Raw genomic sequence first — 55,221 nt, 5'->3', positions numbered from 1 at the left:
GAAGAAGAAGGCGAAGACGCCGACAAGCCTGCCAAGAAGAAGGCCTCGCCGAAGAAGGCAAAGGCTGAAGCTTCCGAGGCTGCAGAAGGCGAAGAAGCCGCTGCTCCGAAGAAGAAGGCAGCACCGAAGAAGAAGGCCGCTGAAGACAGCGCCGAGTAATCTTCTAAAATACGAATTGACGAAGGGCCGGGCAGGAAACTGCTCGGCCTTTTGCGTTGTGTTGCATCACGGCTGCTTGCGAAATCAACATGAATGCATCCGGCTGGCGGCATCCTGAAACCCCAAGACATCCGACCCATCCCGTGACATAAGGCTCGCCGAACGCGTCCTCACTTTCCGGCAGCCATGATCCGCATCGAGAATATCAGCAAGTCCAACAGTTCCCGCATTCTCTACATTGAGACCTCTGCGGCCCTGAACCGCGGCGAAAAGATCGGTCTCGTTGGCCCGAACGGGGCGGGCAAGACGACTCTGTTCCGGATGATCACCGGCCAGGAACTGCCCGATGAGGGACAGGTCACGGTCGAGAAGCATGTGACGATCGGCTATTTCAATCAGGACGTCGGAGAAATGTCGGGCGTCAGCGCCGTCACCGAGGTGATGGACGGGGCAGGGCCAGTCAGCAGCGTTGCCGCCGAACTGCGCTCGCTCGAAGCCGCGATGGTCGATCCCGACCGGATGGACGAGATGGATGCCATCATCGATCGCTATGGCGAGGTACAGGCGCGTTACGAGGAGCTGGACGGCTATGGGCTGGAAAGCCGCGCTCGCGAGGTTCTGGCAGGCCTCTCCTTCAGCGAAGAGATGATGGACGGCGACGTCGGCAAACTGTCCGGCGGATGGAAGATGCGCGTGGCGCTTGCCCGCATCCTCTTGATGCGCCCGGACGTCATGCTGCTGGACGAACCGTCCAACCACCTGGATCTCGAAAGCCTGATCTGGCTTGAGGAGTTCCTCAAGAACTACGACGGCGCCTTGCTGATGACCTCGCATGACCGTGAGTTCATGAACCGGATCGTCAACAAGATCATCGAGATCGATGCCGGATCGCTCAACACCTATGCCGGCGATTACGGCTTTTACGAACAGCAGCGGGCGCAGAACGAGAAGCAGCAGCTGGCCCAGTTCGAGCGGCAGCAGGCGATGCTGGCCAAAGAGATCAAGTTCATCGAGCGCTTCAAGGCGCGCGCGTCGCACGCAGCCCAGGTGCAGAGCCGTGTGAAGAAGCTCGACAAGATCGAGCGGGTGGAACCGCCGCGCCGCCGCCAGACGGTCGCCTTCGAATTCCAGCAGGCACCGCGTTCCGGTGAGGATGTTGCAAACCTCAAGGGTGTCCACAAGGCCTATGGCAGCCGCGTGATCTATGACGGACTGGATTTCATGATCCGCCGCAAGGAACGCTGGTGCATCATGGGCATCAACGGCGCTGGCAAATCGACCCTTCTCAAGCTGATCGCAGGTTCGGCGGCACCCGACGTCGGATCCGTCGCGATCGGCGCCAGTGTCAAGATGGGCTATTTCGCCCAGCATGCCATGGATGTGCTGGATGGCGAGCAGACCGTGTTCGAATGGCTGGAGTCCGAGTTCCCGCGGGCCGGGCAGGGCGCGCTTCGCACCCTTGCCGGATGCTTCGGCTTTTCAGGCGATGACGTGGAGAAGAGATGCCGGGTTCTGTCCGGCGGAGAAAAGGCCCGTCTCGTCATGGCGGCCATGCTGTTTGATCCGCCGAATTTCCTGGTGCTGGACGAGCCCACCAACCACCTGGATCTCGATACCAAGGAAATGCTGATCAAGGCGCTCGCCGACTATGACGGCACGATGCTGTTCGTCAGCCATGACCGGCATTTTCTGGCCGAGCTGTCCAACCGGGTGTTGGAAGTGACCGCGGACGGCGTTCATCGTTTCGATGGCGGCTACACGGAATATGTCGAACGCACGGGTTACGAGGCGCCGGGTCTCGCAAGCTGATCCTGGACCAACCGACGCATCGTGAGGAGTCACAGTGAGCAGCCTACATCACCGGGTGGTGATGTAGGCACGGTGTCACTCGTGGATCGTGTAGGATCCCATCTTGCAGAGGTCCTGCGAGTCCTCGAGGTCCTCGAGGCCTGAATCCTCGGTGAACTCGAAGCGCAGATCGTATTTGCAGACCCTGCGACCGTCAGCGATGGTGATCTCGATACTCTCGCCGGGCTCGAGAACATCCTTGCCGAACACATCTTCTTCCCAGTCGTCAACACCGACGGGCGACGTATAGAAACGCTCAAGCGTGCCGCTGGTCTTGTTCTTCAAGGTAAAGACGAGATCCGAGGCGTTGGATGTAGTGGTGCATGCAAAAAGAGCCGCCAGTGCAGCGGCCGCAATAAGTACAGTCTTTCTCACGGTAGTGTCCCTCAACCCAGAATTGGGGTAGGGAACATCTATCATTTCCATAACCGCAGACAACTAGCATGTTGGTTCATCATTAATTGTAGAGTATTGATAAACCGCAACTAATTAAGCCGTGCAGCATTGTCGGTGTCATCGGCGGAACGCGAGGTATCGCTGTGAAACCCGGCAGGAATACTGCTCAAAGTCCGGTTTAAGCCGCCTTGCTGGAAGCGTCTCTCAAAGCGGCTTGCGATACTGGATAAACCCTGGCGCCACAGCGACACGGTCATAGAGACGCCTCGCGGCTGTGTTGTCTTCCTGCGTCAGCCAGTAGAGCCGACCGGCATTCTGGTCGCGCGCGAGCAGTGCCACCTTCTCGATCAGGGCTTCCCCCACGCCGCGTCCACGCTGGCTGCTGTCGACGTAGAGGTCCTGCAGATAGCAGGTCATGTCAGGTAACCAGGTCGAGCGGTGGAAGACGACATGCACGATGCCGACCATCTGCCCGTTCTCGTCGAAAGCGCCAAGTGCCTGCAGGGGCTCGTCATCATGGTGAAAGCGGGACCACGTGATGTCGTACTGTTCTTTCGGCAGTTCCGACTCGTAGAACTCGAGATAGGCTCTGAACAGGGGTTCCCATGCGGCACGGTCGGCAGGCTCAAGCGGGCGGATTGTCGTCACGGGCATCTCCTCGAGCAAAAAACAGAAACGGCGGGGAGTATACCCCGCCGTTTGCCGAATTCTACTGAAGAGATGAGGCTTAGGCAGCCATGGCCGTCTTCAGGTTTTCATCGATCTTGTCGAGGAAGGCAGTCGTGGACAGCCAAGGCTGTTCCGGGCCGATCAGAAGCGCCAGATCCTTGGTCATGTAGCCCTGTTCGACCGTGTCGACGCAGACGGTTTCGAGCGTGGTGGCAAAGGTTGCCAGTTCGGCGTTGTCATCCAGCTTCGCACGGTGCGCGAGGCCACGGGTCCAGGCGAAGATCGAGGCGATCGAGTTCGTCGAGGTTTCCTGGCCCTTCTGGTGCTGGCGGTAGTGGCGCGTTACCGTGCCATGCGCAGCTTCGGCTTCGACCGTGCGGCCATCCGGCGACAAGAGAACCGAGGTCATCAGGCCGAGCGAGCCGAAGCCCTGCGCAACTGTGTCGGACTGGACGTCGCCGTCGTAGTTCTTGCACGCCCAGACGTAACCGCCGGACCACTTCAGAGCCGATGCGACCATGTCGTCGATCAGGCGGTGTTCGTAGGTGATGCCGATTTCGGCGAACTTCGCCTTGAATTCAGCCTGGTAAACTTCTTCAAAGATATCCTTGAAGCGGCCGTCATAGGCCTTGAGGATGGTGTTCTTGGTCGACAGGTAGACCGGCCACTTCCGCATCAGGCCGTACATCATCGAAGCGCGCGCGAATTCGCGGATCGATTCGTCGAGGTTGTACATCGCCATGGCAACGCCGGCGCCTGGGGCGTCGAACACGTCCTTTTCGATAACCTGGCCGTCTTCACCGACGAACTTGATCGTCAGCTTGCCCTTGCCGGGGAACTTGAAATCGGTCGCCTTGTACTGGTCGCCGAAAGCATGGCGTCCGACAACGATCGGCTTGGTCCAGCCGGGAACGAGGCGCGGCACGTTCTGGCAGATGATCGGCTCGCGGAAGATAACGCCGCCGAGGATGTTGCGGATCGTGCCGTTCGGGCTCTTCCACATCTGCTTGAGATTGAATTCCTTCACGCGGTCTTCGTCCGGCGTGATCGTCGCGCACTTGATGCCGACGCCGTGCTTCTTGATTGCGTGAGCCGCATCGACGGTGACCTGGTCGTTCGTCGCATCACGGTTCTCGACGGAAAGGTCGTAATATTCGATGTCGAGATCGAGATAGGGAAGGATCAGCTTGTCCTTGATGAGCTGCCATATGATGCGGGTCATCTCGTCGCCGTCGAGATCGACGACCGGGTTCGCTACCTTGATCTTCTGCATGGACTTCCTCTTGCCGTAATGGGCCGTTTAGGCCTCAAAAATGATCAACGGGGGCGCTATAGCATCGCGGGGAAGAGAACGCAAAGATGGTGCGGTCTGATATGGCGCGATTCGGTTAGAAAATTGGAACATGCGCTCGCCATCATCATACTGCCTGAAATTGGCCCTCAAGATTGAGCATTGCCAAACATCGGGCGCGGCGTAATGTCCGCCAAAACTCATCGCAGCACTGGATCTATGATATGCGGATACTCCCGCTTCTTTCTCTCTTCACCCTGATTTCCACCGGCGTTCTGGCGGCGGATGTGACCGATCCGGTAAAGGCGGTGATGAAGATCACCGAAGACAACTGGAATACGGTAGATAGTGACTGGAAGTCGCTGTTCGATCCCGAGCCGATCCAGCAGAATTTTAGCAAGTCGTTCCAGACTGCCTACTCGGAAGCGTCCAAGCACCCCGCTTACGAAACCGAAAACAATGCCCCCGGCGATCCGTTCGGCTACGACGTCGTCACGAGTTCGCAGGACGGCTGCCCGCTGAAGGACGTCACCATCGTGCCGGCACCGGCGGCAAATGGCGTGTCGGATGTGAAGGTCACGTTCAAGCAGTGGGCCTGCATCGATGATGCGGAAATGAAGGACAGCGTTTCGGAAGTGCATTTCGACGTGATCGAGGAAGACGGCAAGCCGGTCATCAAGGACATCCACCGCGTTGTCGAGAATGAAAGCGATTCGCTCGTCGAAGAGATGCAATCAATCGCCAAGGGCGAGTAGAGGGAAGCAAACCTTCTGAAAGCCTTGCTCTTCATCCATCCGGCGGCTATCTGCCCAGCCTGAAATTGTTGGGATTAAGCGATGTCAGGTACGAATAGCGAGCGCGAGCTCATTGCCGAGGGCCCGGCCATCATTCTGGTGGAACCGCAACTGGGCGAAAACATCGGCATGGTGGCGCGCGCCATGGCCAATTTCGGCTTGGCGGAACTGCGCCTCGTCAGTCCTCGTGATGGTTGGCCAAACGAGAAGGCGAGGTCTGCCGCGTCGAAGGCTGACCACGTCATCGATGGAGCCGTCGTCTTCGAGACGCTGGAAGACGCGACCCGCGACCTGAACTTCGTCTATGCCACGACGGCGCGCGAACGCTACGGCTTCAAGCCCGTTCGGTCACCGGTCTATGCGGCGTCCACATTGCGTGAGAAATTCAAGGCAGGTGAAAAGACCGGCATTCTGTTTGGCCGCGAACGCTGGGGTTTGAGCAACGAAGAGGTGGCGCTCGCCGACGAGATCGTCACCTTCCCGGTCAATCCGGCCTTCGCCTCGCTCAATATCGCCCAGGCGGTTTTGCTGATGTCCTATGACTGGATGAAATCCGGCATGGACGATATCGAGGAAACCCGCTTCCAGCCGATCGAGCAGCGGCCCTCGACGAAGGACCAAGTGTTCGGCATGTTCGAGCAGATCGAGGAAGCGCTCGATGCCCGAGGCTACTTCCATCCGCCTGAGAAGAAGCCGAAGATGATCGACAATCTGCGCGCGGTCCTTTCGCGGCGGAGCTTTTCGGAGCAGGAAGTCAGCGTGTTTCGCGGCGTGATCAAATCGCTGGATGCCTTTCCTCGTCAATGGCCACGAAAAACGACGCCGAGGCAGAAGAAGGCCGACGTGACCGGGGAGACCGAAGGCAATGGCGGCGACGAATGACCTGAAGCCGGTGCTGATGTTCGATTCGGGCATCGGCGGACTGACTGTGCTGCGTGAGGCGCGCGTGCTGATGCCAGAGCGCGGTTTCATCTATGTCGCCGACGACGCGGGCTTCCCATACGGCGGATGGGAGGAGGAGGCGCTGACGGCGCGGATCCTGTCGCAGTTCGAGCGCCTGCTGAACGACTACCAGCCGGAAATCTCCATCATCGCCTGCAATACAGCGTTCACGCTGGCAGGGGCGGCGCTTCGGGAACGGTTTCCCGAAATGACATTCGTCGGCACCGTGCCGGCGATCAAGCCTGCAGCCGAGCGAACCCGCTCCGGCCTCGTGTCCGTCCTCGCAACGCCCGGCACCGTCAAGCGCGCCTATACGCGTGATCTGATCCAGTCCTTCGCCACCCAGTGCCACGTCCGGCTTGTCGGATCGGAAAACCTCGCCCGCATGGCGGAAGCCTATATCCGCGGCGAGACCCTGTCGGACGACGCTGTCCTAGCCGAAATCATGCCCTGCTTCGTCGAGAAGGACGGCCGCAAGACCGATATCGTCGTTCTCGCCTGTACGCATTATCCCTTCATGGCGAACCTGTTCCGCCGCCTGGCACCCTGGCCGGTCGACTGGCTCGATCCGGCGGAAGCGATCGCCCGACAGGCCCGGCGCAAGGTGCCGCTTCTGGAGGGTGCACAACACCCCGGCGAATTCGACTTCGCGGTGTTCACCTCAGGCAATCCGGATTTCGCCACGCAGCGGCTGATGCAAGGGTTTGGTTTGCGGGTCTAGCCCTCTTGTCATCGGCTGAATTCGGTGGCTTGCTCGGCCTATCGGATCAGGAGCAGACACGATGTCGATTGAAAACTGGCTGGCCTTCGTCGCCGCATCCGCCATTCTTCTGGCCATTCCCGGACCGACGATTTTGCTCGTGATCTCCTATGCGATGACGCACGGGCGAAAGGTGGCGACTGCGACAGTCGCTGGCGTGGCACTCGGGGACTTCACGGCAATGACCGCCTCGATGCTGGGGTTGGGCGCCTTGCTCGCCACATCGGCGATGCTGTTCACGATCCTCAAATGGGTGGGCGCCGCCTATCTCATCTATCTTGGCATCAAACTGTGGCGCGCACCCGTGATGGATCCAGAGGTCGCAGCCGGCGAGGCGGAGTTGCCGCAAGCCAGACCGTTGCGCATCCTGCTGCACACTTACGTGGTCACCGCGCTTAATCCGAAAGGCATCGTGTTCTTCGTCGCCTTCCTGCCGCAGTTTCTCGATCTGTCAAAACCGCTGTTCTTTCAGATGGCTGTTTTCGAGGTGACGTTTCTGGTTCTGGCGACGATCAACGCCACGCTCTACGGGCTTCTCGCCTCCCTGGCCCGCAACCAGATCCGCCGGCCACAGGTACAGAAAATAGTCAACCGGACCGGTGGATCGCTGATGATCGGGGCAGGGCTTCTGTCGCTCGGCTTCAAGCGGGCGGCGGCCTGACCGCAAAGCCTGTGCATTTCCTCTCTTGCACGGCGAAACGAATCCCTTTCTCTGTTAGTGAGAATGTTTGGGCGGTCTTTGACCGCGTGTAGACGGCATACGAGGTAAGGCATTGCAGGTCGGCATCGATATGGGAACTCTGACCGGGGGTGATCCGGCCAAGCTCGATATCGAGGAGCTTCTGGCAACGCGTCTCCTCGTCCAGGGCAACTCGGGCTCGGGCAAGTCGCATCTTCTGCGGCGGCTGCTGGAACAGTCCGCACCGTGGGTCCAGCAGGTCGTGATCGATCCGGAAGGTGATTTCGTCACGCTGGCCGACAAGTACGGTCATGTCGTGGTCGATGGCGAGCGCACCGAAGCCGAACTCGCGGGCATTGCCAACCGTATCCGCAAGAACCGCGTGTCCTGCGTCCTGACCCTCGAAGGCCTTGATCTCGAAGAGCAGATGCGCGCCGCCGCCGCCTTTTTGAACGGCTTGTTCGATGCCGATCGCGACTACTGGTATCCGGTTCTGGTCGTGGTCGACGAAGCCCAGATGTTTGCGCCATCCGTCGGGGGCGACGTCTCCGAAGATGCCCGCAAGATGTCGCTCGGGGCCATGACCAACCTGATGTGCCGCGGCCGTAAGCGCGGTCTTGCTGGTGTCATCGCCACGCAGCGCCTGGCAAAGCTTGCCAAGAACGTCGCGGCCGAGGCCTCCAACTTCCTCATGGGCCGCACCTTTCTCGATATTGACATGGCCCGCGCCGCGGACCTGCTCGGCATGGATCGGCGTCAGGCGGAAATGTTCCGCGATCTGAAGCGCGGCAACTTCGTCGCGCTCGGTCCGGCTCTGTCGCGTCGGCCTCTGCCGATCATCATCGGCAATGTCGAGACATCGGCCCGTTCGTCCAGCCCGAAGCTGATGCCGCTGCCGGATGCGCATCTGGATGTCGAAGGTCTCATCTTCACGCCGGATCCAGAAGAATTCACCCGGCCTTTGACGGCGAACCGCCGCCAGGCGCCGGCGCCACGGCCGACTACGGACATTCTGGCGGAACTCTCGCGCTCGACGCCTGCTTCCCTTCAGCCGGCTGCCGCCGAGCCGCGGACGCCGCTGCCCGTGCTTACGGTCGAGGAGCGTGAGGATCGGCTGATGGCGGTCATGGCGGAGATCCTCGATGATCCGCAATCTGCCTATCGAACGGATGCGGTTCTCTATCAGGACTTCCTCGTTCGCGCCCGCATGCGTCGTCTGCCGGGCCCGCCGCTGTCACTCAGCGATTTCCGTCGCCGCACGGCGATTGCCCGTTCCGGCGTCGATGCTGCGATGGCATCGAGCGAAGCCTGGACGACGGTGCTGTCCATGTCGAACAGTGTTTCGGATGATCTTCAGGGCGTGTTTCTGATGATGGCAAAGGCGGCACTCGGCGGCGAACCATGCCCGTCCGATGCACGCATTGCCCGCGCCTACGGCACGCACTCCGCGCGCCGCGCACGCCGTCTGCTGGGCTACTTTGAAGAGCAGGGGCTGGTCGTGGTCCATTCCGACTTCACCGGCAAGCGCATCGTCGCGTTTCCGGAGCTGCAGGCGGAAACGGCGCCCGGCAGTGCCGAAGCGCCTGATGAGGGCGATCTCAAGATTGCTGCGGAATAAGCCCGCAGCGAAGCGGCTGCTGTTGACATTTTGATGACAGCCGCCTAAAGACCCGCCAACGCCCGGTGGCAACACCGGGTGTTTCAACGACATGTCCCGTGGCACTCTCCGAACGCTTTTCGTGAGAAGCCTGTCAGAACCTCTAAATCGAGGTTCAGAGGAGGGCGTGTTTCCTTCATCCGGTTCGGCAACGAACCGGTGTAACTTTCTGAAAGGAAATACGATGAGCAAGCGCGAATCGTCTAAGTACAAAATCGATCGCCGTATGGGCGAAAACATCTGGGGCCGCCCGAAGTCGCCGGTTAACCGCCGCGAATACGGTCCTGGCCAGCACGGTCAGCGCCGCAAGGGCAAGCTTTCCGACTTCGGTGTGCAGCTGCGCGCCAAGCAGAAGCTGAAGGGCTACTACGGCGACATCCGCGAGAAGCAGTTCCGCGCGATCTATGAAGAAGCCAACCGCCGCAAGGGCGACACCGGTGAAAACTTGATCGGCCTGCTGGAATCGCGTCTGGACGCCATCGTCTACCGCGCAAAGTTCGTTCCGACCGTGTTCGCTGCTCGTCAGTTCGTCAACCACGGCCACGTCACGGTCAATGGCGTCAAGGTCAACATCGGTTCGTACCGCTGCAAGGCTGGCGACGTTGTCGAAGTTCGCCAGAAGTCGAAGCAGATGGTCACCGTTCTGGAAGCCGTTTCGCTCGCAGAACGCGACGTTCCTGACTACATCGAAGTCGATCACAACAAGATGGTTGCCACCTTCGCTCGCATCCCGAGCCTGGCCGATGTACCCTACGCGGTGATCATGGAACCGTCGCTGGTCGTCGAATTCTACTCGCGTTAACAGCGACACCATTTCAGACAAATGGCCCCGAGAGGGGCCATTTTTGTATCTGGTGTCATGTCGAACCCACAAAAAAAGCCGCTCCTTTCGGGGCGGCTTTTTGCTTGTCTCTTACGGTCATTCTTACCTGGAAGAGGTTTTCTTCTTTTCCGCCGTAACAGACGTCTCGACAGTAGTCGACGTGTTGGTGTCCGTCAGCTGGACCGTCTCGTGGTGTGCATCTCCCTTTGGCAGCTCGCCCATCCGGTTCCACGCATCAAGCCCGGCGATCTTGTAGGCTTCTGCAAGCGTCGGGTAGTTGAAGGTGTTCTCGACGAAGTACTCGACGGTGCCCTTCAGGTTGAGAACCGCCTGGCCGATATGCACGAGTTCGGTAGCGTTCTCGCCGATGATGTGCACGCCGAGGAGACGTCGCGTCTTCAATGAGAAGATCAGCTTCAACATGCCGTGGTCGAGGCCCATGATGTGGCCGCGGGAGGTCTCGCGGAAGCGCGCGATGCCGCATTCGTAGGGAATGCCGCGCTCCTTCATTTCCTCTTCCGTCAGGCCGCAGGTCGAAATCTCCGGCACGGCGTAGATCCCGTAGGGAAAATACTTCGGTGGCTCCTTGGCAATTGCGCCGACGGCGACGCGAGCGGCAATTCGGCCCTGTTCCATCGATGTCGAGGCAAGGCTCGGAAAGCCGATGACATCGCCCGCGGCATAGATGCCGGGGACGGAGGTCTCGAAGGTTTCCGGATTGACCTTCAGACGGCCGCGGTTATCGGCGTCGAGGCCGGCTGCTGCCAGGTTGAGGCTGTCGGTCGCGCCCATGCGGCCGGCGGCAAACAGCACCATGTCGGTGATGATCTTACGGCCGGTATCGATCGTGACCGAGACCTTGCCGTCGGGAAGGTGCTCCACCTTCTCGACCTTCTGGCCCAGCAACAGCTTCATGTTGCGGTCGCGCAGCTGGTAGGTGAAATCCTCGATGATCTCCTTGTCGATGAAGTCGAGCATCGTCGCCTTCGGATCGATGACGGTGACGGCGGTGTCGAGCGCGGAAAAGATCGTCGCATATTCGATACCGATAACGCCGGCGCCGATGACCACCATCGAGCGCGGCAGTTTTTCGATTTCGAGCAGTTCGTCGCTGTCGATCACCGTCTTGCCGTCGAAGGGCATGTAGTCTGGGCGAAACGGGCGCGTGCCGACGGCAAGCAGGATGCTTTTGGCTTTGACCTGAACCGCTTCTCCGTCGTCCTTCAGCACCTCCATCGTATCGGTCGACAGAAAGCTCGCCTTGCCACGAAGGTGCTGGACGCGGTTGCGGGCGAACTGGTGTTCGAGCACCTCGACTTCATGGTCGAGCGTGATCAGCAACCGGCGCCGAAGGTCCTCGGCACTGATCTCTTCCTTGACCCTGTAGGATCGGCCGTAGAAACCGCGCTCGCGCCAGCCGGAGAGGTTCAACGCGGTTTCGCGCAGCGTCTTCGACGGGATGGTGCCGGTATGCACGGAAACGCCGCCTACCCGTCGGCCCTGCTCGATGACGAGCACTTTCCGGTCGAGCTTGGCGGCTTGAATGGCTGCGCGGCGACCGGCAGGGCCGCTGCCGACAACAATGAGGTCGTACTGGTTCATGGACTGCTCCGCTTCTCGAATCCCGCTGTTACGCTGCAATAGCCTACCTGCGTCGTCTCCTACCAATCTATTCTGAATGTTTGATTGCAGGAAAGGCCGCAAGCGTAGAACGGCTGTCTCGGGTTGCGTATGTTTTGTGCAGAAAAATAGGATGCACAAAAAACGTCTTGACCCTCGCCGGGAAATGTCTTTCATTCGAACCAATCATGAATTGGTCCGGACAATGGTACGTTCAATGCAGACCGAACCCCAAGACAATTCCTACTACGCGTTGGAGAAGCTCCGCGATCTGATTCACTCGGAGAAATTCGGAGCGGAAGGGCGGCTGCCGACGGAGCGGGCGCTTGCTGAAACGCTCAATGTCGGGCGCCGTGCTGTTCGACGGGCGCTTGAGGTGCTCGAGTCGGAGGGGCTGATCTGGCGCCGCCAGGGTGCCGGAACCTTTGTCGGCGAAAAGCCTGACGGCTGGAGCGACCACGTCGACGCGCTGGTTGCCGGTACCGACATCATGGAAATCATGGAGGTTCGCCTTCGCCTGGAGCCACAGCTCGCCCAGCTTGCAGCGATGCGTGCAAAGCCCGCCGAAATCGAGCGCATGCGCTACCTGGCAGACAAGACCGGCCAGAGTTCGGATGCGGATTCCAAGGAACTCTGGGATGGATCGCTGCACCGCCAGATCGCGCAAAGCGCCGGCAACAAGCTGTTCCTGTCGATCTTCGACGTGGTCAACCGCATCCGTCAGGATGCCGCGTGGCAATCCATTCGTGAGCGTGCGCGCAAGACCGGAACCAATGGCCGCACGTCGTACCAGCAGCATATCGCAATCGTCGACGCCATCGCCGCCCGCGATCCGGGCCGGGCAGGCGAGGCGATGCGCGAGCATCTTCTGATGCACCAGGAGCGGCTGATCCGGGCCACCTCGCTCGAGGCCCTCGATGACCATTCGCCGGAAGGCGAGCAGATCGGTGTCCGCGACGACGACACGCTCAGCGTTGCGTCCTAGCCATCCCAGACTGCCGGCCACAAAGGCCGGCCAACAAGAACAATGACCGACAAACCTGAATGGACCAGAGGAACAATGATGAAGAAATTTTCCACGCTCACTGCCGCACTGCTCGCCAGCGCGATCATGTCTCTGCCTGCCATGGCGAGCGAATTGCGCATCGGTCTCAATGACGATGCCGACGTTCTCGATCCGGCGCAGTCGCGCACCTTCGTCGGCCGCATCGTCTATACCGCGATGTGCGATAAGCTGGTCGACATCTCGCAGGATATGAAGATCATTCCGCAGCTTGCGACCGAATGGAACTGGTCTGAAGGCGGCACGGTGCTCACCATGAAGATCCGCGACGGCGTCAAGTTCCACGACGGCGAAACGCTGGATGCCGCAGCCGTCGTCGCAACGATCGAGCGCAACATGACGCTGCCGGAGTCGCGCCGCAAGAGCGAGCTTTCCTCGGTCGCCAAGGTCGAGGCCAGCGGTCCGCTTGAAGTCAAGTTCACGCTGAAGTCTCCGGACGTGACGCTTCTTGCCCAGCTTTCCGACCGTGCCGGCATGATCGTTGCGCCGAAGGCCGCCAAGGAACTCGGTGCCAATTTCGGCTCGAAGCCCGTCTGCGCCGGTCCTTTCAAATTTGTCGAGCGCATCCAGCAGGACCGTATCGTGCTCGAGAAGTTCGCCGACTACTGGGACAAGGACCGGATCCTCGTCGACAAGATCACCTATCTGCCAATCCCGGACACGACCGTAAAGCTCGCCAACCTGCGGTCGGGTGACCTCGATATCGCCGAGCGCATCTCGGCGTCCGATGCCGAATCGGTAAAGAGCGACCCGAACCTCACCTATGCCGACGTCATCGGCCCGGGCTACATGGCGATGTATGTCAACCTCGCCAACGGTCCCCGTGCGGACAACCCGCTCGGCAAGGACAAGCGCCTTCGCCAGGCCTTCTCGCTGGCGATCGACCGCGAAGCAATCGGCCAGATCGTCTTCGAAGGCACGTCGCTTGCCGGTAACCAGCCGTTCCCGTCGTCCAGCCCCTGGTTCAACAAGAACCTGCCGGTGCCGGCGCGCGATATCGAAAAGGCGAAGCAGCTCATGAAGGAAGCGGGCCACGAGACGCTCGACATCGAGCTGCAGCACGCCAACAGCACCACCCAGACCCAGATGATGCAGGTCATCCAGTCGATGGTGGCGGAAGCGGGCTTCAACGTCACGCTGAAGGCAACCGAATTTGCGACGCTTCTGTCGGAACAGACGGCCGGCAACTACCAGCTCAGCCGCTCCGATTGGTCGGGCCGTATCGATCCCGATGGCAACCTGCACCAGTTCGTCACCTGCAAGGGCGGCATCAACGACGTGAAGTACTGCAATCCGGAAGTCGACAAGCTCCTGAATGAAGCCCGCACATCGCCGGATGAAGCGGTCCGCAAGGAAAAGTACGATGCCGCAGGCGTCATCCTCAACGACGACATGCCGATCATCTACCTCGGCCATCAGCCCTACGCCTATGCCATTTCCAACAAGGTCGAAGGTTTCGTGCCGTCGCCGGATGGCATGATGCGCTTCCTTGGCGTCTCCAAGAAGTAATTTCCCATCGCATACCGCGCGGAAGACATTCCGCGCGGTCACCTGAAATCACGAGGGCGATGCCATGCCTGTCTATATCGGAAAGCGCCTGCTGGTCGCGATCCCGACCCTGCTGATCATCTCGATCTTCGTCTTCTCGCTGCAGAAACTGCTGCCGGGCGATCCCATCCTCGCCATGGCCGGTGAAGAGCGGGATCCCGCGACGATCGAATTCCTGCGCGAAAAATATCATCTCAACGATCCCATCATCACCCAGTATCTCTCCTGGGTTGGCGGCATCATGGTCGGCGACTTCGGCGTCTCGCTGCGCACCAACCAGCCGGTGCTGGAACTGATCGGCCAGAAACTGCCGGTCACGATCCAGCTCGCGGTGATGGCCATGATCCTGGCCATGCTGATCGGTATTCCGGCCGGCATTCTGGCAGCGGTCTACAAGAACCGCACGCTCGATTACGTCGCCAATGTCGTCGCGCTGTCTGGCCTGTCGATCCCGAATTTCTGGCTGGGAATCATGCTGATCCTGCTGGTGTCGGTCAATCTCGGATGGCTGCCGGCATCCGGTTACGAATCGATCTTCGTCGATCCGGTCCGCTCGCTCAAGACCATGATCATGCCGGCTTTCGTCCTCTCGACGGCGCTCGCAGCGCAGCTGATGCGCCATACCCGCTCGGCCATGCTCGGCGTGTTGAGCTCCGACTATATCCGCACTGCCCGCGCCAAGGGACTGTCGCCGCGCGAAGTCATCCTCAGCCACACGTTCCGCAACGCGCTTCTGCCGATCATCACCCTGTCGGCGCTGCTGTTCGGCGAGCTGCTCGGTGGTGCCGTCCTCACGGAGCAGATCTTCACCATCCCGGGCTTCGGCAAGCTGACCGTCGATGCAGTGTTTACCCGCGACTATGCCGTCGTCCAGGGCATCGTCATGTGCACGGCCATCGGCTTTATCGTCATGAACCTGATTGCCGATATTCTCTACGTTCTCCTCAACCCCCGCCTGAGGGCAACGCTATGACCGCTATCGAACAGACTGCACCGATCGCAAAGCCGCGCCAGAAAAGCAGGGGATGGCGCAAGATGCGCGCCAACCGCGGATCGATGGTCGGCATGGTGATCATCGCCTTTTTCGCGATCCTTGCCATTGCCGCGCCGATCCTGCCGATTGCCGACCCGATCGCGACCAGCTGGTCGGCACTGCGCAAGGCGCCGTCCGCCGCGCATTGGCTCGGCACCGACGATCTCGGCCGCGATATCCTGTCGCGGATGATCTGGGGCGCCCGTGCCTCGCTGATGGCAGGGGTCGTCTCCGTTGCCATCGCGGTTGCCATCGGCGTGCCGTTCGGACTGCTGTCAGGTTATTTCGGCGGCTGGGTCGATCAGGTCATCCAACGCGTCACCGAAGCGCTGCTGGCCATGCCGTTCCTGATCACCGCGATCGCGCTTGCCGCCTTCCTCGGCCCAAGCCTCACCAACGCGATGATCGCCATCGGCCTGTCTGCCATGCCGGTCTTCGTGCGGCTGACCCGCGGCCAGGTGCTGGCGGTGAAGACGGAGGATTACGTTGAAGGGGCACGCTCGATCGGTCTCAACCACGTCGACATCATGACCCGCTACATCCTGCCGAACGTGTTTGCCCCGATCATCGTTCAGGCGACCTTGACGGTGGCGACCGCCATCATCGCCGAAGCCAGCCTGTCCTTCCTCGGCCTCGGTCAGCAGGCGCCGGCTCCGAGCTGGGGTTCGATGCTCAATACGGCCAAGAACTTCCTGAGCCAGGCGCCCTGGATGGCGATGTGGCCGGGGATTGCGATCTTCCTCGTCGTCATCGGCTTCAACCTTCTGGGCGACGGCCTGCGCGATGCACTGGATCCGCGCGAGGCGTGATCGCCCCGCGGACAAGAGATTTATACAAGGAAAACCGAGAATGACCGAATTCACCACGCGCCCTGAAATCCTCGGCACCTTCGGCGTCGTCACCTCCACCCACTGGATCGCCTCGGCCGTCGGCATGGCGATCCTCGAAAAGGGTGGCAATGCCTTCGACGCGGCGGTCGCCGCAGGTTTCGTGCTGCAGATCGTGGAACCGCATCTCTGCGGCCCGGGCGGCGACATGCCGGCCGTCTTCTACTCGAAGAAGACCGACAAGGTCGAAGTCATCTGCGCTCAAGGGCCGGCGCCGGCCGGTGCCACCATCGAGCACTATACGTCGGAAGGTCTGAAGCTCATTCCGGGCGACGGCCTTCTCTCGACCGTCATTCCCGGCGCATTCGACGGCTGGATGCTGATGCTGCGCGACTACGGAACGATGACGGTTCGCGAGGTTCTGGAGCCTGCGATCTACTACGCCGAGCACGGCCATCCGGTGCTGCCGCGCGTGTCGAACACGATCAAGGGCCTAGCCGAGTTCTTCCAGAAGGAATGGCCGACATCCTATGAGACGTGGCTGCCGGGTGGCGTTGCGCCGGAAGCACTCTCCAATTTCAGGAACCCCGTTCTCGCCGAAACCTACAAGCGGATCATCTCCGAATCGGAAGCCAAATCCGGACGCGAGGAACAGGTCCAGGCAGCCCGCGACGCATTCTACCGCGGCTTCGTGGCCGAGGCGATCGACACCTATCTGAAGACTGCCGAGGTGATGGACGCGAGCGGTTCCAAGCACAAGGGCGTGCTCACCGCCGACGACATGGCCAACTGGAGCGCCACCATCGAAGCGCCGCAAACGCTCGATTACCAGGACTGGACGATCGCCAAGACGCCGGCCTGGGGGCAGGGACCGGTGCTGCTGCAGTCGCTGGCGCTTCTAAAAGGCTTCGATCTCGAGGCGATGGATCCGGCCGGTCCCGATTTCGTCCATACGGTCGTCGAGGCGATGAAGCTCGCGTTTGCCGACCGCGAGGTCTATTACGGAGATCCGGAATTCAGCCAGATCCCGACCGAATACCTCCTGTCGGAAGGCTACAACAGCGAGCGGCGGAAGCTGATCGGCAGCACCGCTTCGATGGAACTGCGCCCCGGCACGGTTCCGGGCTATGAGCGCCAGGTCGATGCGACGATGGCGATGCTGGCTGAGATGAGCGGCACCGGCACGGTTTACGAGCCGACCATGTCGCACCTCACCGAAAAGCGCGGCGACACGGTGCATATCGACGTCATCGATCGCTGGGGCAACATGGTTTCGACCACACCGTCGGGCGGCTGGCTGCAGTCGTCGCCGATCGTTCCGGGTCTCGGCTTTGCGCTCAACTCGCGTGCCCAGATGTTCTGGCTGAAGGAAGGCTTGCCGACGTCGCTTGCGCCGGGAAAACGCCCGCGCACGACGCTGACACCGTCGCTTGCTCTTCATCAGGGCAAACCCTCCATGGTGTTCGGCACACCCGGCGGAGATCAGCAGGACCAGTGGCAGCTGCCGTTCTTCCTGCGCTACGCCCACCACGGCAAGAACCTGCAGGCCTCAATCGACATGCCGCTGTTCCACACCTCGCATTTCCCCGGTTCGTTCTATCCGCGCACGAGCTCTCCGGGCGAGATCATGGTCGAGAGCAATATCGGTGAAGCCGCACTCGAAGACCTCCGCCGTCGCGGCCACAAGGTCACCGTCGCCGATCCATGGACGGTCGGCCGCCTGACGGCTGCGCGTCGCGATGCCGACGGTCTGCTGAGGGCGGCGGCAACACCACGCCTGATGCAAGCCTATGCGATTGGACGGTGAACCATGACCTGGTCAATTGTCGCGCGTGATCAAGACACGGGACATCTGGGCATAGCCGTCGCCAGCCGTTTCTTCGCGGTTGGATGCGCCGTGCCGCATATCAGGGGCAGGGTGGGCGCTATCGCCACCCAGGCCTTCGTCAGCCCGCTTTATGGAACCGATGGCCTGAAGCTTCTCGAGGAGGGCAGGTCACCGGATGAGGTCATTGCAAGCCTAACTGCGCGCGACGACGGCCACCGCCAGCGGCAGATGCACCTCATCGACGCCCATGGTCGCAACGCCGCTTTCACCGGTGAAAACTGCGTCGATTGGGCCGGTCATCTCGTGGATCGCAACGTCTCGGTTGCGGGAAACATGCTGGCGGGACCGCAGGTGATTGCCGAGACGATGCGTGTCTACAATGAAGCGACTGCACGCGGCGTACCGCTTGCCGAACGCCTGCTCGATGCCATGGACGCGGGCGAGGCGGCAGGCGGCGACAAGCGCGGCCGCCAGTCGGCAGCGCTCGTCATCTACCGCGACCAGGATTATCCCTGGCTACGGATCAATGCCGATGATCACCCCGAGCCGCTTTTCGAACTGCGCCGCCTCTATGCCGTTGCGCAGGAGCGCTTCCTGCACGTCGCTGAGACCATGCCGACCCGGGAAAACCCGCACGGCATGATCGACCGCAGCATTATCGACGAAAAGATCGCCGCGCTCGAAGCGCAACGGCTGGCCGAAAAACGTCCGTCAGCCTCCTACGCCACTCCTTTGACGCTCAAGTAAGGGTCACCCGATGAGCCAGACCTCCACGCCGACTGTTCCTGTCCTTTCCGTCAAGAACCTCACCACCTCTTTCCTCGTCGATGGCGATTGGAAGAGCGTCGTCCGAAATGTCTCCTTCGATGTGATGCCTGGCGAAACCGTTGCCATCGTCGGAGAATCCGGCTCGGGAAAATCCGTGACGTCCCTGTCGATCATGCGCCTGCTTGCGTCCAACACGAGCCGCATTGAAGGCGAGGTTATGCTGAACGGACGCGATCTCCTGTCCATTTCTGAAAAGGACATGCGCGGGGTGCGCGGCAACGAAGCATCGATGATCTTTCAGGAGCCGATGACCTCGCTCAATCCGATCTTCACCATCGGCCGGCAGATTTCGGAGGTTCTCACCCGTCACAAGGGCATGTCCAAGCAGGAAGCGCGCGCCGAAACCGTCAGGCTGCTCGAAAAGGTGCGGATCCCCAACGCGCAATCTAGGTTCGACGAATATCCGCACCAGTTCTCCGGCGGCATGCGTCAGCGCGTCATGATTGCCATGGCGCTTGCTTCGAAGCCGAAGCTTCTGATCGCGGATGAGCCAACCACGGCGCTCGACGTCACCATCCAGGGACAGATCCTCGATCTCATCAAGGTGTTGCAGGAAGAAGAGGGCATGTCAGTGCTCTTCATTACCCATGACATGGGCGTCGTCGCCGAGATTGCCGACCGTACCATCGTCATGTTCCGCGGCGACGAGGTCGAGACCGGCCCGACCGAGGAGATTTTCCATTGCGGCAAGCATCCGTATACGCGGGCACTGCTCTCGGCGGTGCCGAAGCTGGGTTCGATGCAGAACCACGCCTGGCCCACCCGCTTCCCCGTGGTCGACATGAAAACCGGGTTGGCCGTCGAGCCGATCGAAGTGGCCGGCACCGTGGAAAAGGGCCGCACACCGGTCCTTAGCGTCAAGAACCTGGTGACCCGTTTCCCGATCCGCTCCGGCCTCCTGTCGCGCCAGACAGGCTCCGTGCATGCGGTGGAAAATGTGTCCTTCGATCTGTTCCAGGGCGAAACGCTGGCCCTGGTCGGTGAATCCGGCTGCGGCAAGTCGACCACGGGCCGCTCGATCATGCGCCTCGTCGATCCGACCGGCGGCGATATCTCGCTCGATGGCTACGATGTCCTGCGGCTCGACCAGGTCAGCCTGCGCAACATGCGCAAGTCCGTCCAGATGATCTTCCAGGATCCGTTCTCATCGCTCAATCCGCGCATGACGGTGGGTTCGGCGATATCCGAACCGTTCATCAAGCACCGGCTCGGCACGGTGAAACAGGCTCGGGAAAAGACTGCCGATCTCCTAGAAAAGGTCGGTCTTTCCGCCGACATGGCAAAACGCTACCCGCACGAATTTTCGGGCGGCCAGCGCCAGCGCATCGCGATTGCGCGGGCGCTTGCGCTCGATCCGAAGGTGATCGTTGCCGATGAAAGCGTGTCGGCGCTGGACGTGTCGATCAAGGCGCAAGTCTGCAACCTCCTGCTCGATCTGCAGCAGAGCCTCAACCTGTCCTTCCTGTTCATCAGTCACGACATGGCGGTGGTGGAACGGGTCAGCCACCGGGTGGCGGTCATGTATCTCGGTGAAATCGTCGAGATCGGGCCGCGGGCGGCCGTGTTCGACAATCCGCAGCATCCGTACACCAAGAAGCTCATGGCGGCCGTGCCTGTGCCGGATCCGGCAAGGCGGGGGATCAGACGGGGCATTTCCAACGACGAGCTGAAAAGCCCGGTGCGCGGCATGGATTACCGGCCACCGGTTCGCGAGTATCGCGAAGTCTCCGACGGCCATGTCGTACAGGTAGCGTGATCGTCAGTCGCTGAGGGTCAGATCAGCTTCAGCCCCTTGAGGCTGGCATGACCGTCCTTGCCGATGATGATGTGGTCGTGGACGGTGATGCCGAGTGGCTTTGCCGTCTCGACGATCGTCCGCGTCATGTCGATATCGGCGCGTGACGGGGTGGGATCGCCACTGGGATGGTTGTGGACGAGGATGAGCGCCGTCGCCGAAAGCTCCAGGGCTCGCCGCACCACTTCGCGCGGATAGACGGGCGTGTGGTCCACCGTCCCATGCCCCTGTATCTCGTCCGCGATCAGCGCGTTGCGCTTGTCGAGGAAGAGCACTCGGAACTGTTCGCGGGCCTCATAGGCCATGGCGGCATGGCAGTAATCAATCACCGAAGACCAGGACGAGAGCACCTGCTTGCCCCGCAACTCGCTTCGAAGCATCCGCTGACCCGTCGTCGCGACGAGCTTGAGGTCAAGCGCGACGGCCTCGCCGATACCCTTGACCTCCTGAAGCAGTCCGAGCGGGGCACCGAGCACGCTGGCAAGGTTTCCGAAGCGGGCGATCAGCGCTTTCGCTAGCGGCTTGGTATCGCGCCTCGGGATGGAGCGGAAAAGCAGGAGTTCGAGAATCTCGTAGTCTGCCAGCGAAGCGTCGCCGTGGTCCCGGTACTTCTCCCGCAACCGCTCACGGTGGCCGTGGTAATGTTCTTGCGTGACGGCAGGGGATCCGATTTGCGGAAGTTTGGCCGTCGGCCTCTTGGACTGCGTCTCGGCAAAGAACCCGCGTTCATCGATAGACAGGGCCGCCCCGTCGTCCTCTTCTGCTTCCATAGGGTCATGCGAGGAGACGGGCGGGTTGGTCATGGTCAGGCCTGCAATGGAGGCAGGCCGGGCCGGTCGAGACCGCCGGGCGACAGGGTGAACACCTCGCATCCCGTCGCGGTAACACCGACCGCATGCTCGTACTGAGCAGACAGCGACCGGTCACGGGTGACCGCAGTCCAGCCGTCGGACAGGACCTTCACATGCGGCTTGCCGAGATTGATCATCGGCTCGATGGTGAAGATCATGCCTTCCCGGATTTCCGGACCTTCGTCGGCGCGGCCGTAGTGCAGGATGTTCGGAGAGTCGTGGAACAGACGACCGACGCCGTGGCCGCAGAAATCGCGCACGACCGAGCAGCGCTCGGCCTCCGCATAGGACTGGATCGCTTCGCCGATCGCGCCGGTGCGGGCGCCGGGCTTCACGGCTGCGATGCCCCGCAGAAGGCATTCGTAGGTCACGTCCATCAACCGTTCGGCAGCGCGTTTGATCTGTCCGACCGGATACATGCGGCTGGAATCGCCGTGCCAGCCATCGAGGATATAGGTGACGTCGATATTGACGATATCGCCCTCGCGCAGCGGCTTGTCCTCAGGCATCCCGTGGCAGACGACATGGTTGATCGAGGTGCAGACCGAGTATTTGTAGCCGCGATAGCCAAGCGTTGCGGGAAGGGCGCCATTGTCCATGCCGAACTCGAACACGAAACGGTCGATCGCATTGGTGGTGATGCCCGGCTGAACGATCGCCGCAAGTTCGTCGAGGCAGCGCGCCGTCAGCTGGCAGGCCTTGCGCATGCCGTCAAAATCCTGCGCCGTATCGTATAGACGGATAGCACCCGTGTTTTTTGAGGGGGCGGAAACCGCCTCGATGTAATTGACCATGATATTTCTCTCGCAACTCCCACAGTTCATAAAACAGAGGGGCGGGGTTCGTCCATCATAACCATTCCCGACGCTATGATTTCCTCGCGAGTGACGCGGCAGCGGAGCGCATAGGCCTCGACGCCGCGCGCCTTGGCACGAGCGAATGCGATCGCATACATCGGGTCGAGATCGCTGCAGATCGAAAACCGCGTGCAGTCGTGACGCTGAATGAGGTAGATCATCACCGCCCGGTGACCTGTCTCCACCATATCGCCGAGCTCCTCGAGATGCTTGGCGCCGCGCTTCGTCACGGTGTCAGGAAATTCGGCGAGCCCCGCTGAACGGCTGAAATGGACGTTCTTCACTTCCACGTAGGCATCCGGCAGATTTTCCTGCTTGAGGAGAAAGTCGATGCGGGAGTTACGCCCGTATCTCTGCTCGCGCAGGATCGTGCCGTAGCCGGAAAGGCTGGGGATCAGGCCGGCACGGATCGCTTCTTCGGTTAGCCTGTTGGGCAGTCCGGTATTGATGCCGACCATCTTGCCGCCGGCCTCGACCATTTCGAACATGTGACGGTATTTGCGGGTCGGGCTGTCATGCTCCGATACCCAGATCCTCGACCCGGGCTCCGTCAATCCCCGCATGGAGCCGGTATTCGGACACGACCCGGTAAACGGCGTGCCATCCTCCAGCACCGCGTCGAACAGGAAGCGCTTGTAGCGCTGGACAAGCGTTGCGGAGACGAGCGGCGGATCAAAGCGCATGAGGTTCTTCTGGAATGCTGGGAAGTGTCAGTCGCGGACGAGAACGTAGGTTCCCGGTGCGTCGGCCAACGCGGTGAGCGCGGACCCGCCGGGCTTTCGGGCCGGCACCTGGTCACCCGCTTTCGGTCCGATCCAGTCCTGCCAATGCGTCCACCACGACCCCTCATGCTCCTGCGAGCCGGCAACCCAGTCCTCCAGCGTGTCCTTCAATTGGCCATCGGTCCAGTATCGGTACTTCCGTCTTTCCGGCGGATTGACGACGCCGGCGATATGGCCGGATCCAGCCAGCACGAAATCGACGGAACCGCCGAACAGCGACGAGCCGAGGAACACGGATTTCGCAGGCGCGATGTGGTCTTCGCTTGTGGCAAGATTATAGACGGGAATGACGATGTCCTTCAGCGACAGACGCTCCCCGGCAAGTTCCATCAGGCCGTTGGAGAGCTTGTTATCGAGGTAGCAATTGCGCAGGTAGTAGGCGTGGTTGGCAGGTGTCATCCGGGTCGAGTCCGAATTCCAATACAGCAGGTCGAACGGAAGCGGCTCCTGTCCCTTGAGGTAGTTGTTGACCACGTAAGGCCAGATCAGCTCGGACGCACGCAGCATGTTGAATGCCGCCGCCATCTTCGACCCGTCGAAATAGCCGGTCGCGTTCATATAGGTCTCGATCGTCGAAACCTGCGCCTCGTCGACGAAGACCTTGAGGTCGCCCGCATGGGTGAAATCGACCTGGGTGGCGAGGAACGTTGCCGATGCGATCCTGTTCACGTTTATCTTGGCGTGGTAGGCGAGGGTAGCGGCCAGCAACGTTCCGCCGACGCAGTAGCCGATCGCATCGACCTCGCGTTCGCCGGTCGACGTCTCGATCGTGTCGAGCGCAAAATTGATGCCCTCGTGCAGGTAGGCTTCCCATCCCTTGGCGGCATGGCGCCTGTCCGGGTTGACCCAGGAGATCACGAACACGGTGTGCCCGCGGTCGACGCACCACTTGATGAAGCTCTTTTGCGGCGTCAGGTCGAGAATGTAGAACTTGTTGATCCAGGGCGGCACGATGACCAGCGGCCGTTTGAAGACCGTCTCCGTCGTCGCCTCGTATTGCAGAACCTCGCAGAGGTCGTTGCGGGCGACGACCTTGCCGGGCGTGAGCGCGATATTGAGGCCGAGCGCAAACTTGGAGGCATCCGTCTGGCGAAGTCTCAGCTCGCCGCCGCCGGCCATGATGTCCTCGGCCAGCATTTTCATACCGGTGACGAGATTGGCTCCGTGCGAGGCGACTGTCGCGCGATAGACTTCGGGATTGGTGATCGCAAAATTTGCAGGCGACAACGCAGCGGTCACCTGCTTCACGTAGAATGCCGCCTTGTGCCGCGTGTGCTCGTCCAGCCCCTGCGCCTCAGCAACCAGCGTCTCGGCCCAGGTGGCGGTAACCGTGAAGACTTGCCGCATGAAGGCAAAAAACGGGTTCTTCACCCAGTCCTCGTCGGCGAATCGCTTGTCTCTCGGCAGCGGCGCTGGCTCGCTCTCTTGTGGCGCGCCTCCGAATTGCGAGAGCGATCTCGTCCAGATCCCCATATAGCTTGAGAACAGCAGGGTTTGCGCTTGCAGCGTCCGCTGCGGTTCTGAAATCCAGTACTCTGTGACCTGCGAAAGCGTCTTGATGAGATCACTGAGCGGATCGAGCGCGGGGTCTGGAATATCGCCGCGCTCCCTTGGCGCTAGCCATTCCGATGCAGCCTTGCCGAGGTTCTCCATGGCACGCGCGAAATTCATCGCCATCTCGTGCGGGTCCTTGACGATATAGGCCTCGACCGCCTTGGGGTCGAAGCCCGGAAATTCCGGACCGCCTGTCCCCTTATCCCCGGAGTTTTGCGCCACGCGAGCCCTCCTCGTCAGCTGTCGTCTGATTTCATTTGTACATTGTGGCTGAAACCGAATACAAGTGCCAGCGGCTAGGCTGCCGGGTAGATGGCCCCGGCGACAGAAAATGGGTACGGACATGGAAAAACTGAGGCGTCGCATCGGCTGGTTACCGCTTTTCATCGGTATCGGCGCCATGCCTCTTGTGTCCGGCTGCAACAGCAACAGCTTTGCGCTGGATGACGGCATTCCCAACACGCCGCCACCGGCCGTCATCACGCAGACCAGGACGGCACCGCCTCCGGGTCCGATCGTCAAGCGCGACACCGGCACATATCCCACATTCGACTATACGCTTCGCGCTGCCAACGAGCAGATCGAAGACGCCGACTATCAGAAGACCGAGCCGCGCATGGCATCGCTTGCCCGAGCCCGCAAGTCCGGCACCATCTCCGAAGCGGAGTATCAGCGTCGTGTGGTCGAGTACCGCAAGCTCGCCACCGATCACGGCAAGGATGCCCAGGCCGATATTACCGGCCAGTAGCGCGACGAGCCGATCCGGCCGGATATTGCTATTGCGTTTGAGGACATTTGGCCGCAAAGCAAAAATGGCATAAAGTGAGGCGCGAGCAGAGGGACGAACTCTGCTTCGATTTCATCCTTGAGGAACAACATGGAAGAGTTTCATAAAGTCCGGCGTCTGCCGCCCTACGTTTTCGAACAGGTGAACCGTTTGAAAGCAAGCGCGCGAGCGGGTGGCGCGGACATTATCGATCTCGGCATGGGCAATCCTGATCTACCCACTCCGCAGGCGATCGTGGACAAGCTCTGCGAAGTCGTCCAGGATCCGCGCACGCACCGCTACTCCTCCTCCAAGGGCATTCCAGGCCTTCGCCGCGCCCAGGCCGCTTACTATGCGCGCCGGTTTGGTGTGAAGCTGAACCCGGATACGCAGGTCGTGGCAACGCTCGGCTCCAAAGAAGGCTTCGCCAACATGGCGCAGGCGATCACCGCGCCCGGTGACGTCATCCTCTGCCCCAATCCGACATACCCTATCCACGCCTTCGGCTTCCTGATGGCGGGCGGCGTGATCCGCTCCATGTCTGTCGAGCCGGACGATAGCTTCTTTCCGCCGCTGGAACGCGCGGTGAAGCATTCGATCCCGAAGCCGCTGGCACTCATCATCAATTACCCATCCAACCCGACCGCGCATATCGCGTCGCTGGATTTCTATAGGGAAGTGATCGCGTTTGCGAAGAAGCACGAGATCATCGTGCTCTCCGATCTTGCCTATTCGGAGATCTACTTCGACGACAACAACCCGCCACCTTCGGTTCTCGAAGTGCCGGGTGCGATGGATGTGGCCGTCGAGTTCACCTCGATGTCGAAAACCTTCTCCATGCCCGGCTGGCGCATGGGCTTTGCTGTCGGCAACGAGCGGCTGATCGCAGCGCTGACGCGCGTCAAATCCTACCTTGATTATGGCGCGTTCACGCCGATCCAGGTGGCTGCAGCCCACGCGCTGAACGGTGACGGTGCCGATATCGCGGAAGTGCGCAGCGTCTACAAGCGTCGCCGTGACGTGATGGTCGAGAGCTTCGGCAAGGCCGGTTTCGACGTACCGCCACCACCGGCGACCATGTTTGCCTGGGCGAAAATTCCGGAAAAGTTCCGCCATCTCGGGAGTCTGGAATTCTCCAAGCTTCTCGTCGAGAAGGCGCACGTTGCCGTCGCACCCGGTGTCGGTTTCGGTGAGATGGGCGACGACTACGTTCGCCTCGCACTGGTCGAAAACGAGCATCGCATTCGCCAGGCCGCCCGCAGCATCAAGAAGTTTCTGTCGACGGCAGACGATACGATGCACAACGTGATTACGCTCAACACGCGTCGCTGACAGCGAACCGGGCCGCCGATCACGATTTGAGGGGCGGCCGTTCTGACCGCCCCAGTCTCCCAAAATACCAGGAAAACTATCATGGCAGATGCCCTCAAAGTCGGCATTGCGGGTCTTGGCACTGTCGGTGCCTCGCTCGTTCGCATCATCCAGACCCGTGCCAACGAACTTGCGGTCACCTGCGGACGCCCGATCGAGATTGCCGCCGTGACGGCGAGAGACCGCACCCGCGACCGCGGGATCGATCTCTCTGCCGTGACCTGGTTCGACAGCGCCGAAGAACTGGCAGCAAACGCTGAGATCGACGTGTTCGTGGAGCTGATGGGCGGCGCCGAGGGCGCCGCTGCGGATTCTGTGCGCGCAGCCTTGCGGCGTGGTCTCCATGTGGTGACAGCCAACAAGGCGCTGCTCGCCGCATCCGGCGTCGAACTCGCAAGGATCGCCGAAGAAAACGGCGCACTCCTCAATTTCGAGGCAGCGGTTGCCGGCGGTATCCCCGTCATCAAGGCCCTTCGCGAGTCTCTGACCGGCAACACGATTTCGCGTGTCTACGGCATCATGAACGGCACCTGCAATTACATCCTGACCCGGATGGAGAAGGAGGGCCTGTCGTTTGCCGACTGCCTCAAGGAAGCGCAGCGGCTGGGCTATGCCGAAGCCGATCCGGCCTTCGATATCGAGGGCAACGACACGGCACACAAGCTGGCAATCCTAACGACGCTTGCTTTCGGCACCCAGATCGCCCCCGACGAGATCTATCTCGAAGGGATCACCAATATCTCGATCGACGATATCCACGCCGCCGCCGATCTCGGCTACCGCATCAAGCTGCTCGGCGTCGCGCAGCGCACCGAAACAGGGATCGAGCAGCGCGTTCACCCGACCATGGTGCCCCGTGATTCGGTTATCGCGCAGGTCGATGGCGTGACGAATGCCGTGGCGATCGAATCCGATATCCTCGGCGAACTGCTGATGGTCGGCCCAGGCGCCGGTGGCAATGCAACGGCATCTTCCGTGCTCGGTGACATCGCCGACATCGCCAAGAGCCGCCCGGGTGCGCAGCAGGTTCCGGTTCTCGGCACACCGGCGGCTTCGCTGGCACCTTACAAGCGCGCCCAGATGCAGAGCCACGAAGGCGGTTATTTCATCCGGCTGACCGTTGCCGACCGGACCGGCGTCTTCGCCTCGATCGCTGCCCGCATGGCCGAGAACGCCATCTCGCTGGAATCGATCGTCCAGCGCTCGAAGCCCGATTCGTCCGTGATGTCGAAGACGATCATCCTTGTCACGCACGCGACGATGGAGGACTCGGTCCGCAAGGCCGTCGACGCCATCAAGGCCGAAAGCTATCTGGTTGGCGAGCCGCAGGTCATCCGGATCGAACGGCCCAAGGACATGTGACCCACGCAGCCGTTGAGCCGCACTAGACTGGCCCCAGTGTTTTTTCGCCGAGGCCACGTCCGCTGCCGAAAACAGATTACTGTTGATGCGCCGATGCGCTAAAACGGCTGAATGACCACCCAATCGACCACCTCAATCGCCAGCAGCCTCTCCATGACAACGTCACCGGTCGATCCGGTACCGCGCGCGTTCCTGAACGTAGAGCAATCGGTGAGTGGCCAGCGCTGGGTGTCGCGGCTCGACCAGGCGGCGCAGAACCGCGCGCTTGCCATCAGCCAGATCCATGGCATTCCCGAACTGGTCGCTCGCGTGCTTGCCGGCCGCGGCGTGACGCTCGACGATGCCCCGGCCTTCCTTGATCCGACCATCCGGTCACTGATGCCCGATCCGCTGACGCTGACGGATTGCGGCAAGGCTGCAGCGAGACTGGTCGCCGCGATCAACCGGCGCGAGCGGGTTGCGATCTTCGGCGATTACGACGTGGACGGCGCGGCCTCTTCCGCCTTGCTCTACCGTTTCCTGACGCATTTCGGTGTCGAGGCGGAGATCTATATTCCGGATCGGATTTTCGAAGGCTACGGGCCGAACCCCAACGCGATCCGCCAACTGGTGGCGAACGGCGCGCAGCTGATCGTCACGGTCGACTGCGGCTCGACGAGCCAGGATGCGTTGACAGCGGCCAAGGACGAGGGCTGCGATGTGGTTGTCATCGACCACCACCAGGTCGGTCACGTGCTGCCGCCGTGCGTGGCGCTCGTCAATCCCAACCGCCAGGACGATCTCTCGGGGCAGGGGCATCTCTGCGCGGCAGGCGTCGTGTTTCTGGTCATGGTCGCCACCCTGAAGCAGCTGCGCGAAGGTGGCGATAACCGCGCCCAGTCGCTCGATCTCCTCGGCCTGCTGGATCTGGTGGCGCTGGCAACCGTTTGCGATGTCGTGCCGCTGAAAGGGCTGAACCGCGCCTATGTGGTGAAGGGGCTGATCGCTGCCCGCCACATGGTCAACCCGGGGCTCACGGCGTTGTTTCGCAAGGCGGGTCTCGGCGGACCGGTGACGCCCTACCATTTCGGCTTCATGATCGGTCCGCGCATCAACGCCGGCGGGCGAATCGGCGATGCAGCACTCGGCAGCCGCTTGCTGACACTGGAAGACGATATCAAGGCGGAGGAGATCGCCGGCCGGCTGGACGATCTGAACCGCGAGCGGCAGGCCATGGAAGCCGCCATGCTGGCGGAAGCCGAAGCGGAAGTGCTTGGCGAATACGGCGACGCCGAGGGCGCGTCCGTCATCGTCACCGCGCATGAGAAATGGCATCCCGGCATCGTCGGTCTTCTCGCTGCGAGGCTGAAGGAGAAGTTCCGGCGGCCTGCCTTCGCGATCGCTTTCGACCCGTCCGGCAAGGGCACCGGTTCCGGCCGTTCGATCAACGGTTTCGACATGGGCCGGATGGTTCGCGGCGCAGTCGAATCAGGGCTTCTGCTAAAAGGTGGCGGTCACGCCATGGCGGCGGGACTGACCGTCGAGCGCGCCAACCTCGGCAAGCTGCGCGCCTATTTCGAGGAAGTGGCGGCTGAGGGCGTTCCGGCGCTTGTTGCCAACCACGTGCTGAAGATCGATGGCGCACTATCGGCATCAGGGGCCACGATCGCGCTGTTCGACCAGCTGGAACAGGCGGGCCCCTACGGCTCTGGCCATGCGCAGCCCGTCTTTGCCATTCCCGCCCATCGTCTGAGAGATGTGCGGCTGGTCGGTACGGCGCATGTGAAGATCGCGCTGGAATCACTCGATGGCACGCGTCTGGAGGGGATCGCCTTCAGGGCGGCCGAAACGCCGCTCGGCCAGATGCTGCTCAACTCCCGCGGAAAGCAGATCCATGCCGCGGGATGCCTCACGGCCGACCAGTGGCAGGGAAACCGGCGCATCCAGCTCAGGCTTCTCGACGCGGTCGAGTCGCGATAAATTACGGCTTAATCAAAAGGGGAAACTGGTACGCCCTAGGGGAGTCGAACCCCTCTTTTCAGAATGAAAATCTGACGTCCTAACCGATAGACGAAGGGCGCGTACAGTGAGCGCTCGTATAGTCAGGCTTGCCCGATCCGGCAAGTAGGAAAATCGATATTTCTCTGTTTTTAAATGAAATAATCCAAGCCAAGGCATGCCGCGGGAAAACGCGCGAGCGAACAAGCCTGAAGATATGGAAGAAGGGGGAAGTGGTACGCCCTAGGGGAGTCGAACCCCTCTTTTCAGAATGAAAATCTGACGTCCTAACCGATAGACGAAGGGCGCGTACAGGAGCGTCTTATAGGGACGCTTTTTCAAACAGACAAGCCAAAAAACGGTATTTTTCGGAAGATAAACAGAGAAAATTGCGCGGCTGGATGCTCCAAGAGAACTTAGAGGTTCTTGTGCAAAATCAACAGTTTGAAGGAAAGAACTGGTACGCCCTAGGGGAGTCGAACCCCTCTTTTCAGAATGAAAATCTGACGTCCTAACCGATAGACGAAGGGCGCGTACAGTGAGCGCCCTTATAGAGGCGTGATTTCGTTACCGCAAGCGCAAAAACGATGTTTTTTGCGAAAAATTAGATGCGCGGAAAATGTGGCTTCAGTGAGCGTAAAGCCATGCGAAATCAGCGGCTTATCCGATTTGACCAGCGCGCTCTTTTCGCCCCCGCTCAAGGCTGATGGTTAGAGCTGCGCCTGTTGTGACGGGTCCGGCAGCGGCTGGCGGGGAGTGAAGACGCTGCCATGTGCTGCATTGATGCCGCCGGCCGGAGCGGCGACGGCTGTCTGCCCGTCAGGGGCAGCAGCAGGTGCCGTCGTCGCCGATGGGAATGGCGATGCGTTGGACGAAAAGATGCTGTAGCTGCTCGCGCGCACGCCAGTCGGTTGCGTGACGAGCCCGGCGATGGAGTTCGACGGCTGCTCCGGCGCCGGAGGAAAGGCGCCGGGGGCGGCGTTGGCGCCCGGCGCCGTAGTCGTTGCAACTGCCGCTGATTTGGCCTGGTGCGCCTTTGTGGAGACGAGGGGATCGACATAGAGGCCGGCGCCGCTCGTGCCGGCTTTGGCAAGCGGTTTTGCCGCGCCATCTGGTTGCTCCGCGGCCACCGCCTCTGCGGAGACCGGATCGGCGTCGGCAACCTTGCGGGTCATCGAGCAACTGCTCATCATTAAGGCTGCGATCGCCACTGCGAGGAGCGGAAAACTCGGCCTTGAGATCGATCTTGCTGGCGAAACCGGCACGTGATGCCCTTCATGTGCGTCGCGGACACTCTGTCGCGAATCATGGAGATGAGCATCACGTGTCCTGTTTCGCTCGGCAAGAGAGGGGCGTTGGCCTTGGTCAGGCCGACGCAAGCCTCAATTACCAGCTGCCGGTATTCGGCATCGATGCCCACGGCTCGGCGACCGGCAGGTTGTCGCCCTTCTGCAGGATCTCGAAGGAAATGCCGTCCGGCGAAAGTACGAAGGCCATCCGACCTTCGCGAGGCGGACGGTTGATCACGATGCCATTGTCCTGCAGGTGCTGGCAGAACGCATAGACGTCGTCGACCTCATAGGCGAGGTGGCCGAAATTGCGTCCGCCCGTGTAATCCTCGCTGTCCCAGTTGTAGGTAAGCTCGATGCACGGCGCCATGTTCTCCTCAGCCTGCGAAACGTCGTCGCGTGCAGCCAGAAAGACCAGCGTGAAGCGGCCCTTGTCATTTTCTATGCGGCGGATCTCCTCCAAACCCATCAGTGTCTTGTAGAAATGGAGAGACGCGTCGAGATCCTTGACCCGAACCATTGTGTGTAGATAGCGCATGTGTCGCAAGCTCCGCGATGTCGTTGGCAAACTGTCGAGCGGATATGGTGCATTGCAGGAGGTCAGCAAGCCTGGGGCAAGCCGTTAGCCGTAGAAAGATGCTGATAAAGTCCAGACGGGGACTTGCACTAGAGGGTTAACGGGATGTTAATCTAGGGGCGAAGAATCACTTCCACCGTCATGTCGTAACGCGTAATCGAGGGGCCGATAGGATATGGCAGACAGGATATCGTTGAAAGGCGTAGCCGAATACGAGGAATTCGCGGGCGATCCGGTCGAGCTCATCGAAATTACGGGTGTGGTCAAGTGGTTCGATGTTGCGAAGGGGTTCGGCTTCATTGTGCCCGACAACGGTATGCAGGATGTGCTTCTGCATGTGACCTGCCTGAGGCGCGATGGATACCAGACCATCCTTGAAGGAACCCGTATCGTCGCGATGATCCAGAAGCGCGACCGTGGCTATCAGGCCTTCCGCATTCTTTCCATGGATCAGTCGACCGCAGTTCATCCCTCGCAGTTGCCGCCGGTTCGCACCCATGTTCAGGTCACGCCAACGAGCGGCCTGGAACGGGCACTGGTGAAATGGTTCAACCGCACCAAGGGCTTTGGATTCCTGAGCCGCGGTGAGGGGACCGAAGATATCTTCGTCCACATGGAAACGCTGCGTCGCTACGGACTGACAGAGCTCCGTCCCGGCCAGACCGTGCTGGTCCGGTTCGGACCTGGCGACAAGGGCTTGATGGCAGCCGAAATTCATCCCGACAATCCCAACCCTGTAAGCCGGTCACATTGATGTTGAGAATGCAGTCATTCGGGCGGATCACGCCCTTTGCAAAAGGCGCCCTTGCGGCGCTTTTTCTGTTTGTCGCCTACGCTGCCGCAGCCCAGCAGGTCATCTTTCCAAAAGATGAGCTGTCGATCCGCACGGCAGCGGGCAAGACCCATGCCTTTGTGATCGAGCTCGCTCTAACGGACCAGCAGCGCTCGCAGGGCCTGATGTACCGCAAGGAAATGCCTGACGATCACGGCATGCTGTTCGACTTCGGCGAGACACGCCGTGTTTCCATGTGGATGGAAAACACCATCCTGCCGCTCGATATGCTGTTTATCGAGGGCGACGGGACGGTCTCTCATATCCGCGAAAATGCGGTTCCTTACTCTCGTGACGTGATCGATTCGCGGGGACCGGTAAAATTTGTCCTCGAACTGAATGCCGGTCGGACGAAAGCGCTCGGAATCAAGGTTGGTGACAAGGTGGTTTCCAAACGGATCGGCAACGCAGGATAGGTGTTTGGCCGCTTTCCCACAGTTAGTTCGCTAGACAGTTCGAACAATTGGGAAAATCCACTTTTTGCAGTTGCGGGCTGGTAGGGAACCGTGTATCTCGCATTCTTGTAAGGAACGGAGTGTAGCGCAGTCTGGTAGCGCATCTGGTTTGGGACCAGAGGGTCGGGAGTTCGAATCTCTCCACTCCGACCATTGCCTTCAAAAGAGCGTCGCGCTCAGCAGTTGCCGAAGCGTCACGCTAGCAAAAGTCGGATGTTTCAGTTCATGACGGCCAAGATCTATCGTCCCGCAAAAACTGCAATGCAATCTGGCAAAGCCAAGACGCATCTCTGGCTCCTCGAATTCGACCAGGAAGAGCCACGCCGGATCGATCCGATCCTTGGCTATACATCTTCCGGCGACATGAAGCAGCAAGTCCGCCTGACGTTTGAAAGTCAGGAACTTGCCGAAGCCTACGCCAAGCGTGAAGGCATCGAATACCGCGTCGTCCAGCCGAAAGAACCTGCGCGTCAAGCTGCTTCCTACACCGACAATTTCCGCTTCAATCGCTCGCAGCCCTGGACGCACTGACATCCTGTCTGCGTTCTGTTAGAAGCGTCTTAGCAGGCCCCTTAGCTCAGCTGGATAGAGCACCTGCCTTCTAAGCAGGTGGTCGCAGGTTCGAATCCTGCAGGGGTCGCCAATACCATACTTAAGCTATTGATATTAAACAGGGTGCGACTGGTCGGGGTTTAGGGTGCGACCTACATTCTGTTCGACAGACGTTTCGAAGCCCCCCTTGCAAGCTTCTTTTTATCCGCCTCTTTGGTGTAGATCTCAGCCATCGAGAGCCGCGACCAGCCGAACATTGCCATCAGTTCGTGAGCTGTCGCCCCTTCATCCGCAGCAATCGTTGCCCCTGCCTTCCGTAGACCATGCGCTCGGCACACATCAGGTAGCCCAGCCGCCGTGCATTGCTTTGCGAACCAATTCCCGAACGAAGCGCCGGAGCTGAATGGCTTGCCTTTCTCCGTCGTCAGAAACGCGAGATCGCCGGTCGGTGTCGCCTCGATCGAATCCATGAGCTGCTTGAAGACCGGCAGGTAAACCCATTGCTTCGTCTTCTCTGTGCGGATCGAGATTAGTCCGTCCTTCATGTGCTGCTTGCCAACCACCACGGCATCGCCCCGGCGTAGGCCCAGGAAGAGTAGGATGTCGATCGCCAGCCTCGGTTTCGTGCCGATCTTATGGTGTGATCGGTACTTCTCGACCTCATCGACCGACCACTTGTGGAAGCCGTCGGATTTCACGTTGACCTTTGAGACGCCAATGCACGGATTGACATCGACGTGCCCAGCCTCAACGGCCCACTTGAAAAGGTGGCCCATCGTCTTGAGAAAGTTGTTTGCAGAGTTCGGCGTTGCCGCGCGCTTATCCATTCCCGCCTTCACCTTCGCCCGCGACAGGTCGGCAAATGGACCGTCGGCGTTGCGTGGCGAGTCCAAGATCTGCTTGAGGATGTTGTCCCGGGCGCGACGAGTGCCAGCGGCGAGCCCTGCGAATGCCGCGCTGCGCTTGTACTGATCAACCAGCCACTTCAGAGATCCGGTTCGGCTTTTCGGCTTTTCAATCACCGACGACGAGCCGGTCAGTGCCTTCTCATAGGCGGCTTTAAACTCATCGCTGCCATATGGCTCTGGCAGCCGCACGCGCTTCCCCTTCCGCTTGAAGTACCAAACGAACTTATCGTGGCGTGTCTTTTCACGCGAGAGGTATGGTTTGCGCGGCATGCCATCCATCAGAGGTCAAAGTCCTCGTACCGAGCAACTGGCTTCACCCTGTGATTATTGGGGATATCGGGGGTAACTCTCACAATCTTCCCATTGACTTCGATCTCGATCCGGACGCCGTCGCGCTTTACCGCGGCAGCGATGCGCTTGAGGTCTGCGGCTTTCACCAGGGCAGGCGTCGTCATCTCTCCACCCTTTCTGTGTTCGGAGCCATCGCCCTCGTTTCGGGTGATGGGGAGCGACGGTTCCAAGACGAAAGCCGCTGATTGTCGTCCTTTCGGTCAGACACAGGAATGCGGATCGAACTGGCGATGCATTCTTCGCCTTCGTCCTGATAGGGGTGAACGAAGTATGCTGTTGCCCTGTTCGAGAACGTTTCGCTCTTCTCCAACTGGCATCCGCAGAAAGGGCATGGTGCTATCGTGGTCATGCTGCCTCGCAATCATCGGCAATGGTCACCTCGGCCGCATGGCAGAGAAGCGAGCATTCGATGTTAGGTTCTTCGTCGTGGTTGCCGCGATCGGGGTCCAAGGCATCCAGGCTGATGCGCTCTTTCGTCTTGCGCTCCCGCCAGAAGTAGGAACCCGGCCCAAGCTCGCGCTGTAGAACGGCCATGCGTTCGTAGGTTTCTGGGAAATCACGCCGGATCTTATTCCAATAGCCCATGCCGCCTTTGACGCAGCCGATGCAGTTGTTGTTGTGGTAGCCAAGGCGATACATGGCCGGCAGTTCGATACCGGCACGCTCGATCAGGCGCGAGCCAGGTCACTGTGACGCTTTCCGCTGTCCCGACAGGTGCAAACCCAAAGATCGGCATTGCTGCGCTTGGGACTTCAGGCGCCAACGGCGGACCTGCCACGGGGGCCCGATCGACGATCCGCGACACCTCGACCGATGTCAGCCAACGCGGTCGCAGTATGCGTCGTTAAGCGGGTTGTCGGCACGGACCTGATCGGGGCCCGCGGGCTGACGTCGGCCGACAAACGCAAGATCGGGCGCACAGTGGCCTCTCTCTGCGCTGCGTCCATCTGGTCGGGGGATCAGTGCCGGCAGCACGACAAAGCTATCCAGGCGCCGCCATGATCGCATCGAGCATCATTCCCGGCCGGTCCTACGTCGACCGGCACGGAAACATCTTCCGCGTCCGCGAGATCCAGAACCGGCGCGTCTACTTCAACATCGATGGTATCCATCTGCTGCCGCTTGCCTCTTCGGGGATTGATGGCTTCGCGGCGGCGATGGTGACGGAATTGAATGCAGAAGGGCAGCGGGACGAATGACAGGGAGAAACGACATGCCCAATGGCGGCTTTGACCCGGAAGCGAAATATGCGCAGCTCGGCGAGCGCGTCGAGAACCAGTCGCGGCAAATCGGCGATCTCGACAACCGGATGGGCAAGGGCTTCTCCGAAATCGCCTCGCAGATCCGCTCGCTGGTCGATGACATCCGTGGTGGGTCAAAGACGCAGTGGCCGATCATCATCGGCTTCTGTTCGGTGACGATCACGGTCCTGGGTGGACTCGGCTTCATGGCGCTGCAGCCGATCAAGGACAACATCACCACGATGCGCGAGGACATGCGTATGCGTGCGATCGAGACGAAGGACAGCCTGTCGACGATCGTTTCCAGTATGGTCACACAAAAAGAGATGGAATGGCGAACCGCTCGTGGCCAGGAAGATCGTCAGCGAACGGAGGCTGCCATCAAGGAACTTCGAGAGGGGCTGGTGCCGCGAGACGAGCACGCCCGCGTCTGGTCGAACTACGACCAGCGCTTCCAGGATCAGCAGCGGCAGGTCGATGAGCTGAAGCAAGCGCAGGGCAGCGTTTACGGCGCCCGCGACGTTATCATGGATCTCAGGCAGCGCCTCGATCGCGTTGAGCGCGAGCGGATTGGTCAGCCTTAGCCCACAAAGCCCGCATACCCGCCCGCGTTTCCACGGACTGAATTATTATGTCATCCTGCGGATTTGACGCAAAACGTCGTAATTTGTCTCCTCACCTAGAAGAAGGTTTTCTGCAACTTCTACAACTGCCGCGAGAGTTTCCTTGTCTCCCCAGCCTGCCTCAACGGCTTCGTTGACAATCGATCGTAGCTTGGTTTCAATCGCCTCTTGGCAGTCGATAAACCTGTTGGGCGATCCCGACTTAGGTGGCTTTATTTCATTCATTAGGCTGATCTCCCATAATTGCGCGAATCCATAACTGAATAGCCCCGAGATTTGTAGACGCTTCTTTCCTAAATTAGAGGCAAGAAGATCATCATGAGCAAATCGAATTTCAGCGAAGAGTTTAAGCGCGACGCGGTGCGTCAGATCACGGAACGGAGCTATCAGGTTGCAGAGGTTTCGCAGCGGCTCGGTGTAAGCCCGCACTCTTTCAGCGAAGAGTTTAAGCGCGACGCGGTGCGTCAGATCACGGAACGGAGCTATCAGGTTGCAGAGGTTTCGCAGCGGCTCGGTGTAAGCCCGCACTTGCTTTATGAGTGGAAGAAGAAGTTCTCCTTGGCGTCTGGGAACCAGGGTAACGACCAGTCCGAAGAGATCAGGCACCTTAAAAAGGAACTGGCGCGGGTCACGGAGGAGCGCGACATTTTAAAAAAAGCGACCGCGTATTTCGCCAGGGATGCAAAGTGAAGTACGCGTTCGTTGCCCAGCATCAACAGCGGTTCTCGGTGCGAATGTTGTGTCGCCTGTTGTTAAAAAAAGCGACCGCGTATTTCGCCAGGGATGCAAAGTGAAGTACGCGTTCGTTGCCCAGCATCAACAGCGGTTCTCGGTGCGAATGTTGTGTCGCCTGTTGCGCATCCATCCCAGCGGGTTTTATGCCTGGCTTCGGATGCCATTGAGCAAGCGGGCTTGTGAAGACGAACGGCAAATCGGTCTTCTGCGGAAAGCCTGGGAGGAAAGTGGCAAGGTCTACGGTTACCGCAAGCTTCACGACGACCTGCTCGATCACGGCGAGACATCCTGCCCCAACCGGGTTGCCCGCCTGACAAGGATTGCCGGGATAAAGGCTCAAATCGGATACAAACGCCGTCCTGGAATTTATGGCGGCAAGCCGTCCATTGTCATCGACAACACTCTGGATCGGCAATTCGACGTTGCTGCTCCGGACAAGGCGTGGGTCACGGACATAACCTACATCCGAACCAATGAAGGCTTCGCCTATCTCGCGGTGGTGATCGATCTTTATTCCCGCCGTGTCATCGGCTGGTCGATGCAGAGCCGACGGACAACGGATGTCGTGCTGCAGGCGCTGCTCATGGCTGTCTGGAGGCGAAAGCCAAAGGAAAAGGTTCTGGTGCATTCGGATCAGGGATCGCAGTTCACCAGCATGGACTGGGCATCGTTCCTGAAGCACCACAACCTGTTTCACTCGATGAGCCGACGGGGCAACTGCCATGACAACGCAGTGGCTGAGAGTTTCTTCAATCTGTTGAAGCGGGAGCGGATACGCAGAAAGGTCTATCGCTCAAGAGACGAAGCCAGGCAAGACGTGTTCGACTACATCGAGATGTTCTACAACCCGAAACGCAAACATGTCAGGAACGGGATGCTGTCGCCCGTCGAGTTCGAAAAACAGCAGAAAACGTAACCCGAGGGTGTCTACGAAACGCGGGGCTATTCAAACGTCCCGCCCTTTCATGGCATCATACCAATCTTCCACCCCCTTTGCAGCCTGCAAGTGCTCACCCGCTCTGGGCAACGATGACGAAATTTTACCCGTGACCACCTTCGTTTGTGACGAGCCTTCCCGAACACAGCCGCTTTGCGCTATATTAACGAATCAAAATATTGAAGCGGGAGGCCAGAACTGAATGGCGAATTTAATCCTGATGAACGATGAGTGGACGGTCTACGAGGACCGATTGGTTCACTCTACTGGATACAGCCGCGACTTCGACTACAACAATGCGGATAGCTCGCACTCGGATTGGGTCATTGAGGTTGGACAGAAGGCTTGGTTTAAGCCGGAAGAATTCGCTGAGGCATTTGTTGCACTTATCAATCACCACGGTACGAGGATTGATGCGTCTTTACTTTTGAGTTTCTATCGCCTAGCGGGTGCGCATTCTCAAGAGAATGTACTCAATCAGCCGCAAATCGATCTGAGCTACAACCCTGATTACGGTATGGAAGCGACCGAACACTATCCCGAGACTAAGGTAGGAGCTGGCTGGAGACTTTGAAGGTAGCGAAGCCCAACCCCTGCTTTCAGAAAGCTTCTGGCGGGTCGCCCCATGGCTTTCGCAATCATCGTTGAACTGGAGCAGGCGCAGGCAGCGTCTACGGCGCAAGCGACGTCGTCATTAATTTGAGCCGGCGCCTTGATCGCGTCGAACGTGAGCGGATCGGTCAGCCGTGATGACAACAAAAAACCGAACAACGGAGATCCCATTGTTCGGCGCGTCTTTATTCGGACGTGCCCGAGGCAAACGAATTGGCGCCAAGGTAGTTTCCAGCTTCATCGCTGACTACGACGAGTTGGTAAAAGCTATGCCGTCGCGGCGCCAGCAATAGCTGAACTCGTAGAGCTCGTTGAGGGCAGCGATAATCTTGGTCGATCTGTCACGCCGGCAAAGGGAGAAGGTCATAATCTGGATAAACGGCAGCCAACCGCTAAGGCATTTAGCTTTAATGGTATCAACCGAGATTTATCAAACGTTATGCGCTATCGAGAACCGCTACTCTCAAATCTTTTCGAACGTTGAGCATCGAACCGACCTTCAGCCAACTGAGATCTCCGCCGATGCTGGAGGTGTGCTCTCGAGAAATAACTCTCACCTCAATACTATCCGGCAGCCGGCCGGCCGGCGACGGAATGTTGAATTGGAACCCGCAGTGCGGACCAGCGGCCCCAGGCCGCGCTGCGGCAACATCTTGTCGCGGCAAGTTCGGCAAAGTCTGCGATTGCAGATGACCGTCTATCCAGAGCTGGATTTTGTCTGCGTAGGTATCGCCAGGGCCTAGCGCCCACCCCTCCACCAGGAGGAATTGACCTGAAGATACGCCGATGCGATCGATGTAACCATGGGCACCCGTTTGCACACCCGACAGACTGCCTTCAGCTACGAAAGCGCTCATCGCGGCAGCAGGGGTGATTGTAGCAACAGGCGATATCAGCGGGAACGATGCTGCGTTGTGGCCGGTAAATCGCTCCGACTTCCATTTTGAGTTCGTCAGAATGAACAGCAGCTTATCGACGCCGGCGTGATCCGCCATCCGCTGCGCGTGCAGGATCTCTTCGTCGCTGTCGTTGAAGTCGAAGAGGATGTATTTCCATTCGATCCGTAAATCGCGATGGCCATACGTTTTTGCATCGGCGGCGAACTTCATCGCAACGTCGAAATTGCCGCCCTTTCGATACCGCTCGTATGATTCCGGCTTGGTGCCATCACAGGACATTACGATGTAGTCGAACCGGCCGTCGCCGACGGATGTGCGGAAATCTACGTTTCCCGTGGTGGTGGCCATTTGGATCGTTGTGGGAAAACTCTCGTACGCGATGTCGACAAGATCGCGAAAGCGGGTATGGAGGAGCGGTTCGCCCCAGCCGATGTAATGGACTTGGTTCATGCGGTACTTCTCGAGCGCCGCAGCTTTGACGAACCGACGAAATACCTCGACGTCAAGGTCGTCTTCGGCGCGGCCCTTTCCAATGATGCTCTTGCGAATACAGCACGCGCAGGACAATTCGCACGCCAGCGTCGGCTCAACGAGAAGATCGAAGCTATGCGCAAGGGTGTCGTTCGGCGCGGCGCCAAGGGAAAGTAAATCGCAGCCCTCGCAAACCGTCGGCCAAGGCGTCCGGCCCTGCTGAAACGACGATCGAACGTGCGAGTAGACCGGACCTTCAAGGATATCGCGCAGCTTCCACCTACCGCCGGCGCGTACAAGGCCGAGATCTATGCCATAGCCCGCGCTATCGTCGCAGGCGAGGTGGCCGTCGGCCTTCAATGTGATCTGGCGTAAAATCCGGCAATCCATAAGCATCCTCCACACTGCGTTTCCAACGATGACAGAGATTCATAGTTGCGCAACGCAGATTTCTTCAACGACGGCGCGTGTGCTTGGTCCCAGATGAAATTAAGGTACCGATGTACCTCGTGACCAATCTTTTTGATCAAAAGGATGTAGCGCTCGCGGTATGCACACGGTCACGAGCGCAGAGCGCCCGTCAAGCGGAGCCTTCGATTTGCCGCTGCTGTGGATCATTTAAGGGAGACGAACAGTTGTGTCGCGGTTTGAAATGCTTGTGCTCGCTCGACATCGTTCATTGAGTGCTAGTGCATCTCCGGCGGCGGATAGCTTCTACCGATCGATACTAGATACTCAGTGATTTCCTCAAGGAGATGATCGCGCTTGCCGTAGGCTTCCGTGATCTCGGTGAGCTTCGGCATGACCTCCTCCAACTGACCGTCGGGAAGGTCGGCATCGCCGATAATATAACCCACGCCGGCAATCCCTGTGATGTTGCAGCCAGTCGCGGCCACGTCGTTGACGAACGCGGGGATGTCCTAAGGATTCATTTTGCGCATCGTACTCCGCCTTTCGCGGTGAACAATAGCGGGGAATGGCATTGGATTCGACTAGTAGAACTGCTGGTGGGCTGGTGGTCTTGCGAGGTTCCGGTCATCTGACCATGCCGTTCCGAGGAACCACGGGACCGCCTCGACTCGCTTCAAGCGACAGCGCGTCAGCCGGCTGTAGTCGGCACATCACCGCCCGTTGCCTTGCAGGCCCTCGCACCACCGGTCACCTTTGTTCGGCCATTGCTGGGCGAGGCCTTCTTGGATCAATACGTTTCCGGCATCCCGCCCGTCAGGAAGGATGATGTGAACCAGATTGCGGCGATCCGAAGTCCGATCCTCCGTACCGCTGTCGTCCAGTCGATAGCCATTCGACATAAGCCCCTGCAGCCGCAGCTTTGCTTTTTCACCTAGCTGTTTTTCCTCGATCGCACTGCGCGGCAGAGGTCTCCGGCGTATCGATCTCAAGCAAACGCATCTTCACGCCATCTTGCCAGATCGTGTCACCATCGACGACGCAGGTCACTTTCCGCTTGGCACGGTTTCCCCCGGTGCAGATGTCGATGGCAGCAGCTGGTGTTGCCAAACTGAGTATCACGACAGCTATTGTCGTCCTTAATATCATTCTAACTCCGGTTTCGCCTTGCTCAGTCGTCAGTTCGTCGCTCTTGAGAGCTTTCGAGCATCGCCCTGAACGCTTCGTTACCTCCGGGCATCAGGGCGTCGTTGTCGGCAACCTCAATGATTGCCACCAGAACCTCACCGAGCTACCAGAGGTAAGACCTGCCGTTTTCAATCCGTCAATGATTACAATGGGGCGAACTTCGGTCGCACCCGCGACCAAGTCGCTGATATATGTATCTATTGATACAACTGCAGGGGTCGCCAAAACCATCTCCCAAAAAATTGCGACTGCCGCTTGAGCGGAGGAATATCGCCTTGAGCAAAGCGCTGCTTCGGAGCTGGATATAGAGACCAAGAATCTTTGGCGTGACGGCAACAAAAAACCGAACAATGGAGGTCCCATTGTTCGGCGAGTTGAGTGCTGGAACCAAGAGATGGCGTCCGAGCTTTTGGGTACGATCTGGATGTTAACCTGGGGTGAAGACCTCAGGCGAATACTTGAGTGAGACTACCTGCCGGCCAATCGTGCAACGACGTTAACTCATGACCCGACTTGGTTGCATCTCGCAATGCCAGCGATCAGCAAGTGGTAGCAGCGCCGCCGCAATTCAACTTCTTGCTGAGGTTCGTGAATTGCGTGCTTAGTGCACCGCCGAGCGTCTGTGCACCAGCGATCAGCGCGACAGAGATAAGAGCGGCGATAAGCCCGTATTCGATGGCAGTGGCGCCAGACTCATCCTTCATAAAGCGTGCAAAAACCGACATGCAAATCCTCCTTGATTCGTGCCGTGGGACAAGTCGTCCCGACGTGTTGTTCTTTTACTGAAAGTCAAAAGAGTGTTGCGTTAACAGGATCGGTTAATATGTTCCTATTGGCTAATGTGAGTTCTGAATGGTTAAGAAGTTGTTTTCGCGGTTCCGTGACTTGTGCTCATCGCCCGCCGGCGACCCGGTCGAACTGGATCCTTTCATTGTAGGATAACGCATGCTCATGACCAAACCGGGCCTAGAATGCTGCCACCGGTACTCGTGGTGCCAGAGCGTTGCAGTGGGGTAGGACCTACCATTCACTCCTCCGCGTACCCAGCCTCACCACGTCATGTTGCGATGCAGCAACAGCGGGAGTTCACATCTTCGGGAAACCGATCGTGATCCCGCAATCGCATTTCAGCCCCAAAATCGATTCGAAGCTGCCTCATTCAAGGGTATATTCGCGGCGGTCAGTTCCGTTGCATCGGCAGGGGAAGGCACGTGGCGAAAACCGACCATTGGGTCTGACAAACTCGCCTCCATCGCATTGAAACGGGTTTTCCAGGTGACCTCGCGGTCGCTTGCGCCTCAACATTGTCTTGAGCCTTCGAGTGGGGATCAAATGAACAGAAGTCTATTGGCCGGCGGCGTCGCGCTGCTTGCGACAATCTTTGCGGTCGGCCCGTTTTCGGCATCCCGCGCCCATGCGGCGGACAGGCCGCTCATCTGGCAGCCCGTCAAGAATTCGGACAGAAGCTATTCCGTCAAGCTCGGCTTCAGGTTGCCGACGGAGCTGGAGCCCGAGGCGGGCTTCAACGTCGGTGTCGATGCGAAGAAGGACGGGTCGATGAACACGCCGCTTCGGCTGTGGGGCAGCATGAAGATGAAGTCGATCCAGAGGCCCGCTTACGAGGTCGAACGCAAGATCGGGATCGATTACGACGGATTGGCCGAAACGGCCGCCGTCAGCATGAACTACCACCAAACGCAGATCGTCACGTCAACGATCGATGTCGAGCGCAATGCGAGCTATGTCATGCGCTACGACGGGCTCAATCAGGACTGGAGTGGCCTCGACGCCAACCAGACTCTCAGGCTGTCCCGGTCAAACACCGGCACAGCCGTGGTCGTCCGCGCAACGGCGATCGATACGTTTCGTATCGGCGGCGCGGGGCTGGGACTCGAGCAGAAACTAGGTGACAGCCTGACACTCAGCGGCTCCGTCGATCGCTATTCGGACGCGACCGCAGCAGTAACCAGCGTCAATGCCCGCTACTCATTCCAGTGGTGATGGCGCCCTGACGATTGTTTCGACGGGAAACGGAAAAGGGGCGCTCGCGGCGCCCCTTTTCTATTGCAGGTCATTCGCGTTGGCGCAGTCTGCCTAGTGCAGGATCTGGCTAAGGAACAGTCTGGTGCGCTCGTGCTGCGGATTGTCGAAGAACTCCGCCGGCGAATTCTCTTCCACGATCTGTCCCTGGTCCATGAAGATCACCCGGTTGGCGACCTGGCGGGCAAAGCCCATTTCATGGGTGACGCACATCATGGTCATGCCTTCTTCGGCAAGGCCAACCATCGTATCGAGCACTTCCTTGACCATTTCAGGATCGAGAGCCGAGGTCGGTTCGTCGAACAGCATGATCTTCGGCTTCATGCACAGCGAGCGGGCAATCGCCACGCGCTGCTGCTGACCGCCGGAGAGCTGGCCCGGATACTTATGGGCCTGTTCCGGGATCTTGACACGCTTGAGGTAGTGCATCGCCACTTCCTCGGCTTCCTTCTTCGGCATCTTGCGAACCCAGATCGGTGCAAGCGTGCAGTTCTCAAGGATCGTCAGGTGCGGGAAGAGGTTGAAGTGCTGGAACACCATGCCGACTTCTCGCCGCACTTCGTCGATCTTTTTCAGATCGTTGGTAAGTTCGATATTGTCGACGACAATGCTGCCCGACTGATGTTCCTCGAGGCGGTTGATACAGCGGATCATCGTCGATTTTCCGGAGCCTGACGGCCCGGCGATGACGATGCGTTCGCCTTTCATCACCTTGAGATTGATGTCGCGCAGCACGTGAAAATCGCCATACCACTTGTTCATGCCGATGATCTCGACAGCGACATCCGTGGAGGAGACGGTGAGGTTTTTGGGTTGGGCGTCAGCCATTGTTTTTCCCCTTGTTATCGCTTGTGGCCGGTATCGAGATGCCGTTCCATAAAGGCGGAATAGCGTGACATGCCGAAGCAGAAAATCCAGTAGATAAGACCAGCGAACACGAGGCCGGTAAGCGGCGTCATGGGCGTGATCCAGGTCGTATCCGTAAAGTTGAGCCTGATGATGTTCAAGAGGTCGAACATGCCGATGATGGCAACGAGCGACGTATCCTTGAACAGGCCGATGAAGGTGTTGACGATGCCAGGGATCACGAGCTTGATCGCCTGTGGAAGGACGATCAGGCGGGTTTTCTGCCAGTAGCTGAGGCCGAGCGAATCGGCACCTTCGCCCTGACCTTTCGGAATAGCCTGCAGGCCGCCACGAATGACTTCTGCCATATAGGCGGAGGCAAACAGCGACACACCGATCACGGCGCGCAGGAAGTTGTCGATGCTCCAGCCGGTGGGCAGGAACAGCGGCAGCATCACGTTTGCCATGAAGAGAACCATGACAAGCGGTACGCCGCGGATCACCTCGATGAAGACGACGCAGAGCGTCTTCAATACGCGCATGTTGGAACGCCGTCCGAGCGCCAAAAGGATGCCGACGGGGAAGGAGACCGCGATGCCGACGAAGGAGAGGATCAGCGTCACCATCATGCCGCCCCAGAGCGGGGTCTCGACCCGCTGCAGGCCAAGAACATTGCCATGCATGAGGAAGAACGAGACGACCGGGTAGACGAGAAACAGCAGAACGGCGTTCAGCGCCTTGTACGGCAGTTTCGGAATGAGGAGAGGCACGAGCAGCACGATCAGCATGAACCCGACCAGCATGACGCGCCAGCGCTCCTCGATCGGGTAGCGGCCGAACATGAACTGCTGGAACCGGTCACCGACAAACGCCCAGCATGCGCCTTTCCAGCCATCCGGCTGGGTGCCGCCCTGGACGACGGTGGCGCAGACCGAGCGATCGGCACCGACCCAACTCGCATTGATGAACAGCCAGTTGATGATGCCGGGCAGGGCGAAAGCCAGCGATGCGATGGCGACGATGGTCAGCACCACATCCTTTGGCGTTGCCAGGAGATTGGTCCGGATCCAGCCGCTTGCCGAACTGGCGCTGACCGGCGGCGGTTCCGGTGCAATCATGTCATTGCGAACGTAAGAGAGCTTGTGTGTAGACATGTCTTATCTCTCCACCAGAGCCATCTTGGCGTTGAACCAGTTCATGAACAGCGATGTCGCGATGCTGATGCTCAGATAGATGGTGAGCATGATCGTGATCATCTCGACAGCCTGACCGGTCTGGTTGAGCGAGGTGCTCCCGGTCGAAAACAGTTCGGGAAAACCGATTGCAACGCCGAGAGACGAGTTTTTGGTCAGGTTGAGATACTGGCTTGTCAGCGGTGGAATGATGATGCGGAAAGCCTGCGGTACGACAACCAGTCTGGTGATCTTGCCCGGCTGGACGCCGAGTGCAGCGGCGGCTTCCGTCTGTCCCTTGCCGACGCCCTTGATGCCGGCTCGGATGATTTCCGCGATAAACGCAGCCGTGTAGAGCGAAAGCGCCAGATAGAGAGCCACGAATTCCGGACGGATATTGGCGCCGCCGGAAAGATTGAAACGACCTTCGACGGGATAGTCGAAGGTCAGCGGCGAACCCATGGCGATGAATCCGAGAAGCGGCAGACCGATGATGATGGCGGCGGAGATCCAGCCGTTGGGCAATTGCTGCCCGGTTGCCATCTGGCGCTTGACCGACCACGTGCGGAAGACGAACGCGACAACGATGCCGACGAGAATGGCAACCGGGAGGATCCACGCGCCTTCGCCCCAGATCGTTGCCGGAAAGGTCAGGCCACGGTTGCTGAGGAAGGTCGAGAGCGGGCCCTGGATAGCATCACGCGGCTGCGGCAGAATGGCGAGAACGCCGGAATACCAGAAGAAAATGACCAGCAGCGGCGGAATGTTTCTGAACACCTCGACATAGACGGTGCAGAGCTTGGCGATCAGCCAGTTTTTCGACAGGCGACCGATACCGATGATGAAGCCGACGATGGTTGCCGTGATGATGCCGGTGACAGCGACCATCATCGTGTTGAGGAAGCCAACCAGGATCGCCCTGCCATAGGTCGAGTCGCTCGTGTAGGCGATCAGGGATTGCCCGATATCGAAGCCTGAGCGACCAGCGAGGAAGCCAAACCCGGTGGCGGTGTTGCTGCGGGCAAGGTTGACACTGACATTGTGTGCGATCGACCAGACGAGCGCAACGAGAATGACCAGCGTCAGCACCTGGAAGAAGATGCTCCGCGCTTTTGGATCGTAAATGAGTGACGTGGACGCGCGCTTAGTCGCAGGCGCACGGATCGAGTTGTCCGTCATGCTTTGCCAATCCCCTGTGACCCGTTGTGGGCCCTTATTGTTTTTGATTCTTATTGATCGTGGAGAATGTCTCGCAGGGCGGACGGAGCCACCCTGCGAGACGTCAGTCTATCAGTCGATTAACGGATCGGCGGTGCGAACTGCAGGCCACCCTTGCTCCACAGAGCATTCAGGCCACGTGCGATCTTCAGCGGGCTGCCGGAACCGATATTGCGCTCGAAGACGTCGCCGTAGTTACCGACGCCCTTGACGATGTTGTAGGCCCATTCGTTGGTCAGGCCGAGATCGGTACCGACCTTGGTGTCCTTCTCGGTGCCGAGGAAGCGGCGGATATCCGGGTTGGTCGAGTTCTTCATCTCGTCGATATTGGCCTGGGTGATGCCGAATTCTTCGGCCTGAACCAGGGCGTAGCCTGTCCACGAAACGATATCGAACCACTTGTCGTCGCCCTGGCGAACGGCTGGGCCAAGCGGCTCCTTGGAGATGATTTCCGGAAGAATGACGTGTTCGTCAGGGTTCGACAGCGCGAGACGCGTTGCATAAAGGCCCGACTGGTCCGTCGTGTAGACGTCGCAACGGCCGGCCTGGTAGGCGGCGTTTACTTCTTCGAGCTTTTCGAAGACGACCGGGTTGTACTGGAGGTTGTTGGACTTGAAGTAGTCGGCGAGGTTGAGTTCGGTTGTCGTGCCCGACTGAACGCAGACGGCAGCGCCGGACAGTTCAAGCGCCGACTTCACGTTCAGGCTCTTCGGAACCATGAAGCCCTGGCCGTCGTAGTAGTTGACGTAGCGGAAGTTGAAACCGAGCGCGGTATCGCGGCTGATGGTCCAGGTGGTGTTACGTGCGAGCACGTCGACTTCACCCGACTGCAGTGCCGTGAAGCGGCTCTGGGCCGTGGTCGGCGTGTACTTCACCTTCGTTGCATCACCGAAAACCGCAGCTGCGACGGCCTTGCAGAAATCGACGTCGAAGCCTTTCCAAGCGCCGGCCGAATCCGGCTGCGCGAAGCCGGCCAGACCGGTGTTGACGCCGCACTGAACGAAGCCCTTCGCCTTGACATCATCAAGCGTGGCCGCGGAAGCTGCCGAGGCAAAGCCAAGGACCGCTGCGCCAAACGCGGCAGACAAAAGCGTCTTTTTCATTTTCCCAACCTTATCTGTTGTTTTGTGTGATCTCTCGACACAGGCCGTTCCCCTGATTTTATGAATACGACCGGTCCCCCGCTGACCTCCCGGCGCGGGTGTTTATATCTCATTCGGAAACGAAGGCAGGGTCAAGGGCCACCCGTTCAAATTGCGTCCAAATTACGGTGTATTAGACTTTACCGCCTACGCGCTGGGCAAATGCTCAAGTTGTGTGCGAGTTGTGGCGGTTTTTATACCGAACGAGCATGCTAATATTGCACCGGTACTGGGAATTGGGCAGCGGGGTTGACCAGCCTGGAGGGCGGCGGCAAAACTGGCGCCATTGTCAACGAAAGTGCATTCCGGACATGTCCCAGAAAGATAAACTGATCGAAGAAGCGGGTCAGAATACGCGCCTTGCGCATATCGGAAACGATCCACGCGCGTATCATGGCTTCGTCAACCCGCCTGTCGTCAAAGGTTCCACGGTCCTTTTCCCGAATGCCGAAGCGATGGAAAAGCGCAGCCAGCCATACACCTATGGAACCCGCGCGACCCCGACGACGGACGCCCTGTGCGCTGCGTTCGACCAACTCGAGGGTTCTGCGGGTACGATCCTCGTTCCATCGGGACTGGCTGCGATCTCAATCCCGTTCCTGGCTTACCTGTCATCGGGCGATCACGCGCTGATCGTCGACTCGGTCTACACGCCCTGCCGGACTTTCTGTGACACGATGCTCACGAGACTGGGGATCGACGTCGAGTACTATGATCCGGAGATCGGGGCAGACATCACCAAGCTGATGAGGCCGAACACCAAACTCGTTCATACGGAAGCGCCCGGCTCGAATACGTTCGAGATGCAGGACATCCGCGCAATCACGGACGCTGTGCACGCCTATTCCGCAGACGTCGTGGTGACGCTGGACAACACCTGGGCGACACCGCTTTATTTTCGTCCGCTCGACTTCGGCGTCGACGTCTCGATCCATGCGACCACGAAGTACCCGTCCGGGCATTCGGATATCGTCATGGGTTCGGTGTCGGCCAATGCGAGGCATTTTCCGGCTCTTGAGGCCGCGCGGGTTGCAATGGGCATCTGCGGTGCGCCGGAAGATTCCTACCTGATCCTGCGTGGCCTGAGAACGATGGGTCTGCGGCTGGACCAGCATCAAAAAAGCGCCCTTGAAATCGCCGAGTGGCTGGAAGGTCGCGACGGCGTTGCGCGCGTCCTGCATCCGGCATTGCCAAGCTTTCCTGGCCACGAGATCTGGAAGCGTGACTTCAAGGGATCGAGCGGGATCTTCTCCTTCGTGCTGCAGGCCGAGCCTGAGAGGGCAAAGGCCAAGGCGCACGCCTTCCTCGATGCCCTGAGCTTTTTCGGCCTCGGTTACTCCTGGGGAGGATACGAAAGCCTTGCTCTGGTCGTAAATCTTTCCGACCGCACCATCCGCAAGCAGCCCACCGAGGGTGCAGTCATCAGGCTTCAGATCGGTCTCGAAGACGTGCCTGATCTCAAGAAAGATCTTGAAGCGGGGTTTGCCGCGGCGGCCGCGGTCTGATCGCTCAACCTCGACGCTACTCGGCGTCGAAACCGTAGAGCCAATCCAGATCCGCCGCGAGCGATTGCGGCGGACGCATTGAGAGAACAAAGTTGCGACCGAGCTTCAGCGGGCCGCGCGCATGATAGGCAAAGCGGTTGAATTCCCCGCGTGCTCGCACCTTGGCGACGCGACCGGCCCGTTCGGTCTCGTAGGCTGATAGCGCCTGTGTGAGCGAGGGCAGGGCGGCCACGCGGTTTGCCAGGATGAACGCGTCTTCGATCGCCATCGCCGCGCCTTGGGCCGCAAAGGGCAGCATCGCATGGGCGGCGTCGCCGATCAGAACAAGATCGCGGCCATTGTGCCAACGGCCCGGTGTCACCTGATAGAGCGGCCAGAAGGTCGGCTTGTCGGATGCGGCCAGTGTTTCGGCTATGCTCGGATGCCACCCCTTGAAATGACGCAGCAGCAGGTCTTTCTGGGCGGCGCTCGCTTCCGTATTCCAGCAATTGCCGGTGTTGCCGCCGGACGCGATGGCGACGATGTTGAAACTATCCTTCTCCTTGAGCGGATAGGCCACAATGTGTGCCGAAGGTCCGAGAAATGCACTGACGGCATTCGGCTTCAGCCAGGAAGGTGCCGCGCTCTTTGAAACCATGAAGCGCCAGGCGACACTGTTGGAAAAAACGGCTTCCGGATTTTTGGGAATTGCGGTGCGAATGCCAGACCAGACGCCATCTGCGGCGACGATCAGGTCATGGTGGCGTCCGGAGATCTCCGCAAGTTCGTCTCGAACGGCGCTCCCAATCTTCGAGCCCAGCCGAAGCGTGCAGAGCGGGTTGGCGTTAACGGCGTGGAGAAGCGCGTCTTGCAGCGTTGCCCTATGGAGGACGCCATAGGGCGATCTCCACCGCTCGCGGGCGAACCGGCCGGATGGCACATAGGCCAGCCGATGAAGCGAACGACCCGACACGAGCTGCACTTCATCCGGCTCGGTCCATAACGGTTCCAGATCGCTAAGAATGCCAAGCTTGCTCAGCACGCGCGAAGCGTTCGGCGACAACTGGAGCCCAGCGCCGACTTCCTGAAGGGAAGGCGCCTGCTCGAAGATGTCGCAGGTGATGCCATGGCGCGCAAACGCGAGCGCAGCGGTGAGACCCGCCATGCCCGCACCCACGATCGCTACTGTCTCGACAGCCATTTCTGGCTGCCGATCAGGCGGCCTTGACGTTGAAGACGCAGCCCGGAGGGTCGGTCTGTTCGGCCTTCAGGGTAGGGTTGTATTTGTACAGAGTGGAACAGTAGGAGCAGACTTTTTCGACTTCGTCGCCCATGTCGATAAAGATGTGCGGATGATCGTAAGGAACGGATGCACCAGTGCACATGAATTCCTTCACGCCGATCTGGATCGACGGGACACCGCCGTCGTTCTGGAAATGGGGAATGCTGTGGCCGGCCATGGTCGTCTCCAATGCGTACAATAGGGCACGTCTGATTTGGCGCGGACATTACCGCCGCCGCATTCAAAAGTGTAGTGCAAAAACCGCGATGCGAGGTGTCTTTCAGGGTTCAATCGCAAGCACCGATATCTTATGGTCCGCCGCCAAAACAGGATATCCCAGATGAACCTCAATGCCCCGGCCTTTTCCACCTTCAGCCATGACGGACTGAGCCTCTCCTATTTGGATGAGGGGAATCCGGCAGGCGATCCTGTCCTGCTCATCCACGGTTTCGCTTCCAGCGCGACGGTGAACTGGGTGCATCCGGGATGGGTGAAGACGCTCGGCGATGCCGGTTACAGGGTGATCGCCATGGACAACCGCGGCCATGGCGGCAGTGACAAGCCGACCGATCCGGACGCCTATCGCCCTTGGGTGATGGCAGCGGATTCGGTTGCTCTGCTCGATCACCTGCGCATCCCGGCAGCGCATCTGTTCGGCTATTCGATGGGCGCGCGTATCTCGGTGTTTGCAGCGCTCAACGATCCGGACAGGGTCCGGTCGCTGGTGCTCGGCGGTCTCGGTATCGGCATGACGGACGGGGTCGGTGACTGGGATCCGATCGCGGATGCGCTCTTGGCGCCCTCGCTTGAGAGCGTGAGCCATGATCGCGGCCGTATGTTCCGCGCCTTTGCCGACCAGACGAAAAGCGACAAGCAGGCACTCGCCGCCTGTATCCGCGGTTCGCGCGATTTGGTCGAACGCAGCGATATGGGCAAGATCGACGTTCCCACGCTGATCGGCGTTGGGACGAAGGACGATATCGCGGGTTCACCGCAGGATCTGGCCGATCTGATGCCGAATGCGACAGCGTTCGATATTCCCGGTCGTGACCACATGCTGGCCGTCGGCGACAGGGTTTTCAAGAAAGCGGTACTGGAGTTTTACGCGGCGCAGGCCTGAGCCCGGCTCCGCCACGGATTGGCAAGACTTCAGGTTTCCTTGAATTAACGATCAACGAAATGCGATTTCGCCGGCGTTGGTGTTGTCGTAAATCTAATCTATATATCGTGGCTTACGCCAAAGAGGAGACGGCCATGGCCGCGAGAACCGAAGTTCGCCAGACCGAGGACATTCGCCAGACCGATAGTGTCGCTAGCGTCGACCCCATATGGGACACGCTGCGGCAGGAAGCACGCGTCGCAATCGACCAGGACCCGTTGCTGGCCGCCTTCCTCTATTCAACCGTCCTGAACCACCGTTCGCTCGAAGAATGCGTCGTTCATCGGATCTGCGAACGGCTCGATCATCCCGATCTGCAGGCCGTCCTGCTGCGGCAGACATTCATGGAAATGCTGGACGAATGGCCGGATTGGGGTGCTATTCTGCGCGTCGATATCCAGGCCGTCTATGACCGCGACCCTGCCTGCCTGCGTTTCGTCGAGCCAGTCCTCTACTTCAAGGGATTTCACGCCATCCAGACGCATCGCTTGGCGCACTGGCTGTTTTACCGCGGCCGTCGCGACTTCGCGCTCTATCTGCAAAGCCGCGCCTCAAGTGTCTTCCAGACAGACATCAATCCGGCGGCTCAGATCGGCAAGGGGATCTTCCTCGACCACGCGACCGGCCTTGTCGTCGGCGAAACCGCGATCATCGGGGACAATGTCTCCATCCTGCATGGGGTCACTCTCGGTGGGACCGGTAAGGAGGGCGCAGATCGTCATCCGAAGATCGGCAACGGCGTGCTGATCGGCGCCGGCGCAAAGATCCTCGGCAATATCGAGGTTGGTGCCTGCTCGCGTGTGGCGGCGGGCTCCGTCGTCCTCAAAGCTGTTCCGGAAAAATCCACCGTCGCCGGTGTTCCGGCAAAGGTCGTCGGGACCGCGGGTTGCTCCGAGCCGGCACGCCTGATGGACCAGCTTCTGCGCGCCGAGGAATAGTCCGCGCCCGGACCTACTTGTTCCAGGAAAACTCGGGGCAGGGTCGTGCGGTGGAGAGAACGGCGGCTTTACTTTCGCCTTTCTCCCGTGCCAAAAGCGCATCGATTTGATCGCAAAATCTGACGGAGAAGATCGTGAACCCCGACGAAATCAAGAAGATCGACGACTATTTCAAGCGCCTTCTGAACCCCCAGATCGTCGTCAAGGCGCGTCCCCGCAAGAACGATTCTGCCGAAGTCTATCTTGGTGATGAATTTCTCGGCGTCGTCTATCTGGATGACGAAGATGGCGAGCGTTCCTACAATTTCTCCATGGCGATCCTCGACGTCGATCTTTGATCGCAGGATCCGACTGGTTTTCAAGAAACGTTGTCGAGAGGCCCTTCGTGGGCCTCTTTTGTTTTGGACGTAAGCCTCGAGCATGCAAGCTTCATTAGCATCTACTCTTCGACGGAATTTTGAGCGACAGGCGATCGCCGTTCGCGCGTCGGATCCGTACGCATGAAGCTGCAGCGTCGGAGGCTATGGCCATGATGCCGCCCGCCTTTTGGGTCAGTATGGCGGCAGAATTTGAGTTGCCGAATGTGGTACTTTTGGCTCGTCGCGAGCCCCTCTCGGCGGAATAGTGATTGCACAGCGGGAAAGGGGGCTTAAAATCCTTTCCCAAAGAACTACCTTTAGCAAGACTGAAGTCCTGTCGACCGGTTGTTCGCTATACCGCCGCTGGATGACTAGGGAATGAAAGACGATGATCGCACTGCCGATCTTGATGGAAAATGAAAAGAACGGCGACGGAGACAACGCGGGCCGCGGAACCTCCGTCATCACGCGAACGAAACCGAAAACCAAACGGCCTAACCTGTACCGCGTTCTCCTTCTGAATGACGACTACACGCCAATGGAGTTCGTCATCCATATTCTGGAGCGTTTTTTCCAGAAGGACCGCGATGCGGCAACGATTATCATGCTCCACGTCCATAACCACGGCGTCGGAGAATGCGGAATTTTCACCTATGAAGTAGCGGAAACCAAGGTGTCCCAGGTCATGGACTTCGCCCGGCAACACCAGCATCCGCTGCAATGTGTCATGGAAAAGAAGTGAGGAACCCGACGTGCCAACATTTTCGCCTAGTCTTGAAAAGGCTCTGCACCAGGCACTGACCTTCGCGAACGAGCGGCATCACGAATATGCCACACTCGAACATCTGCTTCTGGCGTTGATCGACGACGCCGATGCGGCGGCGGTCATGGGAGCATGCAGCGTCAACCTGGATACGCTCCGCAAAACCGTGTCTGAATATGTCGACAATGAACTCGCAAACCTGGTGACAGGCTATGACGAGGACTCCAAACCGACATCCGGCTTTCAACGCGTCATCCAGCGCGCTGTGATCCACGTCCAATCCTCCGGTCGTGAAGAAGTGACCGGAGCAAACGTGCTCGTCGCAATCTTCGCAGAACGTGAGAGCCACGCAGCCTTCTTCCTGCAGGAGCAGGAAATGACCCGCTACGACGCGGTCAACTATATCTCTCACGGCATCGGCAAGCGTCCGGGTTCCTCCCAGGCCCGGACCCCGCGTGGTGCTGATGAGCCCGATTCAGACGCCAAGCCTGTTTCGCGCAACGAGGAGGAAGGTCCCGGCAAGAAGCAGCAGGATGCCCTCAAGGCATACTGTGTCAATCTGAACGAAAAGGCCAAGAATGGCCGTATCGATCCGTTGATCGGTCGTCATTCCGAGGTCAACCGCACGATCCAGGTCCTGTGCCGCCGCTCCAAGAACAA

At 59.5% G+C, this 55,221-nt stretch carries 56 protein-coding genes, 5 tRNA genes and 2 pseudogenes (2 of these 63 running past the window's edge); 37 read left to right on the top strand and 26 right to left on the bottom strand.

All coding sequences use genetic code 11. From position 1 onward, the window contains the following. On the top strand, positions 1-159 hold the 3' end of the coding sequence (gene tig, locus ASG19_RS13010; protein ID WP_062457509.1) for a trigger factor. The gene continues 1,326 nt to the left of window position 1, outside the view; 159 of the gene's 1,485 nt are visible here — the last part of the coding sequence; its start codon lies off the left edge, out of view; the stop codon is at positions 157-159. 186 nt (positions 160-345) lie between these two features. After that, positions 346-1,968, top strand: coding sequence for an ABC-F family ATP-binding cassette domain-containing protein (locus ASG19_RS13005; protein WP_062457506.1), 1,623 nt, complete (start codon positions 346-348; stop codon positions 1,966-1,968). A gap of 75 nt (positions 1,969-2,043) precedes the next feature. Here ASG19_RS13005 and ASG19_RS13000 read toward each other — a convergent pair whose 3' ends face one another. The 3 genes from ASG19_RS13000 to ASG19_RS12990 all read right to left on the bottom strand — a co-directional run bounded on the left by ASG19_RS13000 (position 2,044) and on the right by ASG19_RS12990 (position 4,345). After that, entirely contained in the window at positions 2,044-2,382 is a 339-nt protein-coding gene (locus ASG19_RS13000; RefSeq protein WP_082471898.1) for a hypothetical protein, read from the bottom strand. A gap of 225 nt (positions 2,383-2,607) precedes the next feature. Beyond that, on the bottom strand, positions 2,608-3,057 hold the full coding sequence (locus tag ASG19_RS12995) for a GNAT family N-acetyltransferase (protein ID WP_062457504.1): 450 nt from the start codon (positions 3,055-3,057) through the stop codon (positions 2,608-2,610). A gap of 73 nt (positions 3,058-3,130) precedes the next feature. Then, the gene (locus ASG19_RS12990; protein WP_062457500.1) at positions 3,131-4,345 is read right to left on the bottom strand and encodes an NADP-dependent isocitrate dehydrogenase; all 1,215 of its coding nucleotides are present in this window, start codon (positions 4,343-4,345) and stop codon (positions 3,131-3,133) included. A 242-nt stretch (positions 4,346-4,587) separates the two neighbouring features. Here ASG19_RS12990 and ASG19_RS12985 point away from each other — a divergent pair, with 242 nt between their 5' ends. From ASG19_RS12985 to rpsD, 6 genes are all read left to right on the top strand, one after another. Beyond that, on the top strand, positions 4,588-5,118 hold the full coding sequence (locus tag ASG19_RS12985) for a hypothetical protein (RefSeq protein ID WP_062457497.1): 531 nt from the start codon (positions 4,588-4,590) through the stop codon (positions 5,116-5,118). A gap of 81 nt (positions 5,119-5,199) precedes the next feature. Further along, a complete protein-coding gene (locus tag ASG19_RS12980) occupies positions 5,200-6,039 on the top strand; it encodes an RNA methyltransferase (protein ID WP_062457494.1) in 840 nt (279 codons plus the stop codon). Beyond that, complete coding sequence (murI, locus tag ASG19_RS12975) at positions 6,023-6,820, top strand: glutamate racemase (protein WP_062457491.1); 798 nt, start codon at positions 6,023-6,025, stop codon at positions 6,818-6,820. The genes ASG19_RS12980 and murI overlap by 17 nt, the downstream gene beginning before the upstream one ends. 61 nt (positions 6,821-6,881) lie before the next feature. After that, on the top strand, positions 6,882-7,520 hold the full coding sequence (locus ASG19_RS12970; protein ID WP_062457488.1) for a LysE family translocator: 639 nt from the start codon (positions 6,882-6,884) through the stop codon (positions 7,518-7,520). 112 nt (positions 7,521-7,632) lie between these two features. Further along, positions 7,633-9,156: an ATP-binding protein gene (locus ASG19_RS12965; RefSeq protein WP_062457485.1), complete on the top strand. Its 1,524-nt coding sequence runs from the start codon at positions 7,633-7,635 to the stop codon at positions 9,154-9,156. Between the two features lie 223 nt (positions 9,157-9,379). Beyond that, a complete protein-coding gene (gene rpsD / locus ASG19_RS12960) occupies positions 9,380-9,997 on the top strand; it encodes a 30S ribosomal protein S4 (protein WP_062457482.1) in 618 nt (205 codons plus the stop codon). A 123-nt stretch (positions 9,998-10,120) separates the two neighbouring features. Here rpsD and sthA read toward each other — a convergent pair whose 3' ends face one another. Next, the gene (sthA, locus tag ASG19_RS12955; protein WP_062457479.1) at positions 10,121-11,620 is read right to left on the bottom strand and encodes a Si-specific NAD(P)(+) transhydrogenase; all 1,500 of its coding nucleotides are present in this window, start codon (positions 11,618-11,620) and stop codon (positions 10,121-10,123) included. A gap of 235 nt (positions 11,621-11,855) precedes the next feature. Between sthA and ASG19_RS12950 the strand changes: the two genes are divergently transcribed. The 7 genes from ASG19_RS12950 to ASG19_RS12920 all read left to right on the top strand — a co-directional run bounded on the left by ASG19_RS12950 (position 11,856) and on the right by ASG19_RS12920 (position 20,521). After that, positions 11,856-12,623, top strand: coding sequence for a FadR/GntR family transcriptional regulator (locus ASG19_RS12950; RefSeq protein WP_082476305.1), 768 nt, complete (start codon positions 11,856-11,858; stop codon positions 12,621-12,623). Positions 12,624-12,701: 78 nt separating this feature from the next. Next, entirely contained in the window at positions 12,702-14,210 is a 1,509-nt protein-coding gene (locus ASG19_RS12945; RefSeq protein WP_062457473.1) for an ABC transporter substrate-binding protein, read from the top strand. 64 nt (positions 14,211-14,274) lie between these two features. Beyond that, on the top strand, positions 14,275-15,222 hold the full coding sequence (locus ASG19_RS12940; RefSeq protein WP_062457470.1) for an ABC transporter permease: 948 nt from the start codon (positions 14,275-14,277) through the stop codon (positions 15,220-15,222). Further along, entirely contained in the window at positions 15,219-16,091 is an 873-nt protein-coding gene (locus ASG19_RS12935; protein WP_062457467.1) for an ABC transporter permease, read from the top strand. Before ASG19_RS12940 ends, ASG19_RS12935 begins: the two co-directional genes overlap by 4 nt. A 40-nt stretch (positions 16,092-16,131) precedes the next feature. Next, on the top strand, positions 16,132-17,916 hold the full coding sequence (locus ASG19_RS12930) for a gamma-glutamyltransferase family protein (RefSeq protein WP_062457464.1): 1,785 nt from the start codon (positions 16,132-16,134) through the stop codon (positions 17,914-17,916). Positions 17,917-17,919: 3 nt separating this feature from the next. Next, positions 17,920-18,684, top strand: a complete 765-nt coding sequence (locus ASG19_RS12925) for a DUF1028 domain-containing protein (RefSeq protein WP_062457461.1) — start codon at positions 17,920-17,922, stop codon at positions 18,682-18,684. Between the two features lie 10 nt (positions 18,685-18,694). Continuing rightward, positions 18,695-20,521, top strand: coding sequence for an ABC transporter ATP-binding protein (locus tag ASG19_RS12920; RefSeq protein WP_062457458.1), 1,827 nt, complete (start codon positions 18,695-18,697; stop codon positions 20,519-20,521). 17 nt (positions 20,522-20,538) lie between these two features. Here the strand turns inward: ASG19_RS12920 and radC are convergent, their stop codons facing one another. Genes radC through phaC form a run of 4 tightly spaced genes read right to left on the bottom strand, consistent with a single transcriptional unit; the run spans position 20,539 to position 24,826 of the window. Further along, entirely contained in the window at positions 20,539-21,330 is a 792-nt protein-coding gene (gene radC, locus ASG19_RS12915) for a DNA repair protein RadC (RefSeq protein ID WP_348271490.1), read from the bottom strand. A 35-nt stretch (positions 21,331-21,365) separates the two neighbouring features. Beyond that, positions 21,366-22,205 (bottom strand): type I methionyl aminopeptidase, encoded by an 840-nt coding sequence (gene map / locus ASG19_RS12910; protein WP_062457453.1) that lies wholly within the window; start codon positions 22,203-22,205, stop codon positions 21,366-21,368. A 26-nt stretch (positions 22,206-22,231) separates the two neighbouring features. Next, positions 22,232-22,951: a DNA/RNA nuclease SfsA gene (gene sfsA, locus ASG19_RS12905; RefSeq protein WP_062457450.1), complete on the bottom strand. Its 720-nt coding sequence runs from the start codon at positions 22,949-22,951 to the stop codon at positions 22,232-22,234. A 27-nt stretch (positions 22,952-22,978) separates the two neighbouring features. Continuing rightward, on the bottom strand, positions 22,979-24,826 hold the full coding sequence (gene phaC, locus ASG19_RS12900) for a class I poly(R)-hydroxyalkanoic acid synthase (RefSeq protein WP_062457446.1): 1,848 nt from the start codon (positions 24,824-24,826) through the stop codon (positions 22,979-22,981). A gap of 121 nt (positions 24,827-24,947) precedes the next feature. On the opposite strand from phaC, the gene ASG19_RS12895 reads away from it, so the two are divergent. The 4 genes from ASG19_RS12895 (at position 24,948) to recJ (ending at position 30,062) form a co-directional block, all read left to right on the top strand. Then, entirely contained in the window at positions 24,948-25,352 is a 405-nt protein-coding gene (locus ASG19_RS12895; protein ID WP_082476304.1) for a hypothetical protein, read from the top strand. 129 nt (positions 25,353-25,481) lie between these two features. Beyond that, positions 25,482-26,702 carry an LL-diaminopimelate aminotransferase gene (locus tag ASG19_RS12890; RefSeq protein WP_062457440.1) on the top strand — a complete coding sequence of 407 codons (1,221 nt, stop codon included), beginning with the start codon at positions 25,482-25,484 and terminating at the stop codon, positions 26,700-26,702. Positions 26,703-26,783: 81 nt separating this feature from the next. Then, a complete protein-coding gene (locus tag ASG19_RS12885; RefSeq protein WP_062457437.1) occupies positions 26,784-28,103 on the top strand; it encodes a homoserine dehydrogenase in 1,320 nt (439 codons plus the stop codon). 153 nt (positions 28,104-28,256) lie between these two features. Continuing rightward, complete coding sequence (recJ, locus tag ASG19_RS12880) at positions 28,257-30,062, top strand: single-stranded-DNA-specific exonuclease RecJ (RefSeq protein ID WP_062457434.1); 1,806 nt, start codon at positions 28,257-28,259, stop codon at positions 30,060-30,062. A 26-nt stretch (positions 30,063-30,088) separates the two neighbouring features. On the opposite strand, the gene ASG19_RS12875 is transcribed toward recJ, so the two are convergent. The 5 genes from ASG19_RS12875 to ASG19_RS12855 all read right to left on the bottom strand — a co-directional run bounded on the left by ASG19_RS12875 (position 30,089) and on the right by ASG19_RS12855 (position 31,907). Then, positions 30,089-30,163: transfer RNA gene (locus ASG19_RS12875), tRNA-Glu, on the bottom strand. Positions 30,164-30,314: 151 nt separating this feature from the next. Then, positions 30,315-30,389, bottom strand: a tRNA-Glu gene (locus ASG19_RS12870). 149 nt (positions 30,390-30,538) lie between these two features. Further along, positions 30,539-30,613, bottom strand: a tRNA-Glu gene (locus ASG19_RS12865). Between the two features lie 177 nt (positions 30,614-30,790). Beyond that, positions 30,791-31,255: a hypothetical protein gene (locus ASG19_RS12860; RefSeq protein WP_062457431.1), complete on the bottom strand. Its 465-nt coding sequence runs from the start codon at positions 31,253-31,255 to the stop codon at positions 30,791-30,793. A 211-nt stretch (positions 31,256-31,466) separates the two neighbouring features. After that, positions 31,467-31,907, bottom strand: coding sequence for a VOC family protein (locus ASG19_RS12855; RefSeq protein ID WP_062457428.1), 441 nt, complete (start codon positions 31,905-31,907; stop codon positions 31,467-31,469). Positions 31,908-32,121: 214 nt separating this feature from the next. Here ASG19_RS12855 and ASG19_RS12850 point away from each other — a divergent pair, with 214 nt between their 5' ends. From ASG19_RS12850 to ASG19_RS12830, 5 genes are all read left to right on the top strand, one after another. Beyond that, the gene (locus ASG19_RS12850) at positions 32,122-32,700 is read left to right on the top strand and encodes a cold-shock protein (RefSeq protein WP_062457423.1); all 579 of its coding nucleotides are present in this window, start codon (positions 32,122-32,124) and stop codon (positions 32,698-32,700) included. Positions 32,701-32,708: 8 nt separating this feature from the next. Next, positions 32,709-33,194, top strand: a complete 486-nt coding sequence (locus tag ASG19_RS12845) for a DUF192 domain-containing protein (protein ID WP_062457420.1) — start codon at positions 32,709-32,711, stop codon at positions 33,192-33,194. Between the two features lie 115 nt (positions 33,195-33,309). Then, positions 33,310-33,386: transfer RNA gene (locus ASG19_RS12840), tRNA-Pro, on the top strand. 72 nt (positions 33,387-33,458) lie between these two features. Further along, on the top strand, positions 33,459-33,764 hold the full coding sequence (locus ASG19_RS12835) for an ETC complex I subunit (protein WP_062458113.1): 306 nt from the start codon (positions 33,459-33,461) through the stop codon (positions 33,762-33,764). A gap of 35 nt (positions 33,765-33,799) precedes the next feature. Next, positions 33,800-33,876 (top strand) — tRNA-Arg (locus ASG19_RS12830). Between the two features lie 61 nt (positions 33,877-33,937). Here ASG19_RS12830 and ASG19_RS12825 read toward each other — a convergent pair. The 3 genes from ASG19_RS12825 to ASG19_RS12820 form a co-directional block, all read right to left on the bottom strand. Beyond that, positions 33,938-34,972: a tyrosine-type recombinase/integrase gene (locus ASG19_RS12825; RefSeq protein ID WP_244476152.1), complete on the bottom strand. Its 1,035-nt coding sequence runs from the start codon at positions 34,970-34,972 to the stop codon at positions 33,938-33,940. After that, positions 34,972-35,148, bottom strand: a complete 177-nt coding sequence (locus ASG19_RS23910; RefSeq protein ID WP_156466491.1) for a hypothetical protein — start codon at positions 35,146-35,148, stop codon at positions 34,972-34,974. Before ASG19_RS23910 ends, ASG19_RS12825 begins: the two co-directional genes overlap by 1 nt. 241 nt (positions 35,149-35,389) lie before the next feature. After that, the gene (locus ASG19_RS12820) at positions 35,390-35,683 is read right to left on the bottom strand and encodes a hypothetical protein (RefSeq protein ID WP_062457417.1); all 294 of its coding nucleotides are present in this window, start codon (positions 35,681-35,683) and stop codon (positions 35,390-35,392) included. A gap of 359 nt (positions 35,684-36,042) precedes the next feature. On the opposite strand from ASG19_RS12820, the gene ASG19_RS12810 reads away from it, so the two are divergent. Then, positions 36,043-36,243, top strand: coding sequence for a DUF4222 domain-containing protein (locus tag ASG19_RS12810; protein ID WP_062457412.1), 201 nt, complete (start codon positions 36,043-36,045; stop codon positions 36,241-36,243). Positions 36,244-36,257: 14 nt separating this feature from the next. Beyond that, a complete protein-coding gene (locus ASG19_RS12805) occupies positions 36,258-36,869 on the top strand; it encodes a hypothetical protein (RefSeq protein WP_062457407.1) in 612 nt (203 codons plus the stop codon). A 45-nt stretch (positions 36,870-36,914) separates the two neighbouring features. Here ASG19_RS12805 and ASG19_RS12800 read toward each other — a convergent pair whose 3' ends face one another. Further along, on the bottom strand, positions 36,915-37,133 hold the full coding sequence (locus ASG19_RS12800) for a hypothetical protein (protein WP_062457405.1): 219 nt from the start codon (positions 37,131-37,133) through the stop codon (positions 36,915-36,917). Between the two features lie 234 nt (positions 37,134-37,367). Between ASG19_RS12800 and ASG19_RS24225 the strand changes: the two are divergent. From ASG19_RS24225 to ASG19_RS12785, 3 genes and pseudogenes are all read left to right on the top strand, one after another. Beyond that, a pseudogene (locus ASG19_RS24225) lies at positions 37,368-37,621 on the top strand (transposase); the annotation flags it as partial. 35 nt (positions 37,622-37,656) lie between these two features. After that, positions 37,657-38,559 (top strand): annotated as a pseudogene (locus ASG19_RS12790) (IS3 family transposase); the annotation flags it as partial. Positions 38,560-38,782: 223 nt separating this feature from the next. Then, positions 38,783-39,154 (top strand): hypothetical protein, encoded by a 372-nt coding sequence (locus ASG19_RS12785; protein WP_062457399.1) that lies wholly within the window; start codon positions 38,783-38,785, stop codon positions 39,152-39,154. A 475-nt stretch (positions 39,155-39,629) separates the two neighbouring features. Here the strand turns inward: ASG19_RS12785 and ASG19_RS12780 are convergent, their stop codons facing one another. Together ASG19_RS12780 and ASG19_RS12770 are read right to left on the bottom strand one after the other, a co-directional pair. Continuing rightward, positions 39,630-40,952 carry a radical SAM protein gene (locus tag ASG19_RS12780; RefSeq protein ID WP_156466490.1) on the bottom strand — a complete coding sequence of 441 codons (1,323 nt, stop codon included), beginning with the start codon at positions 40,950-40,952 and terminating at the stop codon, positions 39,630-39,632. Between the two features lie 296 nt (positions 40,953-41,248). Next, positions 41,249-41,419 (bottom strand): hypothetical protein, encoded by a 171-nt coding sequence (locus ASG19_RS12770; RefSeq protein ID WP_244476151.1) that lies wholly within the window; start codon positions 41,417-41,419, stop codon positions 41,249-41,251. 638 nt (positions 41,420-42,057) lie between these two features. On the opposite strand from ASG19_RS12770, the gene ASG19_RS23905 reads away from it, so the two are divergent. Further along, entirely contained in the window at positions 42,058-42,417 is a 360-nt protein-coding gene (locus ASG19_RS23905) for a hypothetical protein (protein WP_156466489.1), read from the top strand. Positions 42,418-42,697: 280 nt separating this feature from the next. Here ASG19_RS23905 and ASG19_RS12755 read toward each other — a convergent pair whose 3' ends face one another. Continuing rightward, a complete protein-coding gene (locus tag ASG19_RS12755) occupies positions 42,698-42,883 on the bottom strand; it encodes a Flp family type IVb pilin (protein WP_062457386.1) in 186 nt (61 codons plus the stop codon). 607 nt (positions 42,884-43,490) lie between these two features. Between ASG19_RS12755 and ASG19_RS12750 the strand changes: the two genes are divergently transcribed. After that, positions 43,491-44,159 carry a hypothetical protein gene (locus ASG19_RS12750; RefSeq protein ID WP_156466488.1) on the top strand — a complete coding sequence of 223 codons (669 nt, stop codon included), beginning with the start codon at positions 43,491-43,493 and terminating at the stop codon, positions 44,157-44,159. A 93-nt stretch (positions 44,160-44,252) separates the two neighbouring features. Here ASG19_RS12750 and ASG19_RS12745 read toward each other — a convergent pair whose 3' ends face one another. From ASG19_RS12745 to ASG19_RS12730, 4 genes are all read right to left on the bottom strand, one after another. Beyond that, positions 44,253-45,026, bottom strand: a complete 774-nt coding sequence (locus ASG19_RS12745; RefSeq protein WP_062457380.1) for an amino acid ABC transporter ATP-binding protein — start codon at positions 45,024-45,026, stop codon at positions 44,253-44,255. Positions 45,027-45,040: 14 nt separating this feature from the next. Then, positions 45,041-46,198 (bottom strand): amino acid ABC transporter permease, encoded by a 1,158-nt coding sequence (locus ASG19_RS12740; RefSeq protein ID WP_062457377.1) that lies wholly within the window; start codon positions 46,196-46,198, stop codon positions 45,041-45,043. 3 nt (positions 46,199-46,201) lie between these two features. Further along, positions 46,202-47,395: an amino acid ABC transporter permease gene (locus ASG19_RS12735; RefSeq protein ID WP_062457374.1), complete on the bottom strand. Its 1,194-nt coding sequence runs from the start codon at positions 47,393-47,395 to the stop codon at positions 46,202-46,204. 119 nt (positions 47,396-47,514) lie between these two features. Beyond that, positions 47,515-48,537 (bottom strand): amino acid ABC transporter substrate-binding protein, encoded by a 1,023-nt coding sequence (locus tag ASG19_RS12730; protein ID WP_062457371.1) that lies wholly within the window; start codon positions 48,535-48,537, stop codon positions 47,515-47,517. A gap of 350 nt (positions 48,538-48,887) precedes the next feature. Here ASG19_RS12730 and ASG19_RS12725 point away from each other — a divergent pair, with 350 nt between their 5' ends. Further along, on the top strand, positions 48,888-50,081 hold the full coding sequence (locus ASG19_RS12725; protein ID WP_062457367.1) for a cystathionine beta-lyase: 1,194 nt from the start codon (positions 48,888-48,890) through the stop codon (positions 50,079-50,081). 16 nt (positions 50,082-50,097) lie between these two features. On the opposite strand, the gene ASG19_RS12720 is transcribed toward ASG19_RS12725, so the two are convergent. Then, positions 50,098-51,261, bottom strand: coding sequence for an FAD-dependent monooxygenase (locus ASG19_RS12720; RefSeq protein ID WP_062457365.1), 1,164 nt, complete (start codon positions 51,259-51,261; stop codon positions 50,098-50,100). A 13-nt stretch (positions 51,262-51,274) separates the two neighbouring features. Then, positions 51,275-51,520 carry a zinc-finger domain-containing protein gene (locus tag ASG19_RS12715; RefSeq protein ID WP_062457362.1) on the bottom strand — a complete coding sequence of 82 codons (246 nt, stop codon included), beginning with the start codon at positions 51,518-51,520 and terminating at the stop codon, positions 51,275-51,277. 162 nt (positions 51,521-51,682) lie between these two features. Here ASG19_RS12715 and ASG19_RS12710 point away from each other — a divergent pair, with 162 nt between their 5' ends. The 5 genes from ASG19_RS12710 to clpA all read left to right on the top strand — a co-directional run. Continuing rightward, a complete protein-coding gene (locus ASG19_RS12710; RefSeq protein WP_062457359.1) occupies positions 51,683-52,462 on the top strand; it encodes an alpha/beta hydrolase in 780 nt (259 codons plus the stop codon). 134 nt (positions 52,463-52,596) lie between these two features. Then, positions 52,597-53,439 carry a serine O-acetyltransferase gene (gene cysE / locus ASG19_RS12705; protein ID WP_062457355.1) on the top strand — a complete coding sequence of 281 codons (843 nt, stop codon included), beginning with the start codon at positions 52,597-52,599 and terminating at the stop codon, positions 53,437-53,439. Positions 53,440-53,573: 134 nt separating this feature from the next. Beyond that, positions 53,574-53,777, top strand: coding sequence for a DUF3126 family protein (locus ASG19_RS12700; protein ID WP_062457352.1), 204 nt, complete (start codon positions 53,574-53,576; stop codon positions 53,775-53,777). A 409-nt stretch (positions 53,778-54,186) separates the two neighbouring features. Next, complete coding sequence (gene clpS, locus ASG19_RS12695) at positions 54,187-54,540, top strand: ATP-dependent Clp protease adapter ClpS (protein ID WP_062457349.1); 354 nt, start codon at positions 54,187-54,189, stop codon at positions 54,538-54,540. Between the two features lie 10 nt (positions 54,541-54,550). Continuing rightward, positions 54,551-55,221, top strand: the start of a protein-coding gene (clpA, locus tag ASG19_RS12690; RefSeq protein WP_062457347.1) for an ATP-dependent Clp protease ATP-binding subunit ClpA. 1,867 nt of this gene lie beyond the right edge of the window; only the first 671 of its 2,538 coding nucleotides appear in the window; its start codon is at positions 54,551-54,553; its stop codon lies off the right edge, out of view.

It is taken from the genome of Rhizobium sp. Leaf306 (assembly GCF_001423425.1).
Classification (GTDB): domain Bacteria; phylum Pseudomonadota; class Alphaproteobacteria; order Rhizobiales; family Rhizobiaceae; genus Neorhizobium; species Neorhizobium soli.
The sequence above is the reverse complement of the archived record's forward strand: the minus strand, read 5'-3'. Positions and strand labels throughout refer to the sequence as shown.

What these genes read in the sequence shown, in the direction of transcription:
- map (WP_062457453.1), bottom strand. Translation starts at nt 22,205, where the DNA reads ATGGTCAATTACATCGAGGCGGTTTCCGCCCCCTCAAAAAACACGGGT.
- ASG19_RS12930 (WP_062457464.1), top strand. Translation starts at nt 16,132, where the DNA reads ATGACCGAATTCACCACGCGCCCTGAAATCCTCGGCACCTTCGGCGTC.
- ASG19_RS12810 (WP_062457412.1), top strand. Translation starts at nt 36,043, where the DNA reads ATGATCGCATCGAGCATCATTCCCGGCCGGTCCTACGTCGACCGGCAC.
- sfsA (WP_062457450.1), bottom strand. Translation starts at nt 22,951, where the DNA reads ATGCGCTTTGATCCGCCGCTCGTCTCCGCAACGCTTGTCCAGCGCTAC.
- ASG19_RS12990 (WP_062457500.1), bottom strand. Translation starts at nt 4,345, where the DNA reads ATGCAGAAGATCAAGGTAGCGAACCCGGTCGTCGATCTCGACGGCGAC.
- ASG19_RS12920 (WP_062457458.1), top strand. Translation starts at nt 18,695, where the DNA reads ATGAGCCAGACCTCCACGCCGACTGTTCCTGTCCTTTCCGTCAAGAAC.
- clpS (WP_062457349.1), top strand. Translation starts at nt 54,187, where the DNA reads ATGATCGCACTGCCGATCTTGATGGAAAATGAAAAGAACGGCGACGGA.
- ASG19_RS12890 (WP_062457440.1), top strand. Translation starts at nt 25,482, where the DNA reads ATGGAAGAGTTTCATAAAGTCCGGCGTCTGCCGCCCTACGTTTTCGAA.
- rpsD (WP_062457482.1), top strand. Translation starts at nt 9,380, where the DNA reads ATGAGCAAGCGCGAATCGTCTAAGTACAAAATCGATCGCCGTATGGGC.
- ASG19_RS12925 (WP_062457461.1), top strand. Translation starts at nt 17,920, where the DNA reads ATGACCTGGTCAATTGTCGCGCGTGATCAAGACACGGGACATCTGGGC.
- ASG19_RS12715 (WP_062457362.1), bottom strand. Translation starts at nt 51,520, where the DNA reads ATGGCCGGCCACAGCATTCCCCATTTCCAGAACGACGGCGGTGTCCCG.
- ASG19_RS12980 (WP_062457494.1), top strand. Translation starts at nt 5,200, where the DNA reads ATGTCAGGTACGAATAGCGAGCGCGAGCTCATTGCCGAGGGCCCGGCC.
- ASG19_RS12850 (WP_062457423.1), top strand. Translation starts at nt 32,122, where the DNA reads ATGGCAGACAGGATATCGTTGAAAGGCGTAGCCGAATACGAGGAATTC.
- recJ (WP_062457434.1), top strand. Translation starts at nt 28,257, where the DNA reads ATGACAACGTCACCGGTCGATCCGGTACCGCGCGCGTTCCTGAACGTA.
- radC (WP_348271490.1), bottom strand. Translation starts at nt 21,330, where the DNA reads ATGGAAGCAGAAGAGGACGACGGGGCGGCCCTGTCTATCGATGAACGC.
- ASG19_RS13005 (WP_062457506.1), top strand. Translation starts at nt 346, where the DNA reads ATGATCCGCATCGAGAATATCAGCAAGTCCAACAGTTCCCGCATTCTC.
- ASG19_RS12935 (WP_062457467.1), top strand. Translation starts at nt 15,219, where the DNA reads ATGACCGCTATCGAACAGACTGCACCGATCGCAAAGCCGCGCCAGAAA.
- ASG19_RS12805 (WP_062457407.1), top strand. Translation starts at nt 36,258, where the DNA reads ATGCCCAATGGCGGCTTTGACCCGGAAGCGAAATATGCGCAGCTCGGC.
- ASG19_RS12730 (WP_062457371.1), bottom strand. Translation starts at nt 48,537, where the DNA reads ATGAAAAAGACGCTTTTGTCTGCCGCGTTTGGCGCAGCGGTCCTTGGC.
- cysE (WP_062457355.1), top strand. Translation starts at nt 52,597, where the DNA reads ATGGCCGCGAGAACCGAAGTTCGCCAGACCGAGGACATTCGCCAGACC.
- ASG19_RS12945 (WP_062457473.1), top strand. Translation starts at nt 12,702, where the DNA reads ATGAAGAAATTTTCCACGCTCACTGCCGCACTGCTCGCCAGCGCGATC.
- ASG19_RS12750 (WP_156466488.1), top strand. Translation starts at nt 43,491, where the DNA reads ATGAACAGAAGTCTATTGGCCGGCGGCGTCGCGCTGCTTGCGACAATC.
- ASG19_RS12985 (WP_062457497.1), top strand. Translation starts at nt 4,588, where the DNA reads ATGCGGATACTCCCGCTTCTTTCTCTCTTCACCCTGATTTCCACCGGC.
- ASG19_RS12800 (WP_062457405.1), bottom strand. Translation starts at nt 37,133, where the DNA reads ATGAATGAAATAAAGCCACCTAAGTCGGGATCGCCCAACAGGTTTATC.
- ASG19_RS12855 (WP_062457428.1), bottom strand. Translation starts at nt 31,907, where the DNA reads ATGCGCTATCTACACACAATGGTTCGGGTCAAGGATCTCGACGCGTCT.
- murI (WP_062457491.1), top strand. Translation starts at nt 6,023, where the DNA reads ATGGCGGCGACGAATGACCTGAAGCCGGTGCTGATGTTCGATTCGGGC.
- ASG19_RS12950 (WP_082476305.1), top strand. Translation starts at nt 11,856, where the DNA reads ATGCAGACCGAACCCCAAGACAATTCCTACTACGCGTTGGAGAAGCTC.
- ASG19_RS12740 (WP_062457377.1), bottom strand. Translation starts at nt 46,198, where the DNA reads ATGTCTACACACAAGCTCTCTTACGTTCGCAATGACATGATTGCACCG.
- ASG19_RS12995 (WP_062457504.1), bottom strand. Translation starts at nt 3,057, where the DNA reads ATGCCCGTGACGACAATCCGCCCGCTTGAGCCTGCCGACCGTGCCGCA.
- ASG19_RS12845 (WP_062457420.1), top strand. Translation starts at nt 32,709, where the DNA reads ATGCAGTCATTCGGGCGGATCACGCCCTTTGCAAAAGGCGCCCTTGCG.
- ASG19_RS23905 (WP_156466489.1), top strand. Translation starts at nt 42,058, where the DNA reads ATGGCAGCAGCTGGTGTTGCCAAACTGAGTATCACGACAGCTATTGTC.
- ASG19_RS12710 (WP_062457359.1), top strand. Translation starts at nt 51,683, where the DNA reads ATGAACCTCAATGCCCCGGCCTTTTCCACCTTCAGCCATGACGGACTG.
- ASG19_RS12860 (WP_062457431.1), bottom strand. Translation starts at nt 31,255, where the DNA reads ATGACCCGCAAGGTTGCCGACGCCGATCCGGTCTCCGCAGAGGCGGTG.
- ASG19_RS12825 (WP_244476152.1), bottom strand. Translation starts at nt 34,972, where the DNA reads ATGGATGGCATGCCGCGCAAACCATACCTCTCGCGTGAAAAGACACGC.
- ASG19_RS12755 (WP_062457386.1), bottom strand. Translation starts at nt 42,883, where the DNA reads ATGTCGGTTTTTGCACGCTTTATGAAGGATGAGTCTGGCGCCACTGCC.
- ASG19_RS12940 (WP_062457470.1), top strand. Translation starts at nt 14,275, where the DNA reads ATGCCTGTCTATATCGGAAAGCGCCTGCTGGTCGCGATCCCGACCCTG.
- ASG19_RS12895 (WP_082476304.1), top strand. Translation starts at nt 24,948, where the DNA reads ATGGAAAAACTGAGGCGTCGCATCGGCTGGTTACCGCTTTTCATCGGT.
- ASG19_RS12735 (WP_062457374.1), bottom strand. Translation starts at nt 47,395, where the DNA reads ATGACGGACAACTCGATCCGTGCGCCTGCGACTAAGCGCGCGTCCACG.
- ASG19_RS12970 (WP_062457488.1), top strand. Translation starts at nt 6,882, where the DNA reads ATGTCGATTGAAAACTGGCTGGCCTTCGTCGCCGCATCCGCCATTCTT.
- ASG19_RS12785 (WP_062457399.1), top strand. Translation starts at nt 38,783, where the DNA reads ATGGCGAATTTAATCCTGATGAACGATGAGTGGACGGTCTACGAGGAC.
- ASG19_RS12745 (WP_062457380.1), bottom strand. Translation starts at nt 45,026, where the DNA reads ATGGCTGACGCCCAACCCAAAAACCTCACCGTCTCCTCCACGGATGTC.
- ASG19_RS12820 (WP_062457417.1), bottom strand. Translation starts at nt 35,683, where the DNA reads ATGTATCGCCTTGGCTACCACAACAACAACTGCATCGGCTGCGTCAAA.
- ASG19_RS12725 (WP_062457367.1), top strand. Translation starts at nt 48,888, where the DNA reads ATGTCCCAGAAAGATAAACTGATCGAAGAAGCGGGTCAGAATACGCGC.
- ASG19_RS12885 (WP_062457437.1), top strand. Translation starts at nt 26,784, where the DNA reads ATGGCAGATGCCCTCAAAGTCGGCATTGCGGGTCTTGGCACTGTCGGT.
- ASG19_RS12780 (WP_156466490.1), bottom strand. Translation starts at nt 40,952, where the DNA reads ATGGATTGCCGGATTTTACGCCAGATCACATTGAAGGCCGACGGCCAC.
- ASG19_RS12720 (WP_062457365.1), bottom strand. Translation starts at nt 51,261, where the DNA reads ATGGCTGTCGAGACAGTAGCGATCGTGGGTGCGGGCATGGCGGGTCTC.
- ASG19_RS12835 (WP_062458113.1), top strand. Translation starts at nt 33,459, where the DNA reads ATGACGGCCAAGATCTATCGTCCCGCAAAAACTGCAATGCAATCTGGC.
- ASG19_RS23910 (WP_156466491.1), bottom strand. Translation starts at nt 35,148, where the DNA reads ATGACGACGCCTGCCCTGGTGAAAGCCGCAGACCTCAAGCGCATCGCT.
- sthA (WP_062457479.1), bottom strand. Translation starts at nt 11,620, where the DNA reads ATGAACCAGTACGACCTCATTGTTGTCGGCAGCGGCCCTGCCGGTCGC.